The following is a 56,883-nucleotide window of genomic DNA, read 5'->3' on the forward strand; positions in this document are numbered from 1 at the left end:
CTCTCCTCGCCCCTCTCCCCTCGCCCCTCTCGCCTCGCCCCTCTCGCCTCGCCCCTCTCGCCTCGCCCCTCTCGCCTCGCCCCTCTCGCCTCGCCCCTCTCGCCTCGCCCCTCTCGCCTCGCCCCTCTCACCTCGCCCCTCTCACCTCGCCCCTCTCACCTCGCCCCTCTCGCCTCTCACCTCTCACCTCAGCGCCTCATCAGCCGAGTAGCTGATGCACGCCTGGTAGAGCGCATCGTGCACCTGCGCGCACATCCGGCGAATCGTCATCAGGTACGTGTGCATATCCATCATAATCTCATCCACCTGCCCGTAATCGAGCGCTGCGCGCAAACGACCGGCAAGACGTTCGACACGCGCCATGGCGTGCCGCGCGCCGGATTGACCGATCGCCTGCGCCGCTTCCTGGATCATGTCAGCCGCAAAGCGGATGGAGCGCGGGAATTCAGCGTTCAGCAGCAGGAACTCCGCCACATCTTCGGGATGCACACTGGCAGTATACACTTTACAGTATGCCTCGAATGCGGTGCAACTCTTCAGCAAAGCCACCCACTCAAAGTAGTCGAGCGTCGTCGCATCCTGTGAGTCGAGCGTGCAGAAATGCACATCCATCAGCGCAGCCGTCACCATCGCGCGTTCGAGATAGCGCCCGATCTGAATGAACCACCATCCTTCATCGTGGCTCAGAGTTGCGTCGGTAATGCCCTGAAACAGGTGCACACCCTCCTTGACGGAACGGAAGAAAAGGTGCGGTTCACCCGTCCACATCTCTTCCATTGAGGTGGTGCGCAGGTGGAGGTAGAGCCGGTTGACCTGCTCCCACATTTCGGAACTGATGCGTTCACGCACCTGGCGTGCGTTGTCGCGCGCTGCGGTGATACATGCAGCGACCGAGTCGCTGTTGGTTGTGTCGAAAATAAGCGCCTGCGTAATGGCATATGGCGAGACGTGTTCAGAAGCCAGAGGGCTGTGTAACGCCGTGAGGAGTCGGCGCCAGCGCCGATTGGCAGCGGCGGGCGTCAGGTCCAGTGCGCTATGCAGGTGAACATCAATCAGGCGCGCTGTATGTTCGGCGCGCTCCAGATACCGCGCCATCCAGAAGAGGCTGTCGGCGACGCGGCCGAGCATGGGCGTTTTAGTCATTGAGCACCCACGTATCTTTGCTTCCGCCGCCCTGTGACGAGTTGACCACCAGCGATCCGCGCCGGAGCGCCACGCGCGTCAGACCGCCGGGGACGATGACGACCCCTTCACCATACAGGATGTAGGGGCGCAGATCGACATGGCGCGGTTCTACTCTGCCATCGACAAAACAGGCTGCACGAGAAAGCATGACCGTTGGTTGTGCGATATAGTTGCGCGGATCAGCAAGTATGCGCCGGCGAAACTCCTCGCGCTGCTCACCGGTGCTGTGCGGCCCGATCAGCATGCCGTAGCCGCCGGACTCACCAACCGCCTTAATAACCAGTTTGTCCAGATTGTCGAGAATATACCGACGATCGGTTTCATTGTATGCCAGATACGTATCGACGTTCGGCAGAATCGGATCTTCGCCCAGATAATAGCGAATAATGCGCGGCACAAACGCATAGATCGCCTTGTCATCGGCGACGCCGGTGCCAATAGCGTTGCCCAGCCCGACATTCCCCGCCCGATAGGCGTTGAACAGACCCGCCACTCCCAGCGCCGAGTCAGGGCGAAATGCAAGCGGATCGACAAAATCGTCATCGATCCGGCGATAGATGACATCGACGCGCTGCAGGCCCGCTGTCGTGCGCATATAGACCTGATTATCGTGGACGAGCAGGTCGCGCCCTTCCACCAGTTGCACCCCCATCTGGCGCGCCAGAAAGGTATGCTCGAAATATGCCGAATTGTAGACGCCGGGCGTGAGCAGCACAATGGTCGGATCGGGTCGCTGCAACGGATCGAGCGCGCGCAGCGTCTCCAGCAATGCCTGACCGTAGTGATCGGTCGGGCGAACGTTGTAGCGGTCGAACAGCGTTGGAAAGGTACGTTTCATGACCTGGCGATTCACCAGCATGTACGACACACCGCTCGGCACGCGCAGGTTGTCTTCCAGCACCAGAAATCGCCCGTCGGCATCACGCACGAGATCGGTGCCAACGATGGCGATGTAGACATTGCGCGGCACGTGGACGCCGCGCATCTCGCGGCGATAATGACGGCAACTGTAGACCAACTCGCGCGGGACGACGCCATCGGAAAGGATGCGCCCTTCGTGGTACACATCGCGCAGGAACATGTTGAGCGCTACAATCCGCTGTGTCAAACCACGCTCGATGACCGACCATTCCGCCGCTGTGATGATCCGTGGAATGAGATCGTAGGGAAAGATTTTCTCGGTTCCGTCGCCATGACCGTAGACCGCAAAGGTAATGCCCTGATTCAGAAATGCTGCATCGGCGGCGCGCTGACGACGGTGCAACTCCTCCGCCGACAGGCTGGCTAACCGATCGTATAACGGCAGATACTGCGCGCGCGGTTGACCAGGGGCCGCAAACATCTCATCGTAGGCGATGTCAACGTCGTAGGAGACAAACATAGGACTGAGAACTGAGAACTGAGAACTAAGAACCGAGAACCGTCCCGGCTTGTACAATTAATACAAATAACGCCCTGACATCGTGTGTGCGGGGCGTCGCTGCCGATAGGCACGTTTCGGAAATATGCAACTCATATGATACTCCTTTGTGCATACTTCGTCAAGTACGTATTCAGCGTTGGGTCACTCCGCAAACCTGGGCGCGCAGGCAACCCGGGAGCGCAGGCGTCCCGCCTGCCCCGGTGTGCAGCGCAGGCCTCCCGCTTCCTGCGGTGTTCGAGGGCAAGATGACCTTGCTCCCAGGAGAAGTGGGAACACATACTTGACTTCACTGCAAAAAGCTAACCACGAAGGTCACAAAGGGACACAAAGGACATGCGCTTCATTTTTATGAACCTTCGTGCGCTTCGTGTCCTTTGTGGTTAAGCCTTTTTGCAGTTGACACATACTTCGTCAAGCGGCTTGGTCGCCTGTTGTTCAATCTTTCACGGAGCGTGCTATACTGATAGGAACAGTGCATGAACACATACCACACGCAGCACGCCGCTTTTCGGCGGCGCGCTCACTCGAAACACCTGGTCTGAAAGGCGTAGCAGAGTGACATGGACACGACGCTTGCACTGGCGGACGCTTATCAGCGCTTGCTGGGCGAACTGAGTCGTCGCCTGGGGACCGCCCGGGCTGAATTGCTCCTGCGTATCGATCCGCGGCTTCCGGCGCAGGTGGTTGCACGTTGCGACAATGCCGGCCATCTGACCGGCGCGGTCCAGACTCTGGAGATTCCCATCAGCGAAGGCGCCATCGAAGTCGGGCGCCTGTGTATGGCGTTTGCCCCCGAGACGCGGCTGCCCGAACCCTCCGAACTGAGCATGGCGCAGGCGCTGGTGGAACTGGCGGCGCTGCTGGTCGAAGATCGCCATCAGCACACGTGGGGTCCGCAATTACAAGCCGGACGGCGGATGCTGGCAGTGACGGAAGAAGAACTCCAGCGCATCATTCTCGACATCCATGATGGTCCAGTACAGAAGTTGTTCGCCGTTTCATCCCACCTGGCGCTGGTTCAGGCGCGCCTGGACGAGCATGGCGACACGCCATTGCGCCGGGAAATTGCACCGCTCATCGAACGTATGAGTGGATTGATGGAGAGTGCGCTTCAGGAAATCCGCGCGACGTTGAGCGGCTTTCGGCTGGCTGAATTCGAGATGCGACCGCTGCCCTCCGTGCTCCAGGGTCTCGCCATCCAGCACGAGGCGCTGACCGGCAACCAGGTGCTGCTGGATATCGAAGGGAACCTGCCGCCGGTGGAGCTGCCAGTGAAAATCGCCCTTTACCGCGTGTTGCAGGAGGCGCTATCGAACAGTTACCGGCACGCCGGAGTGGATCGCCACGAGGTGCTTGTACGGGCGCAGGAAGGATGGATCGAACTCATCGTCATCGATGAAGGACGAGGGTTCGAACCGCCGCCGCTCGAAGGACCGGGCGCAACGGAACGCCAGGAACATATCGGGCTGCGCGGTATGCGCGAACGTGTTCATCTGGTCGGCGGGCAACTTCAGGTGTTGAGCCGTCCAGGACACGGAACGCGCGTTGTTGTGCGAGTACCGGCGAAGGAGGCGGTATGACCGATCTCAATCGTCCCATTCGGGTTGTCCTCGCCGATGATCACGAACTGGTGCTTGAGGGATTGCGCGGTTTGTTGGAACGCGAAAGCGATATGACTGTTGTGGCGACGGCGACGGACGGTGAGACGCTGCTGGCGATGATCGAGCGCGAACAACCTGACATCGTGGTGATGGACCTGGCGATGCCAACCCGCGATGGACTGTCGTGCCTGCGCGAAATCCGGCGACGCGGCATGCCGGTCAAGGTGGTCATTCTGACGGCGTTCGGCGACGGCGGGGCGTTGCAGTCGGCATGGGAGATGCAGGCGGACGGGTTTGCCCTGAAGACCGATCCGCCGCGTCAGACGGTTGCAACAATCCGCAATGTGGCGCATGGGCAGATCGTCTTTCCGCGGGTGGTGCGGCAGGCGGCTGATGCGACGCAGGCGCAGGGACACAGCCTGCTGGCGCGGTTGACGCAACGCGAACGCGACGTGCTGCGATTGCTGGCGGAAGGCATGCCGAACGCGCAGATCGCCGAACGCCTGGTGGTGCAGGAAAGCACCGTAAAATATCACTTGCAGAATATCTTTCAGAAACTCGGCGTGACGAACCGCACCGAAGCGGCGCAGGTCTATTACCGCGAGGGCGGGGAACGTTCGATCTTGAACGCTGAGCGTTGATGCGCCGCAGTCGGCGCCAGCTTCGACCGGCGTTGGCTTCGACAGGCTCAGCCGACGCCAACCACCAGGAGCAGACGGCATGCCTATGAATGCAATCGCAACAATCACCTGGTTGACCTTTCACGAAGCGCGGCGGCGGCGCATGGCGCTGGCAGCGATAGTCATTGGCGCGCTGTTCGTGGCGCTGTTCGGCATCGGAGTCTGGCTGATCGCACGTGAAGTACAACAGAGCGCGCCGCTGGCGATCCAGAGTCAGGCATACAGTTTCCTGCTGATCGCCGGGTTGTACGTCGTTCACTTTCTGACGGTCATGCTGGCGATTTTCGCCTCGGTCGATACGGTTGCCGGCGAAATTTCGTCGCATACCATTCAGGCGTTGGTGACGCGCCCGATCCGCCGCTGGCAGGTGCTGCTCGGCAAGTGGCTCGGTTTCGCCCTGATGCTGACGGCGTACCTGGGGCTGTTGAGCTTTGGTGTTGTGGCTGCAATGTGGCTGATCGTCGGGTACTGGCCCCCCAATGTCGCCGTTGGGCTGCCATTGCTGGCGCTCGAAGCCTTGACCCTCCTCTCGCTCTCGCTGCTCGGCGGAACCCGTCTCTCGACGCTAACGAATGGCGTGGCGGTCTTCATGCTCTACGGGCTGGCGTTCATCGGCTCGTGGGTTGAGCAAATCGGCGCGCTGCTGCAATCGAGCGATGCGGTGCGGATCGGCATTCTCACGAGTCTGCTGCTGCCGGTCGAAGCGTTGTGGCGGCGTGTCGCCTACCTGATGCAACCGCCGCTCGCCAACAGCCTCCCCGGTCCATTCTCGACCTCCTCTGTGCCCAGCGAAGCCATGGTCATCTATGCCATGGCATACGCCGCCATCGCGCTGCTGCTGGCGATGCGTTCGTTCGGGAAGCGGGATCTGTAAGGTGACAGTCACCGGTGAGCATCGTTGTCTTTGGCAGCATCAATATGGACCTGGTGGTGCGCACGCCACGCCTGCCGGCGCCTGGCGAGACGCTCACCGGTCATACGTTCTTCACTGCACCGGGAGGCAAAGGCGCCAACCAGGCGGTTGCGTGTGCGCGGCTCGGCGCGCCAACCCGTATGATCGGGCGCGTCGGCGATGACCTGTTTGGCGACCAATTGCGCATGAGTCTGCGTTCCGCCGGTGTGCAAGACGATGGCGTTCTGACAACCCCGGGTCCATCGGGAGTGGCGCTGATTGCCGTTGACGACACGGCGGAAAATACGATCGTGATCGTCCCAGGCGCTAATGGCGCGGTCAGCAGCGAAGATATTCCACGGCTCGAACGGGCGCTCGATGGGGCGCGCGTGCTGCTGTTGCAACTCGAAACGCCGCTTGCGCCGGTTGTGGCGGCAGCGCGCGCTGCGCGTGCACGCGGCGTGACGGTTCTTCTCGATCCGGCGCCGGCGTTGCCGCTGCCCGATGAACTGTATGCGCTGGCGGATATGCTGACCCCGAACGAGAGCGAGGCGGCAATCCTGACCGGCATACCCGTACACGATGAGCAGAGTGCGGCGGCGGCAGCGCGTGCATTACTGGCGCGCGGCGCGCGAACAGTTATTCTCAAACTTGGGGCGCGCGGCGCTCTCGTGGCTGATGCAACCGGCGCACGCCTCTGGCAAGCCTTCACCGTCATACCGGTCGATACGGTCGCTGCGGGTGACGCCTTCAACGGCGGGCTGGCGGTTGCGCTAAGCGAGGGGCGTCCCTTCGAGGAAGCAATCCGGTGGGGCCTGGCAGCCGGCGCGCTGTCCGTCACAAAACCCGGCGCACAGCCGTCGATGCCGGATCGTCAAGAACTGCTGGCGTGGTTAGGGGTTAGAGGTTAGGGGATTGTAAGGCGATGCGAAAAGAAGGGTGTCATGCTGCAGGCTTTGATTTTCGATTTCGATGGATTGATTCTCGACGCCGAGACGCCGGATTTTCTGGTATTGAGCGAACAGTATCGTCGTTTTGGCGCGGATCTGCGTCCTGAGCGCTGGATGCACGGGTTGGGAACCACCGGCGGCTATGACCCCTATGGCGAACTCGAGGCGCTGACCGGCGCGCCGCTCGACCGCGAGGCGCTCCATCGTGAACACCATGAGCGCTACCTGGCGTTGTGCGAGCAGCAACCGCTTCAACCCGGCGTGCGTGGGTTGATAACCGCAGCGCATGCGCGTGGCATTCGCCTGGCAGTGGCATCGAGCGCGTCGCGCGAGTGGGTCGAGGGCTGGCTTGAACAGCATGCGCTGCGCCCCTTCTTTGCATGTGTGCGCACCCGCAGCGACGGGTTGTGCGTCAAACCCGCCCCCGATCTGTTTCTGAGCGCCGCCGCCTGTCTCGATGCAGCGCCAGAGTCGTGCGTCGTGCTCGAAGATTCGCCCAATGGCATGCGCGCCGCAGCCGCAGCGGGCATGCGTTGCTGTGCCGGTGGCGCTCCTCGACACGCTCCCTCTCCCGCCTCACGAGTTGCGTCTCCGTTCACTGGCAGACCTTCCGGCAGAAACCCTTCTCGATCTGCTGGCGGGTGAGCGCCTGCGCCAACGGTTGTGACCCGGCGGCGCACTGTGGAACCTGCTCGCAGATGAGCGCCAGCACGGGCGAGAGTCCAACAGGTAAGCCATGCGTGGAACAGACTATCGTTTCTTTCCCTCATTTCAGGAGTATGCTCAATGTTGCGAGGAATGACCGTTCTTCTTACCTGCCAGTTAATTGGGGAGGTGACTGCGCGCGCGCTCAACCTGCCGACACCCGGACCGGTGCTGGGCATGGCGCTGCTCTTCGGCGTCTTGCTGTGGCGCGGTGCGCCCGACTGGCTCGATCAGGTCGGGCAGGGACTGTTGCGCTTCTTGCCCCTGTTCTTCGTCCCGGCGGGCGTCGGCATCATGAACCACGTCCAACTGATGCGCACCGAGTGGCTGGCGATCATCGTTACTCTGCTCGTCAGCACCATAATCACTATGATCATCACCGCCGGGGCATTGATGCTCTTCCTTCGCTTGAGCAGCAGACGAAAGGCGTTCGGGCATGCAACCAAACGTGACTGACATCTGGGTCTATCTGGCGCAGACGCCGCTCCTCTGGCTGACCGCCACGCTGCTGGTCTACTACGTGGCAGATGCGGCATACCAGCGAGTCGGGCAGCACCCCCTGGCGAATCCGGTTCTGATCGCGGTGGTGGTGGTGGTTGCGTTTCTGACCGTGACCGGCACACCGTATCAGCGGTACTTCAATGGCGCTCAGTTCGTGCATTTCCTGCTGGGACCCACCACAGTCGCGCTGGCATTGCCGCTCTGGCGCTACGCCGGTCGATTGCAGCGCATGCTGTTGCCGCTCTCCGGCGCACTCCTGATCGGTTCACTCACGTCCATTCTGTCAGTAGTCATTATTGGTCGTCTCATGGGCGTATCGGATGTCACCCTGCGCTCCCTCGCGCCCAAATCGGTCACAACCCCGATTGCAATGGGCATCGCCGAGCAGATCGGCGGATTGCCGTCGTTGACGGCGGTGCTGGTGATTGTGACCGGGATTATCGGCGCCGTCATCGCGCGCGATCTCTTTGATCGCCTGCGGATGAACGATCAGGCGGCGCGTGGCCTGGCCATCGGGGTTGCATCTCATGGAATCGGCACGGCGCGCGCGTTGCAAATGCACGCAGAAGCCGGCGCGTTTGCCGGGCTGGCGATGGGGTTGAACGGCGCGCTGACGGCGCTGCTGGCGCCGATACTGGCGCGGTTGCTCGAGTTGTAGCACAGCAGCGCTCTGCACCTTCTCGTGGTATCATGCGTTTTCATTGCATCACAGGAAGGAGACATTGCAATGCACGTATGCGTCTACTGCGCCTCAAGCGATCACGTACCGGCACTCTACCTGGAAGCGGCTTATACTTTCGGCGAAGGGATGGCGCGGCGCGGATGGACGCTGGTGTATGGCGGGGGCAGCATCGGGTTGATGGGAGCGGTTGCGCGAGCGGTGCATGGCGCCGGCGGTCGGGTGATTGGCGTCATTCCGCAAACGCTGCTGGAACGCGAGATCGGGTACCGGGAAGCGGACGAACTGATCGTCACCGGAACCCTGCGCGAACGCAAGCAGATCATGGATGATCGCGCCGATGCGTTCGTTGCGCTGCCAGGCGGCTTCGGCACGCTCGAAGAATTGCTGGAGATCATGACGCTCCGCATGCTCGGCTATCACAATAAGCCGATCGTGATCGTCAACATCGGCGGTTATTTCGATCCACTCCTGACCCAGTTCGAGTATATCTTTACCCAAAACTTTGCCCACGAACGCTACCGCCGCCTCTACACCGCAAAAACCGAGCCTGAAAAAGCGCTCACCTATCTGGAGCGGATCACTCCTGGCTCGCAGTAATGCGCAAGATGTCACCCTCACCCCACCACCCGCGAGATGACCTCCACTGCGCGCGTGATGCCGTCTTCGGCGCCAATCAACCGCCCTATCGTCGCGGCGCGCACCCTGATGAGGTCGTCCGCCGCTGTCGCAATGGCATGCGCCAGGCGATCCGGCGTTACGCGGCGGCGCAGCAATGGCGGCGGTCCTGCGCCAATCGCGGCGACGCGCGCGCCCCAGAAGGGCTGGTCGATCCCGACCGGAACCGTGATCGTCGGGATGCCGGCGCGCAGGCTGGCGGCGGTTGTCCCTGCGCCGCCGTGATGAACGGCGGCGGCGACACGCGGGAAGAGCAGGCGATGGGGCGCATGCGGCACGGTGAGAACGTTGCGGCAACCGGCAGCCAGGCGCGCCGCTGCCGCAGAACCGAACAGAATGCCGCGGCGCTGCGCCAGGCGCAGCGCTTCCAGCGCCAGCGCCGCGTCGTCGTGCGGTCGTCGCCCGCCCATGCTGCCAAAACCGATGGCAATCGGCGGATCGCCGGCTGCAAGGAACGCTTCGATCTCTGGCGCCAGGCGCTCAGCCGGATCGTCGAGGAACCAGTAGCCGGTCACGGTATGATGGGGCGGCCAGTCGTCGGGTGGCGGAACGACGTGCGGGCTGAAGCCGTAGACGAAGGGCGCCCGCTCCTGGCGCGCCAGCGCGAAGGGGTCGAGCGGCGTCTGGCGTGGACCGGGCGCGCGCGCCCGCCAGCGCTGCAACACGGTTCGCCATGGCAGCCATGCAGACAGTTCGACTGCCGTATAACTCAGACGGCGGGCGCGCGCGCCCAGGCGCAGCGTCACCGGCAGCAGCGGCGATGAAAAGCGGGTCGTTGGCGTGATCGGTTGCAACGGCGCCCAGATGCATAGCACTCCGAGCACATGGGCGATGAGCTGCCCCCAGCAACTTGCCAGTGACACAATCAACACAGCGCTGCCGTGGCATGCAGCCGCTGCTGTGTCGAGCAAACGGGCATAGACCGCCTGCGCCACGCGAAGGTAGCGGAGTGTGGCGACAGCGCCGCGCACCAATCCGCTATCGAGGGTCAGCGCAGCGTCATCATGAAGAAGAAGATCACTGGGATTGCCTTCGATACAGCGCCACGCCAGCCTTTGTGAACGGATCAGAGGCGCGAACCGTGCATGGGTCGCAACTGCCACATCGTAGCCAGCGTCGCGCAATCCTCTGCCAAGCGCCGCCAGCGGACGCACATCCCCCAGCGTCCCGCTCGCCAGAATCGTGATGGTTGGGCGCATCCCGCGCGCTTATCCCTCTGAGGCGCCTTCTGGCGTCCAGCCTTCCGGTTTTGCGTCTCCCTCGCCAAAGAAGAAGAGTTCCGCCTGTTGCATCATCACGTCGGCAGCACGGGGATCGACCATGCTCAGCCCATAGTGGTTAATAATCAACAACGCCTGATCCATCCACATATTCCACGCCTGTTGCGATACATTCTCGTAAATGCGCTTCCCCAGTTCGCCAGGGTAGGGAGGCCGGGGCAAACCAGGCAATTCACGACCAAGTTTGACACATTTGACCATTCGCGGTGCGCTCATGACGATCTCCAGTTGGCAAATTGTTACGCTATGTAACTCACCTTTCCCTCTGATAGTATACTACCACATGGTATGCTCATCGCGCGGCGGTGAGAGCCGGGCGAACAAAGGTTGCAGAGGAAAGCACATATGGATATTGCCATTCCGCGAGCCCACGCGCCCGACGAGCACCGGGTCGCCCTGACGCCAGCCGGCGTACATTCGCTGGTGATCGCCGGGCACACGGTTTTTGTCGAAAGCGGCGCCGGCGCCGGCGCCGGGTTTACCGATGCGTCCTATAGCGCGGTAGGCGCCAGCATCGCCTATGGGCCTGAAGAGATCTACGCGCGCGGCGATCTCTTGCTGACTGTCGATGGGGTGCCGGAGAATGCGTTGCCGATGGTGCGTCCTGGTCAGATCGTGGCCGGTTTTTTGCACCTTGCGGTCACGCCGCGTCGTGTCATTGATGCACTGGCGGCGGCAGGCGCATCGACGCTCAGTTACGAAGCGATCCGGCGCAACGACGGCATCGCGCCGGTGCTGTTGCCCATGAGCGAGATCGGTGGTCGTTTGATGCCGCAACTGGCCGCGCATCTGTTGGAGACGCCGAGCGGCGGGCGCGGCACCTTGCTGATGCCTATTCCCGGCGTTCCATCGGCAGAAGTCGTGATCCTGGGAGCAGGGCGAGTCGGTGGTAATGCGGCGTATGGCTTCAGTTCCTGGGGAGTTCAGACGACGGTGCTCGACCAGGATATGGATCGGTTGCGCGCCGTGGAACAGATCTGTCGGGGGCATGTCACGACCCGACTGGCAACCGAGAGCGCCCTGGCGCACGTGCTCCCCTTTGCCGACGTGGTCATCGGAGCGGTCAAAGTTCCGCATGGCCGCGCGCCCAAACTGGTGAGCGCCGCCATGGTCGCAACCATGAAGCCACGGAGCGTCATCATCGATGTTGCTATTGACGAAGGCGGATGTATCGAGACGAGCCGCCCAACGACGCACAGTAACCCGACGTACCTGACATCGGGGGTTCTGCACTATGCAGTGCCAAACATTCCAAGCGCCGTGGCGCGCACTGCGGCCCATGCATTGAATAACGCGCTCCTTCCCTTTGTCCTGCGCATCGCCGCGCAGGGTCTCGAACGGGCGGCGGAGCAGGATCGCGCCATTGCTCGTGGGATAGGTCTGTATCACGGTCAACCATATGCATCGCACGTCGAACAGGCGCTTGATCGCTCGTAGGCGTCAGATGGGCGATCCAGGCGCTTCCTTTGGCGCGCCTTTTTGCGTCCCTCGCCTGAGACCTGTAGCTGCTCAAGCGATCCAGTCTGGTGCGGGTGCAGATGCATCCGTGATCCACACGCTCCGATGACATGTGCAGCGGTATGCGTCGATGCACCAGAACATCTGATGGTCACACCGGCATGCCAGAGGCATCGGCAGGCCGGCGCGTAACTCACCTGCCTATCATGCGGAAAGGCGGGAAGGGCAGGGTATGGGATGTGACCGTTCGATACAGAAGTGTACGTAACCAGCAGGGAGAGACGTGCTATGCCACACTCGCTCACGGCAGGAAGGCGTGAAATGACCGCTGAAGAAGCGGTGGAACTGATAGAATCGAATCATCGCGTCTATATTGGCGGCGGATGCGGCGTACCGATACTGCTGCTGTATGCGCTCGTTGCGCGCGCTCCTGAGTTGCGCAACGTGGAGATCATTCACATGCTGACGGCAGGGGAGGACCCGACGACCGCGCCGGAACTGGCAGCGTCATTCCGTCACAATGCGCTCTTTATTGGTCACAACACCCGGCGCGCGGTCAACGAAGGGCGCGCCGATTTTACGCCAATATTTCTGGGCGAGATTCCAAAATTGTTTCGCAAGGGCTTGCTGCCGCTCGATGTCGCCATGATCCAGGTTTCACCGCCGGACCGCCACGGGTTCTGCTCGCTGGGCGTCGAAGTAGGATGCACCCTGCCGGCGGCGCGCACGGCAAAGATCGTCATTGCCGAGGTCAATGCGCGCATGCCGCGCACCCTTGGCGACAGTTTCATTCACATGTCGCGCCTGACGGCGCTGGTCGAAAGTGACCGTCCGCTGCTGGAGTTGCCACAGGGGGAAACGAACAGCGTCGCACAGGCGATTGGGCGCCATATTGCAGAATTGATCCCTGACGGCGCCACGTTGCAACTCGGGATCGGCGCCATTCCGGATGCCGTGCTCTCGAATCTGCACAGTAAACGGCATCTGGGCATCCATACCGAGTTGTTCTCGGACGGTGTCATCGATCTGGTCGAAGCCGGCGTGATCGACGGCGAATTGAAGACCATCCATCAGGGAAAGGTGGTTGCCGGCTTCATCCTTGGCAGCCAGCGCTGCTTCGACTGGGTGCACAACAACGCCATGGTGGAAATGCACCCCACCGACTACGTCAACGACCCGTTCGTCATTGCGCAACACAAAAATATGGTCGCCGTCAATTCGGCATTACAGGTAGATCTGACGGGTCAGGTGTGCGCCGACAGCATCGGCACGCGCCTGTACAGCGGCGTTGGCGGGCAGGTCGATTTTATTCGCGGCGCGTCACGCTCGGACGGTGGCATTCCGATCATTGCCATTTCGTCGACCGCGCGCGATGGCGCCATCTCACGGATCGTGCCGACGCTCGAGGTCGGCGCGGGCGTGGTCACCAGCCGCTACGATGTTCACTTCGTGGTGACTGAATACGGCGTAGCCGACCTGTATGGCCGCACCCTGGCGCAACGCGCGCGCGCACTGATCAACATTGCCCATCCGGCATTTCGCGATCAGTCGACCGAAGCGGCGAAAAAACTGCACTATATCTGACGCCTACGCGCTGACGCGCACCAGAATGAGCGGCGTCGTTGTGGCATGCAACACTTTATCCGCCACGCTGCCGAGCGCCCAGCGACGCAACCCGCCATACCCGTGCGTCGCCATGACGATCAGATCGACATCCATCTCACGCGCCTCGTCCACGATAACTTCGGCAGGATACCCGATGATGGCATGGGTAAGGATGTGCGATACCTCAGCGCGCAGTGATGCCGCTTCCGCGTTCAGGTCATTCAGTGCGTATTCGCGCAGTGCACCCAGCGCTTCGTTATTCTCAGCGATGGGGCGCCCCAGCATTGGCGCACCAACGTACGCCTCGATCATGGGCACGACCGCGCGGAGCAGGATCAATTCGGCGTGCGCCGCGCGGGCGATCTCGCTTGCAAGCGGCAATGCCTGCCGCGCCAGCCCAGAGCCGTCGAGCGGCGTGAGAATGCGGCGCGGCGGGCGCACCACTCGCTGCGCCTGCCCGCGCACCAGCAGCACCGGCGCTTCTGTCGCATGAACGACCTTGTCGGCGACGCTGCCAAGCGCCCAGCGGCGCAACCCGCTGTAGCCATGGGTTGCCATTGCGATCAGCGCGCCAGGAGCATATCCGGCGGCAACTTCAACGATGACTTCCGCCGGTGAACCGTAGCGCACATCGCTGATGACCTCAATCCCTGCGCCTTCGAGCGTCTGCGCCTGTTCGTGGAGGTATGCACGCGCCTGCTGACGGAGCGCCTCCATCGATGCGTCGTACTGATCGCGCCGCAGCGCCTCACTCTCTGGAACGCCATAGACTGAAATCAGCATCTGCGTCCACGACTCGCCGCTGCTCAGATGTGAGTCCTGGACGACGCGGAGCAGATGCACCTTCGCGCCTAACAACGGCGCCAGCACTCGGACATAGGGCAGCACCTGGACTGCCAGTTCGGAACCATCGAGCGGTACGACAATGGTTTGCATAATCGTCCTCCTCATCGAGGCTGGTTCTGTACTCAGCATAACATACTCCATCCATCCCTTTGGAAGAAGATGTTCACTATGGATGGCGTCCTCACAACGCACTGAGACGACGTTGTGATACCTTTACGCACTGTACTGGCATCTTTCCTGCCTTTTTCCGTTAAGATCACATATAGTTAGGAGTGAACGTATCAGCCTGTGATCGCACTCAAAGGAGAGGTGGTCAACATGTTCCACAAAATACTCGTCGCTGTTGATGGTTCGCCAACGTCGTCGCGGGCAATCGACGTAGCAGTCGATATCGCAAAGCGCTACAACGCAAAATTGTGCCTGCTCCATGCATTCCCGCATGTCTCTGATCTTCTTGGCACGCCTGAATACGAGCGTCTGTTGGAAACACGGATGCTGATAGGCCAGTCGCTGATTGAAGCCACGCGCACTCAAGTCGGCGATCAGGCGGAAGTCGATGTGCAATTGCTCGAAGGACCGCCGGCACAGGCTATCCTGCGTGTCGCAGAAGAGGAGAAATTCGACCTGATCGTCATGGGGTCGCGTGGACATAGTACGCTCGTCGGTCTCCTGCTGGGCAGTGTGAGCAATACAGTTGTGCAACGCGCCCACTGCCCGGTCGTGGTCGTGCACTAACTATCGCTATCAGATAGCAATCCGGCACGGTTCGGTGAGGAGGCGCGCATGTGCCGATCCATCCTGGTGCCGCTCGATGGCTCGGCGTTCAGTGAGCATGCGTTGCCACTGGCGCTCTCGGTCGCGCGGCGATCAGGCGCGCAACTTTACCTTGCCCACGTCCTGGCTGGACGTGGCGGTCTGGCGGATATAACAGACCGCGCCAGCGCAGCAAGTCGGACGGCCTACCTCGAGCGGGTGGCGCAGCAGATCGAGAAGCAATCGGTGCGCGCACCGATCACGTCGATCCTCACCGGACCCGTCGCTGAGACGCTGCTGGAGCACGCGCAAGCGGTCGGGTGCAATCTGATCGTCCTTACGACCCACGGTCGAGGGGCGCTTTCGCGCCTCTGGCTCGGCAGCGTGGCAGATGTCATCGTGCGGCGCTCGCCGATACCGGTGATGCTGGTACGCCCGCACCAACCCACCGTAACCATCGATACGCAACATATGAGGCGCTCGCTGCGCCGTATTCTGATCCCTCTTGACGGTTCTCCTCTGGCTGAAGCGATCATCGAACACAGCGTCCATATCGGGCGGATCATGGACGCGGAGTATACGCTGCTGCGGGTCGTTGACCCCACCGTGCTTGGTCTTTCAGTTCAGGATGAGAATGTCGCCGCTTCTGCGATCGTGCAATCGCTCAAGGATAGAGCGCAAGCGTATCTGGATCGGCAGGCGGAGGCATTACGCGCACGGGGTTTGCAGGTTGACGCCGTTGTGACTGTGGGAGAACCGTCGGCGTGTATTCTCGATTATGCGCGGGCGCATAGCATCGATCTGATTGCGATGGCAACCCACGGCCGGGGCGGGTTTTCCCTCCTGCTGCTTGGCAGCGTCGCCGATAAAGTCCTGCGCGGCTCATCGTTGCCGCTGTTGTTGTACAGCCCTGGGGTCAAGTAAGCGGGGAAGGTCGTTGAACATTGAGGGGTGAACGTCAGGCGGCGCTCCTCGATCCTGCTCGTCCCGGGTAATCGTGGACTTCGTCCCCTACGACACAATGTGAAGCCGGTAGCGCTCCAGCAGAATGGCGGCATCCTCATCACTCAACGACATCTGCCAGCCATCGACGGAGTTGGTGGGGGTGTGCGTGCGGAGATCGAGCACGATCGCCTCGTCCACCCATGGCCGGATCATGCGTAAGATATGTTCATCGGCGCGCGGTGTTGCGAGCAGGCATGCCAGCGGATGGTAGCGCCGCAGCGCCTGAAGCGCCGCCAGGTGCGCCAGGCCGCTGCTCAGGCCGTCATCGACCAGGATGACCGGTCGTCGGATATCGAACGGCAGGGGACGTCCATGGCGGTAGAGTGCGATCAGTTCCGGCAGGATCGCCTGTTCGGCTCGGACGATATCCCAGAGCATCGCAGGCGTCACCCCCGGAAATCGCAGGATGGCGCCATTCAGACACAACCCGCCCGACTCGCTGATGGCGCCGGCGACAACGGCAGGATTGACGCGCACCCGAAACTCGCGGGTAACGATGGCATCAACCTGGATTCGGAGTGAACGCGCCAGTTCGCCTGCAACTGCCACACCTCCCGGCGGGATCGCCAGTGCAACGGCGTGCGTACCACGGAAACGCCCCAGAAACGACGCGAGCCGCCGCCCCGCTGCGGCACGGTCTTCGTACCGATCATCACACCCGATGAGCGGCGCTCCGTAGACTGGCTCAATGACCGCGGCTTTCATCATCGCGTATTAGTGCGTCACTACCGTTCCGCACCCTGTTCCTGCGTCACCAGGTAAACGAAGCAGGGACAATCCCGCCCAGGGATCGGCGTATGGCGTTCCGCTCGATCCAGCATGCAGCCAATGCCATCAAAGTAGCGACAGTTGTCGCAACGATGGAGATGATAGTGACAACGCCAGCACTGATCATCACGACTGATCGTTTCGAGAGACCTTCCCCGCAATACTGCGCCGCAATGGTGGCATATCAGCGTTGGGCGGGCGGTGTCGTGCAGTTCGCCGCCGACCGCCAGGGCGATTTGAAGGCGGAATAGATCGCTTTCGGTGATCATCCCGATCACCCGTCCCTCGCTATCAACCACCGGCAGCCCGCCAATTTTGTACGACAACATCAATCTGGCAGCATCGAGCGTTGACGCATCCGGCGTGATAGTGACAACGTGGCGCGTCATACATTCAACGACCGTTACCCGATCGAGTAATGCACGCCACTCATAGTAGCTGAGGGTGGTATCGGCTGGTTGGGCAGCGCGCAGATCGCCACGCGTGATGATGCCGATCAGTTTGCCGTTTTCTACAACCGGCAAGCGGCGAATGCGCCGCTGTTCCATCAGACGTTGCGCATCAGCAAGGGTCGTTGTCGAATCGATGACAATTGCGGGCGTACTCATCCAGTCTGCAACTCGTTGATTTTTCATGGCTGCCTCCAACGCGCGGCAAATCTGAAGCGCCTGATAGTACTGTACCATGCCACGTTGCGTCAGAAAGAAAAGAAACCATCACACACGGAGAGTATGCGTTTACACGTGTCGCACTGCGTAAGATCGCATCTATTCAGGTAGCGAATCTGTTACTGCGGGTGATAACCTGTTACGCCACACACAGGATAGAACAGGCTACAATTATTAAGGATCGTGTGTTCGGTTTGCTATGCTGCTGGAGCTGTCCTGTCGGACGGGTGCACGGCATGGCACTGCTCCAGAAAGGAGAACTTCAATGGCGAAGACATCTTCATCTTCCAGGCGACGCGCCTCAGTGCCTGCCGAGGAGGAGATCCGCTTCTGGATGCACGCTCCGGCAGTCACGGTCAACCTGGCGGCGCCGGTCAGCGAGGCGCTGGCGCTGATGCGTGAACATAACATCCGCCGCCTGCCGGTCGTCATCGATACGGGTGAACTGCGTGGCATCATTACGCAGGGCGATATTCGCGGTGCCGATCTGCTGCGGGTTGCGGGAATGGATCCGTTCGATATCGCCGATGCACTGCGACGGATCAAGGTGTATGAGGTCATGACGGAGGACCCGATCACGGTCACAGCGGAGACCAGCCTGCGCGAGGCGGCGATGCTCATGATCGACAACAAGGTTGGCGGTTTGCCGGTGGTGGACGAGAACAACATGGTCGTTGGCGTTATTACCGAAAGCGACCTGTTCGAGGCGCTGGTGCATGTGCTCGAGCGCCGGGATATGGAAGAGGAAGGGTAAGATCGGCGGAAAACGGCATATCGCCGGCATGGGGACGTGGAGACGTTGCAATGCAACGTCTCCACGGTGCAATGGTGGCGTGTTTATGGCGTCTCTTCGGTCTCCTCCTCAATCTCCCCCAGTGTCTGATCGCGCGCGCGTTCGATACGATCAAGGCGACGCTGGAATTGCCCCATCGCAAAATGCATGAAATCGTCGTGGCTCAACCCGAAGGGCACAACCTCGTAGCAGGCGAAGGCATCGTCGATGACCCCCACGGCATAGACGACGAGTTCGTTCATGCGATCCACAACGACATCCCACAGGCGCGGCTCGGCGTTGATCAGGCGCGACAGAAGATACACGCCATAGGCGATGTGGCGCGACTCGTCCTGTTTCAGCAGCCCGATTCCTTTGCGCGTCCCCGGCATCAGATTGCGCCGCTCCAGCATAGTGAAGTAGGCATGGTAGCCGGTTTCCGCCAGCACGCCTTCGACGATCATGTTGTAGGTGAGCGAGGCGATAGCCTGCGCCTCTGGCGAAGGATCATCGCGCAGACGCTCCATCGCAGCCGGCAACGCTTCGTGAATGAGCGCGCGGTAATTGGCGGTATGGTAGTGGCTCAGATCACCGGTAAACCCGGCGACTTCGGCCAAAAAGCGGTTGAAGAAGTCGGTGTGCTTGGCTTCTTCCCACAAGAAACTTGTCAGAAACAGTTCTTCTTCGAGACGCCCTTCAGCGGCAATTGCGGCAACCAGAGGCAACAGATCGAGCGTGACCGCCTCCTCGCCTGCCTGAAAGAGCGAGGTCAGACGCAACACAAGATCGCGTTCGTCATTGGTCAATGTTTGCCAATCGCGGATGTCCTGGCTGAAGTCAATGTCGCTGGGATTCCAGATCCCCAGACGTTTGGCTTTCTCGAACAATCGCATCGGCACGGTATCTCGGCGCAAACCACGACTGGTCGTGACAAATGCTGAATGGCTCATCATCGTTTCCTTTCCATTTTCGGCGTCTTTCCCAACGCCTTGCTCTCTAATGGTGATCGAACGCCAGCCCTGGACAGGATAGCGCGAACATCCTCTCCGGTCAGAAAGGCAAACGTTTCCTGGACGGCGCGTGACATTGTGTGCTCGCGTGAGCGCAGCGCGAACCATTCCTGGTACAGGCTCAGCTCGACAGGGATGATGCTAACGTCCGTATGGCGCATAACGAACGATTGAGGCACGAACGCCAGCCCGATACCGCTGCACACCGCCTCCAGCGCAACAGTGGCGCTATCGGTTTCGAGCACGACATGAACGTCGGCAGGCGTCAGCCCGCTTGCCCGTAAGCCTTCATCGATAACGCGGCGAGTCGCGCACCCGTTGCGCGGCATGATCACGGGCGCCTGACGCAGTGCGCCGGGCGTCACGAGACCGCGATGCGCCATCTCGTGGTCGCGTGGCGCAATCAGCACCAGCGGCTCGCTGCCGAGGAGTTGCACAACCCAGTTTCGCGGACTCTGTTTTTCTTCGATGAACGCGATATGAATATGCTGCCGTGACAACTGTTCCAGCAACATGTCAGGCAGGGCAACCGTGACCGACAGAGAGACGGACGGATGGCGTTCGTGAAACGCTTGCAGCACGCGGGACAACAGGACCTCGGCGCCGGAAGGGGTGCACCCCAGAGTCACTCGACCGCTCACCTGCCCCCCCAAACTGCGAATACGTTCTTCCGCCTGCGTCGCCAGTTCCAGCATGTCGCGCGCCATTGCGATCAGTTCTTCGCCAGCCTGCGTTGGCAGCATTTGTTGTCCAACCCGGCGAAACAGGCGCACCTGATCGAGTTGCGCTTCGAGCGCCCGGATGTGACTGCTGACCGCCGGTTGCGATAGATGGAGACGTTCGGCTGCGGCGCTGTAACTGCCGGTTTCCACCACGGCAAGAAATGTTTGCAGGTGAATAGTGTTGAGCATAGCCATTCGCCTGTTGGATATGTGAGCTTCTATAGCGTGTTCAGAGCCTATCTGCCTGTATCGTCGTCACTGCACCGGGTCAAGCGACGCTTGCAGATTGCGTCCTGTGACGGAGCAATCTGCTGCTGATCCGAACGATGGCGTCGCTCGCAATGCCCCTGACCTCTCCAAACCGGTCAGGCGAAGGCAATGCCTTCACCCGCCCAACGATCTTTTCCAGATCGGCTCTTAGCGAGCGATCAACCAGATGGTGCACAATCATGTCCCGTGTTGACCGTCGTGCAGCAGACGTTGGCTTCGACAGGCTCAGCCAACGTCCGCCGCTCCACGTCCTCGATAGCAGTGCCATCACGCATGGCTGGTCGGACGAAAGCGGGCTCAGCCAACGTCCGCTGCTCCACGTTCTTGATGGTCCAGGTTTTGGTTGATCGCTCTATTAGCCGCCGTGAGCGCCTGGCGTGACCACATAAAAGAACCCCAGACCAATAATCAGATAGACCGCCAGCAACTGCGCGCCTTCGAGCCAGTTGCTCTCGCCATCGACCGATACCTGCACGGCGCAGAGCACTGCCAGCGTCAGCGCAGCAACCTCGAACAGACTGAAGTACAGGGTCATTTCGTTGCCGAACAACAGGCTGATAAAGACCAGCAACGGCGCCACGAACAGGGCAATCTGCATGCTGGATCCCAGCGAGATCGACAGCGACAGGTCCATTTTATTTTTCAGCGCCACCTGCACGGCAACGATATGCTCCGCGACATTGCCAACCAGCGGGATCAGGATCACCCCCAGGAACAGTTCGCTGACCCCAAGTTGCTCCACAACCGGCTCGACAGCGCCAACCAGGAATTCACTGAGAAAGACAATCGCAATCGTCGCAACCGTCAGGACGCCGAGCGAAACCGGCACACTCCACTTTGCCTGATGATGTTCGATTTCGGCAGACGGATCATCGACGCCGGTTGGGGCGCCGATGCCGCGTTCTGGTTTCTGAAAGGAAAAGATCAGGCTCAGGATGTAGAGGACGATCAAGATCGCTGCAACCCCCAGACTGAGCGCGTCGAGCGCCGGGTCGCGCACATCGGTGTTGAAGATGTCCACCGCGCCGCTCTGCACTTCACGAAGTAACTCGAAAAGCGTCGGTATCATCATACCAACGACCGAGAGCATCATCATCGTTGCGGCAACGCCGGTCAGGTTGCTGTCGAACTTCTGGATGCCGTGACGAAGGCCGCCGAGCAACAGGCTGAGACCGAGGATGAGGAGCAGATTGCCCAGGATGGAGCCGGTGATCGAGGCTTTGACCAGTTCGATCTTCCCTTCACGCAGCGCAACGATGGTGATAATCAGTTCGGCGGCGTTCCCCAGGGTCGCGTTCAGCAGACCGCCGATTTTCGGACCGGTGTGGATGGCGAGTTCTTCGGTCGCCTCGCCAAGCAGACCGGCAAGGGGAATGAGCGCCACGCAGGAGAGCGCAAAGACGAGCAGGGGATTGGGGAACAAAAATTCAGCCAGAAACGCCAGCGGGACGAAGATCAGCATGTAGCGCAGGACGTTCACCGAATGCCCCCTCCGGTCAGAACGAAGATGAGAACCAGGTGAGTCATCATACCACATGCCCGGCTCGTTCCGGTTGCGCAAAGCCTGCTTTCGACATACGATAATGGTTAGAGTGTGGTTGAGTCGCCGCACGCAAACATGAAGGAGGAAACCGTGTTAACCACCGATCAGGAGATCCGCGATCTGCTCACCTCGGCCCGCACCGTTGCGGTTGTCGGCATCAGCGACGACCCCGACCGCGATTCGTACATGGTCGCCGAGTTTTTGCAGCGCCAGGGGTACCGTGTCATTCCGGTCAATCCACGTCTGGCGACGCTCAATATTCACGTGCTTGGCGAGAAGCCATATGCCAGTCTACGCGACGTGCCCGAAAAGATCGATATTGTGGACATTTTTCGCCGTCCCGAAACGGTGATGCCGGTTGTCGAAGATGCGATTGCGGCGGGCGCGAAGGCGGTGTGGATGCAGTTGTCGATTGTCAACGAGGAAGCCGCAGCCCGCGCCGAAACCGCCGGGTTGCAAGTGGTGATGAATCGCTGCATGGCAGTCGAGCACCGGCGGTTGATTCCAAAACAGGCATAACGTATCATATGCCTGACAGACGGATCATCATGGAGACAGGCCTATGCTCGCGTCGTATGCGGCACGCTATCGCGCCAATCTGGAGGAGTCGGTCATTCCGTTCTGGTTAAAGCACTCGCTGGATCAAGCGTATGGCGGACAGTTCACCTGTCTTGATCGCGATGGATCGATCTACGACACGAAAAAGTACATGTGGTTGCAGGGGCGTGCGGTCTGGATGTTTTCGCGCCTGTACAATGAATTTGACCGCCGCCAGGAATTTCTTGACGCCGCAACGCTCATCTGTCAGTTCATGCGGCGGTATGGGCGCGATCCGCAGGGACGCATCTATTTCTGTCTGACGCGTGAAGGGGAGCCGTACTTTTATCAGCGAAAGCCGTATGCAGCGGTGTTCTACATGCTCGGTTTGCTGGAGTATGCCCGCGCAACCGGTGATCGGGGATGTTTTGATGAGGCAGTCGAACTCTTCTGGCAAATCGACCGCTGGATCCGCAACCCGGTGCTGCTCGACCGCCCGATGCTGGTTGGCAATCCGCCGGTCAGTAACCTGGCGAATGTGATGGTGCTGGCGAGCATGGCGATTGAACTGGCGCGCATATCCGATGACCCACGCTATGTTCAGGTAATTCGTGACGCCATGGAAGGGGTGCGGCGCCACTATGACCCACAGCGCCGCATCCTCGTCGAACATGTGACGCTCGATGGGCGCAATTTGCGTGAGTGGCCCGAAGGACGCCTGTTCAGCCCCGGTCACGCGATCGAGGTTGCCTGGTTCTTGCTGCATATGCTGGAATTCGTGCCGAGTGAGGAGTATCGGCGCCTGGCGTTCGATGTCCTGGAAGGGTCGCTGGAGTATGGCTGGGATCACGAGTACGGCGGGTTGTACTACTTTATGGATATTGAAGGAAAGCCGACGCTCCAGCTCGAGTCGACGATGAAATTGTGGTGGCCCCATACCGAGGCGATCTATGCGCTAACGCTGGCGTATACGCTGACGGGTGAGGAACGCTGGTTGCGCTGGTTGGAACGGGTGGACGACTATGCGTTTCGGACGTTCGTTGATCCAGTGCACGGGGAATGGTTTGGCTACTGCGACCGACGCGGCGATCTGGCGCTCAGCAGCAAAGGGGGTAACTACAAAGGGTTCTTTCACGTACCGCGCGCGCTGCTATTCAGTGTGCAACGCATCGAAGGCGCGTCCCTCGCGGAACACCGTCCATAAGAAAATCGGTACTGCGGTCATAATCCGCCGCCAGCGCCAGGGCTGCACCAGCAGACGATAGAGCCATTTCAGCCCCAACCGCTGCACAAGCGCCGGTGCGCGCGGCACAACGCCGGCCAGTTCGTCGAATGTCCCACCCACGCCAATGGCAACCGGAACACGCAGGAGCGGCTGGTTGCGCGCAATCCACAAGTCTTGCGCCGGATGACCGTATGCCACCAGGAGCACATCCGGTCTGGCAGCGCGAATCCGTTCGCGGATCGCCGGTTCGTCGGCAGGGCGCGGCGACCCGGCATAACAACCGGCAATCCGCAAACCGGGGTTTGCCTGCCGGAGCGCCGCAGCGGCGCGTTCCGCCACGCCGGGGGCGGCGCCAAGGAGAAAGAGCGCCCAGCCACGCCGCGCTGCTTCCGCAGCAATGCGTTCGGTGAGCGCGATGCCGGTCACACGACCGCGCAATGGCGCGCCGCACCAGCGCGATGCCAGGATCAACCCGAATCCGTCGGCGGTCGCCAGGTCGGCCGCCGCAAGCACCCGGCGAAAGGCGCTGTTGCGGCGCGCTTCCATCACAAACTCCGGGTTGACGGTGACGATCTGATGGGGTCCGCCTTCCGCAACGAACCGGACAACGGCAGCAATCGCGTCGTCCATCAACACATCGTCGATGGCAACCCCCAGAATAGCAACACGTTTGCGCACAGTATTGGACAGCCCTTTCTCATGCGGCTATAATGGCGTTCCCTGAGAGCGTTGAAAACGCACACTCACGAGAGATCATCCTGGCATGCGATTATAAAAGGAGTCAAGTTATGTACCGCAGCCACACCTGCGGCGAGTTGCGCGTTGAACACGCAGGGCAGGAAGTGCTGCTCGCCGGTTGGGTGCATCGCCGCCGCGACCACGGTCCGTTGATCTTCATCGACCTGCGTGATCGGTATGGCTTGACGCAGGTGGTTTTCGACTCGGCGGCTGCACCTGAGGCGCATGCCGTCGCCAGTGATGCGCGCACCGAGTACGTCTTTCAAGTGCGCGGCGTTGTGGTGCAGCGACCGGAGGAGGCGTACAATCCCGACCTCGCCACCGGTATGATTGAAGTCCGCGCCACTGAGGCGATCATCCTCAACCCGGCAAAGAATCCGCCACTCTATATCAACAAAGAAGGCGGCGAAGACGAAACGATCCGCCTGAAATACCGCTACCTGGACTTGCGGCGCGAACGGATGCAGCGGAATATCATTCTGCGCCACCGGATCGTCAAGTTCATTCGCGATTTCCTCGACTGCGAGGGATTTATCGAGATCGAAACGCCGATCCTGATTAAGTCAACGCCTGAAGGCGCCCGCGACTATCTGGTGCCGAGCCGGTTGCATCCTGGCAAGTTCTATGCGCTGCCACAGTCGCCGCAGCAGTTGAAGCAACTGCTCATGGTTGCCGGATTTGATCGCTATTTTCAGATTGCGCGCTGCTTCCGCGACGAAGACCAGCGCGCCGACCGTCAGCCTGAGTTCACACAACTCGATATGGAAATGAGTTTTGTGGATCAGGACGATGTGCTCGACATTATCGAACGCCTCTTTACCGCATTGTGCCGCGAGATCGTGCCACACAAGCGACTGGTGACCCCCTTTCCGCGCCTGACGTTCGCCGAGGCAATGGAACGCTTTGGATCCGATAAGCCGGACTTGCGCTATGGGCTGGAACTGATCAATCTGGGAGAGGTCGTTGCTGCCAGTTCATTCGGCGTGTTCCGCACCGCCCTCGACACCGGCGGGCAGGTGAAAGGGCTGCGCGTGCCGGGGGGAGGACAGTACTCGCGCAGGCAGATCGATGAGGTTGTTGAACTTGCAAAGCAGGCTGGCGCAAAAGGGCTGCTTTGGGTGATCGTGCCGGAAGAAGGCAGTGAGGTGCGATCCAGTTTCGGCAAGCAGGTCTCGCCCGACGAGATGGCAGCGATCATTCGCCGGATGGAAGGGGCGCCTGGCGACCTGCTGCTGATCGTCGCTGATACGCCGAAGATTGTGGCGCAAACGCTTGACCGCCTGCGGCGCGAATTTGGCACGCGCCTCAACCTTGCCGACCCGAATACGCTGGCGTGGGCATGGGTGCTCGATTTTCCGCTGGTTGAGTGGAACGACGAAGAACAGCGCTGGGATGCGGTGCACCATCCGTTTACTGCGCCAAAAGACGAAGACCTCCATCTGATGGATACCGATCCGAGCAAGGTGCGCGCAAAAGCGTATGACCTCATTCTGAACGGCTATGAAGCCGGCGGCGGGTCAATCCGTATCCATCGCCGCGATGTGCAGCAACGCCTGTTCGATCTGCTCGGCATCGACCGTGAGACGGCGATGCGTCAGTTTGGGCACATGCTGGAGGCGTTCGAGTACGGTGCGCCGCCGCATGGCGGCATCGCCCCTGGTATCGACCGAATCTGTATGATCCTTGCCGATGAAGTGACGATCCGCGAAGTCATGGCATTCCCGAAGACGCAGCAGGCGATCGATTTGATGACCAATGCGCCATCGCCGGTCGATGAGCGGCAGTTGCGCGAGTTGCATATTGCCCTGCGCCTTTGACTGAAATGAGAGGCGCCTCCATGAAAATCTACACACGGACGGGCGATCAAGGCGAAACCGGATTGTGGGGCGGCTTGCGCGTCTCCAAGGATGCCCCGCGTGTCCAGGCATACGGCACGGTCGATGAATGTAACGCTGCCATCGGCGTCGCGCGCGCGGCAGGGGTCGATGCTGACCTCGACGCACTGCTGGCGCGGGTCCAGAACGATCTCTTCGTCGTCGGCGCTGACCTGGCGACGCCCGGTGAGGCGGCGAATATTCCGCGGATTGGCGCGGAAGCGGTGCAGGCGCTCGAGCAGGCCATTGACGAGATGGAAGCGCGACTGGAACCGTTGCGCCAGTTCATCCTGCCCGGCGGCACACCGCCTGCCGCCTATCTTCATCTGGCGCGCACCGTCTGCCGCCGCGCCGAGCGCTGGGTCGTGACTCTCAGCCAGATCGAACCGATCAACCCACAGGTTGCCATCTATTTGAACCGCCTCTCGGACCTGCTGTTCGTTGCGGCGCGCTACGCGAATGCGAACGCCGGCGTGCCCGACGTACCGTGGGAAAGCCCACGAATGCGCAAGGAAAAAGAAGAGGATGGTTAAAGCAGGAGATAGTGGTGAGTCAGCCGCAGGTTAAAAACCCGTATATTCGGATTGCGCTGCGACGAGCCAGAGCCGGCACCGGCTCGTCGCCTGTCTTCTTGAACCGGAGAACGGCGGTGCAGCAACTCCCCAATCTGCGCGAAATCCTTGCAGGCATTCGCTGGGCGCTCATCGGCGCAATGGCGTTGCGCGCCTATGCGCCAGAGCGTATGACGCAGGACGTAGATATTCTCATCCACGCCCACGACGAACCGGCGGCGCGTTCCGCCTTTATTACCGCCGGTTACGCCATCGGCGGAACGCTCGCCATAGGTGGTTTCACAGCGCTGCCCGTCGGTGAAGCAGGGTACAGCATCGATGTCGTCGCGTCCGATGCCCCCTGGCTCGACGAGGCGCTCGATCATCCGTCGTTCGATCCGGCGGGTTTTCCGGCGCTGCCGCGACCGTTTCTCGCGCTCATGAAGCTTCAAGCGGGTCGAGCGCAGGACGTGGCGGATATCACGCGCCTGCTGCGCGCGGCAGACCGCGACGAGCGCGCTCTGATCCGCACCGTCATCGCCCGGTATGCCCCTGATCTCGTCGAAGACTATGATGCGCTGGTCACGCTGACCGATCTGGAGTTCGGCGCACCAGAAGATTCTCGGGGGTAAAAGCCGCTTTCGTCCAACATTACCGCATCGCACGATTGATGTCCGGCAACCGGTCTCTTCCACACGGTGCGTGCTACAATAATGACAAGAATGCAGTGATGCCATAATCGCACAGCCGGATCATCCGCAACGACGAGGGCGCCTATGAGGACTGATGTTCTGCCGGTCGCAGGATTGGTCTCCCCTCTGCCGCCGCCTCCCGGCGGACGCTGGACGGTGGCGGACTATGAGCGCCTGCCGGACGATGGACAGCGCTATGAACTGATTGACGGAGACCTGCGTATGACGCCTGCTCCCAACCCTGATCATCAGAGCGTCAGCGGTCTGATTTTCTACTATCTGATGCAGCACGTCCAGATGACTGGGCGTGGGCGAGTCTTCACAGCGCCCATCGATGTGGAACTCAGCCTGGTCACGATTGTGCAGCCTGATGTGGTTGTGCTGTTGCACGGCGGCGCAGCGGCGATTACCGCGCAACGCATCGTCGGCCCGCCAGACCTGGTGGTGGAGGTGGCGTCTCCCGGCAGCGCGAGTTACGACCGGCGCGAGAAACGCGACCTGTATGCCGCCGCCGGGGTGCGCGAGTACTGGATCGCCGATCCCGGTCACCGCGCCGTCGAGTTGCTCACGCTGGAGGGCGCGGTCTATCGCGCCGAACACGTCTACCGCGGGCAGGCGATCATTCCCAGCGTCGTCGTCCCCGGCTGGAACGTGGCGACCGACATGCTCTTCGGGTAATGGTTGTGTTCAGGCGCGTTGCAAATATTCGGCGAGCAGCCCGTGGAAGTGGTGCACGCCATTTTCGCGCAGCACCGAGAAGCGTCCGACATTATAAGATCGCGACCGCAGCCGCTTCTGCACCGCCTCGCAGATGTCGATGTCTTCCTTCTGCACCACATCGCTGAACTTGAATGAGCGGTGAAATTCCTCTGCCACTTCGGGACGGTCCACATCGAGCACGTACCACTCGAAGATCGTGAGCGTGCGTTCGTGACCAAGCGGCAGAATGATGTTGATCTGGAGGTTGTCCGGGTAAATATTGAGCATCAAATTCGGGAAGACCCAGTAGTAGAGCGCCTGCGCCGGCGCCCCTTCTTCAAGGTGACGCCGGTAGAGCGAGCCCGGGTTCTCGCGGATCGGGGCGTGCTGCTTTGAGTAGTAACGGAAGGTTTCGACCCGGTACTGCTTGTAGTCGATCTCCTTGAACAGACCAGGATGGGCGACCGGAATGTGGTACCCTTCCAGATAGTTATCGATATACACCTTCCAGTTGCAGTCGATTTCGTAGTCCACTCGCTTGTAGAACCCCATGCGCGCCAGCGGCATGCCGGACGTCTCTTCGGGAATGGCGCCGAGCACTTCGCAGAGCGGCGGCGCATTCAGATCAAGGTTCACAAACACAAACGGACCCCAGGTGTCCACCTGCACCGGGCGCAGACCATAATCAGCCCTGTTGAAATTTTCCACCCCCTCGAACTCAGGCGTCGAGCGCAGCGTCCCGTCGAGATTGTACGTCCAGGCGTGGTAACTGCACTGCAACGTCTTGCGGTTGCCGCACCCCTCGGCGACTGAACCGGCGCGATGGCGGCAGACGTTGTAGAAGGCGTGCAGTTTCCCGACGGCATCGCAGGTGACAACCAGCGGCTCGTTGACAACCGCGCAGGTGAAATAGTCGCCGGGGTTGCGCACCTGTTCAGTGCGCCCGACAAGCTGCCAGGTGCGACCAAAGATGCGTTCCTCTTCGATTGCCAGCATTGCGGGATCGATGTACCAGCGCGCCGGGATCGTCGTGGCGCGTGCCAGATTGGGATCGAACGTGTAATCGCTCAGGTCCATAGAGGTTGCTCCATTGCATGATGGCGGAGAGTTCTCTGGGCGTTCTGAGTTTAAGCGATGACAGGGAATCTTGTCAATCATGCCGACAATGTATTCATATTGCCGGTAGGCGCAGCGGGACACCGGGGCGCTGCGGGCGAAAGCCCTCGCTGAGGACGCGGTTCGACCATGCTCACTGCATGCGGTTCGACGGTGCTCACCGCACGTGCAAGCCCCGCCGGGGCTGCTGATGCCGATGCGCAGTCTGCGTCCACGACACGCCTGTCGGTGCGCCTTGCCCAACGAACGCGCGAACATCGTGGCTGACTGACTGCACGTTCGTATGAGAACCGAGAACTGAGAACTGAGAATGCGCGGTCATTTGGACAATAAGGGTTTCTGAGCAAAGAATCCGGTATCACCCGGTGCAGCCTGCGCAGGCGGGCGTGGCAACCGTCGCCCGCGGCTTCAGTCGCCGGGCGCAAGGCGCATGCCGGATTATGTTGTAATCATGAGCCGCCGGGCCGGGGAGACTCAGGAATCGAAAACCAGGCGCCGGAAGTTTGCAACGTGACCTTCGCGTACTATACCCTCGGCGCCTGGTTCCGATCAGTCCTGCGCGTCCGTTGCCGTGTTCTGTTAATCCTGGCTCTTTCGCAGTTCCTCGACGCGCGCCGCCAGTTGCGCAATCTTCTCGCTCAACTCACCAATGTCGCGCTTGGAGGGGATGTTCAGGCGGTTGAGGAACTCTTCCATACGACATCTGCGCCTTGCTCAGCGAATGCCTCGCAGAGCATCGGTCCGATAAACTCAGCAGCAGGGGTGATGAGGATACACTTTCCGGCGAGCGCTTACCACTTTACGATGGTTGATCCATCAACCTCTCTGAAATGATCGTCGCGGGTCGCTAAGGTAAGGCGATATACGTGCGGCAAAATCGTCGATCCGTGCGATATTTGCAGCCGACCACGCCGATTTCCGCGCCCCATAGTAAAGTTCGCCCAGCACGATAATCGGAACAAAGACCTCATCAGCACCGGCCAATTCGTGCGTAACCGCTGCATCGTCGGACCAGAGCGCGATGACGATATTGGCGTCGAGCAGGTATCTACCACTCATCCAGGTTCACCTGCTCGCATCCCTCATTAATCGCTTGCTGCAATGTGAGGAGATCGTGCGGTTCAATACTGCCAGCAAACGCAAGCAGTTCACGACCTGGAATGCCAACTGGGGTGTTCCCCAAGGTACGCACAAATGCTAGCACTTCACGCTGCTGTAGAGGCGTGAGCCTATGCAGGCGGGCAAGGATTTCCTGTTCAAGTGTCGTTAAGGTCATGGTCTCTACCCTTCACGCCAATATTGTTATTATACATGGTCTTTGGAAGGATGACGATGGTATATTGCACAGATGTTCCATCGTATCTTATACCAATGTGCGGTCATTCGTGCAATATTGCCGATGGACGCCCGCTGTTCCACTTGAACCAAGCGCCTGAATATCTTGTCTGATGACCGTACGTTCGTATGAGGAGCATAGATCGCTTCATAGTGGATGTAAAGGATCTCCACATACGCGAAACCGGTCACCGCCAAAACTGCTCGATGCAGTAGGTCGCACGCCCCGCCACACACATCATGCGATCCGCAGCGAAACAATCCGTTGAGCCGCCGAATACGCTGCTGCCCGCCCTTCGACCCTGCGACAGGCTCAGGGCGCAGGGGCGCGCTACTGGCGATATGCCCAAAGAAATCCTGAATCCGCATCTTAAGTTCCGCCGCCGACTATCTCATGCCCGGTCTCCAACCAATCGCACATCTCGTGTACTATAGACGTTATGCATTCTCTGATCCAACAGGAACGTACACGCTCATGCATTCACACCCTCGCACCGGTTATGCGCTCAGTGCGCTTGCGGCAGTCGTCTGGGCATCAACCGCGCCTGGCCTCTCGTATCTCATCACCCGGTATGCCATTCCTGGTCTCACCCTGGCGCTCTGGCGCGATCTGTTGATTGCAGTCGTCTGCACGGCGGGCATCCTGGTCTTCCGTCCGTCACTGCTGTGCATCGGCAGGAACGGTATCGGGCAACTAGCGCTGACCGGCGTCGTTTCGATTGGCATCTACCATGCGCTCTGGCTCTGGTCGGTGACGCTGAACGGCGCTGCTATCGCGGTTGTGCTCATCTACACCTATCCCGGATTCGTTGCACTTGGCGCGTGGATATTGTTCCGCGAACCAGTCACAAAAGCGCATGTAGTGGCGCTAGCGCTGGCGCTGGCAGGGTGCGCATTGGTGGTGCGCGTCTATGATCCCGCTGTCCTGCGAATCAGTTGGCTCGGCGCAGTGGTCGGGCTATTGACGGCGTTGACCCACACGGTTTATGTGCTGATGGGTCAGCGCAATGCGCAATCGATCAACCCCTGGACGACGCTGGCTTACACCATGACCTTCGGCTCGCTAACGCTCATGGCGCTGGCGCTGGCAGCCGACCGGCTTGTACCGGCGGCGCGTTCATACGTATGGGCAATCGAAGCGCCGTCCGCGTGGTTAATGCTGGCAATGATTGCCATTGGACCAACGCTCGGCGGCTATGCGCTGTTTACTCAATCGCTGCGCTACATTCCGGGGAAAGTTGCAGGATTGATCACGGTCATCGAGGCGCCAGTCGCCACGCTCATTGCAGTGGCGCTGCTCAATGAACACCTTGAACTGCTCCAGATCGCGGGCATGGGGATGATCCTGGCAGCCGTCGTTCTGCCGCGTTTTGCGGCGCAGGCGCAGCGACCGGCGCCGGCTACAGCATGACGTAGCGCCCGACTTCACAGGTCTTGAAGGAAGGAAAAACATCCAGAGCACGTAGCACGTGGGATAGGGAGCGTTGGACATTGCACATGGCACAAGCAACGGAAACGAGCAGGAAGATGGAAGAAAGGGACAGGGATAGAAAAACCCCTAACCCCTGACCCCTGACCCTGTCGCAGGATACGACCAGACACGCACACAGTTGCGTCCACTGCGCTTGGCGAGGTACAGCGCCCGATCGGCGCGATCAATAATGGTATCGAGCGTTGTCTGGTCGTCCGGATGACATACCGCCACTCCAACGCTGATCGTCAGGGAAATCGATCCCTGGGCGGTTGCAAACGAGGTATTTGCGACAGTAGCGCGCAGACGCTCTGCAATATGTTCCGCCGCTTCGATATCGGTCTCGGGGAGTGCCACAGCAAATTCCTCGCCGCCGTAGCGCCCGATGATATCAATGACCCTTAACTGACTGCGGCAACGTTCCGCCAATCCGCGTAACACCTGATCGCCGGCCGCATGCCCATAGGTGTCGTTGACCGATTTGAAGTGATCGACATCGAACATCAGCATCGCCAGGGGACGCAACGTGCGCTGGCTACGTTGAAACTCGCGTCCGGCGTTCTCGAAGAACGAGCGCCGGTTCCACACGCCGGTCAACTCATCGATAGTCGCATGGCGACGCGCATCGGCAAAGAGGCGCGCATTGTCAATCGCAATCGCCGCCGTTGCACCCAGGAGTTCGAGCGCGCTGCGATCGGTGTCGGTGTAGGTGTGTGGTTGCGGAGCACGAACCAGGATGGCGCCAATGACCCGGCCACCGCGGCGCATGACCGCAACGAGGACGCTGCTTCCGCACTCGTCGTTATCGCAGCAGAGCGATGTTTCACTCGCAATTGCGTCATTCGCCAGATCAGCGCATGCTTTGCTGTATGCCCGACCAACACAGTAGATGACACCCGGAGTCGTCTGTTCGTTCGTCTTGAGCGCAACCAGAAACCCATCGCAGGCAACCAGCGACATAGTGGCGCGATAGATTTCGTCGTAGATCTGACTCAGATCGAGCAGCGCACCGAGCCGTTGACTCGCTTCGTAGAGACGGGTGCGCATGTCTGCTTCGCGCCGCGCTGCCTCGAAAAGACGGGCATTCTCGATCGCAATTGCAGCGGTTGTCGCCAGTTGATCGAGCATTTCGAGATCGGTGGCGGAGTAGATCTGTGAAGCGCATGTGCGCACCGATATAACGCCTAATGTCTGCCCGCCGCGACGCATGGCAATCAGCAGGCGCGTATCCTGCCCGCCACCCGTCAGGCACAGGGATTGTCCGCCGGCAATGACCTGTGCAATCGCTTCGTCCGAGGACTCGTCCGCTCTATCGGGCGAGGCATCATTACGATACACAACGTCCAACCTGCCGCTCAGGGGATCGGTCAGGATCAGCGCGAACGAGTCGCAGGGAATGAGCGACGCTACTGCCTGATAGATGGTACGATACAGGTGCGGCAGGTCGAGGGTTGCCCCAATCTGTTGACTGGCATAAAACAGCGCAACGCGCCGTTCCGCTTCCCGAACCGCAGTCTGGTACCGTCTGAAGCGTTCGACAGTCAGGCCGATTTGCCGACCAATGACGGTAAGAATATTCAGGTCGTGGACGGTAAACGGATCATCGCGCCCAACACGATAGGCCACAAGCACACCGATTGGTTGTTCGTCGGCGGTCACCGGCGCCGCGACCACAGCGCGCACACCGTGGACGACAAGGTCTTTGATCGCGCGATTCTCACGGTGATAGCCATTGATCAGCAGCGGCAATCGGGTCTCGATAATCTGCCAGGCAAGGGAGGCGCCGCGCGGAACTTTGAGAGCGAGCCATGCCTCGGGAATCCGATATGGGTAGCAGAACTCCAGAAACTCGCCATTTTGCGCAAGCAGCGGCAACGCACCCGCGTCCGCTTCGACTAGCTCGACGACCATCTGCACAACGTCGGGCATCACGCTGTCGATATCGGGCGCACTGTGCAGAATCTGGGTCAGGACATTGAGCTGGCGTTCGCGTTTGAGCGTTTGCTCAAGAGCGCTATGATCGAATCCATCTCCCGCCTCAGAACTCAGCCGTGCATGGATCGTGCTATTCACAGCACGCACCTGGAGCGAGGCATCGGCATTGGATCGCCGTTCGCTGTGACCTGCCTGGGTCATGGATGCAGACTTCTAGATGGCGCTTGATACGTCGTAGATGCAAGAGAGATTGTAAGTTTACGGTTTATGACTCTGCATGCTACTATGCCCAACGGTATTCGTCCATAGCCATTTGTATAGTCAGGATGACGAGTTGATGACAGACGCGCAGGTCCCGGCGACTTCGATCACACAACGGCGTCGCGGCGCAATAGTGATGCTTGTCATTACGTTTCTCATGTGGGGCGGATTCTTTATGGTCATCCCCCTTGTGTCGGTACGGTACGTCGATGATCTGGGATGGTCGGCGGGCGCTGTGGGGTTGGTGCTGGCGATCCGGCAGTTGACGCAACAGGGGTTGACGGTCTTCGGCGGCGCTCTGGCAGACCGGTTCGGCGCGAAGACGTTGATCGTCGTCGGGATGTTCATTCGCGCCATTAGCTTCAGCGCCATGGCTATGGCAACAACATATCCCTTTCTGATGGTCAGCGCCCTTCTTGCGGCGCTTGGCGGCGCATTGTTCGACTCGCCGTCATCGGCGGCAATGGTGGCGCTGACGCGCCCGGAGGAGCGCAATCGCTACTTTGCCGTGCTGGGTATTGTGCGCGGGCTGGGCATGTCGCTCGGACCGCTGGCAGGCGCTGCGCTTTTGCGGATCGATTTTGCCTTTGTGGCGCTCGCTGCCGGCGGATGTTTCTTCATTGCTGCCGGGATCACCTTTTTGCTACTGCCGGAGGTGCAGGTTGCAACCGAGCGCAGCGAGTTGCTGGCGGGCATTCTGATGGCGCTGCGCGACCGCCGGTTTATGGCGTTCAATGTTCTGTTGATGGGATACTGGTTTATGTGGGTGCAGTTGACGATCTCGCTCCCTCTGGCAGCGCGAGCGCTGGCGGGAACTTCTGATGCGGTCAGCTGGCTCTATGTGCTGAATGCGGGTATGAGCGCGCTTTTGCAGTATCCGGTTGTACGCCTGGCGGAACGCTGGCTGCGCCCGCTTTCCGTGATGATGCTCGGCATCGTGTTGATGGCGTTGGGGTTGGGCAGCGTGGCGTTTGCCGGCGCTATTGGGGCGTTGCTGGCAAGCGTAGCGCTCTTCTCCCTCGGTGCGCTGCTGGCGGCGCCCGGACAACAGACCGTTGCCGCCGATCTGGCGAACCCGGCGGCGCTCGGATCATACTTCGGCGTCAGTGCGCTGGCGCTGGCGCTCGGCGGCGGTATTGGCAACTATGCTGGCGGGGCGCTCTATAGTTTTGGTCATGACATCGGCGTGCCTGCGCTGCCCTGGCTGGTTTGCCTGGGGGTGGGCATCAGTTCGGCAACCGGGCTTGCAGTGCTCGACCGACGCCTTGTGCGTCGGGTGCGGTTAGGGGTTAGGGGTTAGGGGTTAGGGGATCGATCACTTGCCTTAATCCGCACCCGTCCTTGCCTGCCCCCCAGTGCGCCTGAGCGCCCTGAGGGGCTGTGTCTTTCACCGGTGGCCGCCCGCACCGTCCCCGCCTGCACCCTGACGCCTTCGCGCCCTGGTGTGATTCGCAATCTGCAACCTTCGTCCGCTGCTGCTATCCTGGCAGCGCCCGACCACGCCATATCCGACGACTTCGAGCGAAAGCCGCAGCCGGTGATGCTGGGGTCACGCCAGGCAATGCCGCGCGCTGCGCCATTGTCTGAACACCTATGGTCATACCCCGCCGTGCCGCCAGCATCGAAACCATCCGCCAGATGCTTTCACCGGTTCCGCGCCTTCCTGCGAGAACCTACTTCCCCATCGCCTTAAGCGCCTGCAAACAGCGGCGAACACACTCGAGCGGCGGGTAGGCGTAACTCTCCTGCTCGACAATATACCATTCCGTTCCGCCGATCGTCTCGCACAACTCGAAGATTTCGGTCCATGGCACATCGCCTTCGCCGATCAGCGCCGAGGCGTTGGCAGCGGAGTATTCCTTCAGGTGCACCGTTTTGGCGCGCCCCGGATAGCGGCGCAGGAATGGCGCCGCCTGAGCGCCGCCGTGGAGCGCATTGCCGGTGTCGAACTGCATGATGACATCATCGGTGGTATTGCCGAAGAGCGTATCCCACGGCAGTTCGCCCTCCATTGGCGCAAACTCGATATGATGGTTGTGATAGCCGGTGCACATACCATACGGCTTGAGCGCGACGGCGATGGCGTTGAGCGTCTCGGCGGTCTTCAACCACGCAGCGCGCGAGTTGCGCCACTGTTCCGCCAGCCCGGGAACGATCAGCGTGGTATTGCCGAGGGTCTGGTGGAACTCGACGGTGCGTAACAGTTCATCGCCGAGCAACGTCTCGATGCCGACATGGGCGCCAGCGACCTTGAGCCCATACGCATCGAGCCAGCCGCGAATCGTTTGGGCATCGCGCCCATAGTATCCGGCAAACTCGACCCCCTCATACCCCATATCGGCAACCGCGGCGAGTACGCCCTGCAAATCTCGCGCCGCATCCTCGCGCACCGAGTACAACTGCAGGGCGATTGGGATCCGGGACATAGCAGCGACATCCTTTCTGTGCATCACAGGTTGCCTGCTCTGGCAACCCGGACCATTGTACCGCGCCGGTCAGACGTTCATATCGATAACGGTACGCAACGTTGCCAGGCTCACATTGCCGCCGCAGATGATGATTGCTGCCGTCTTGCCGCGCATCTCTTCCTTGAGGCGCAGGTACCCGGCGACAGCAACGCCCGCCGATCCTTCCACCAGCGTATGCTGCGTTTCGATCATCAGGCGCATGGCAGCAGCAATCTCTTCTTCGGACACCAGCACCCATTCATCGACCAGCGCACGGCACAGATCGAGAGTGATCGCTCCTGGCTCTACACCGCCAGCCGTACCATCTGAGAGGGTCGGGAGAATTGGCGGCGACACAACCTCGCCCGCCAGCACCGACTCGTACATTGTCGGAGAATAGATCGGCGAACACCCGATGATGCGCACATCCGGCTGTACCGCTTTCATATAGGCGGCGACGCCGCTGATCAACCCGCCGCCGCCAACCGCAACCAGAATGGCATCGAGGCGGTCGATCTGGCGCGCCAGTTCCACGCCGATCGTCCCCTGCCCCCCAATGACCAGCGGGTCGTTGTAGGGTGAAACATAGATCAGGTCATGTTCAGTTGCATATGCGCGAGCATACGTCTCGGCAACCACACAATCATCTCCATAGACCCGGACATCGGCGCCAAAGTCGCGCATGGCGCTCACCTTGACCGGCGACGTATCTTCGGGGACGAAGATCAGCGCTGGCGCTCCAAGCGTCAGCGCGCTATAGGCAACGGCGGCGCCGTGATTGCCCGACGACGCCGCCACGACGCCACGCTCACGAACGTGGGATGGCAGCGACAGCAACACGTTCAGTGCGCCACGCACTTTGAACGATCCGGTCGGTTGCGTATTTTCCAGTTTCAGCAATGCCCGCCCGTCAGTCAGCGCACCGAGCCGGATCGACTCCTCGAGCGGCGTCGGACGTAGCGCACGCCGCAGCCGTCGTGCAGCGCGCAGGATCTCGTGCAGCATGTCGTCCATGATGTGCGTGCCTCTGCGAAGAAAGAGTTGCTGTGGACCATGGTCGCGTCGAACAAAGTAACCCCGATTGTATCGGGAATGAGGAATTACGTCAATAACGGAAGAAATGGTATAATGTCATTCCCTGATCTCATACGCGCCGCCTATGCGATGGCGCGTCGCGTGAGAAACCTGCGCCGCTCAAGGAGTCGCCGATGAAGATCTCATGTCTTCAAGAAAATCTGAAACGCGGTCTGGCCGTTGTCAGTCACGCTGTCGCCGGGAAAAGCACCCTGCCGGTGCTCAGCAACATCCTGATTGCCAGTGATGACGGACGCCTCAAACTTGCTGCGACGAATCTCGAAATTGGCATCACATGCTGGATCGGCGCCAAGATCGATGATGAGGGCGCTGTCGCCGTTCCGGCGAAACTGCTGAGCGATGTCGTCGGCAGTTTGCCAAATGACCGGATCGACCTGATGCTCGATGTGCGCACGCAAACATTAAACCTGAAATGCGCTCGCTTCGAGAGTAATATCAAGGGGACAGAAGCCGGTGAGTTCCCCACAATTCCGACCGTGGACAACCGCACGCCAACCGCTGTCTTTCCGCCGGCGCTGCTCCGCGAGACGATCCAGCAGGTGGCGTTTGCCGCAGCCACCGAGGAAACTCGCCCTGTGCTCCAGGGAGTGCAACTCCGCCTGCGCGACAACCGCGCGATCTTTGCCGCCGCCGACGGGTTCCGCCTGGCGCAGCGGATCATTGAATTGCCGGAACCGGCGGCTCAACCACAGGAGATGATCATTCCGGCGCGCGCGTTGAATGAACTGGCGCGCATCCTCGCTTCGACTGCGCTTAGCGACCATAACGACGACGAGAGCCAGGTCGAGATGATTGTCACCTCCAGTGGCGGGCAGGTGCTCTTCCATACCAGTACGGTCGATCTGGTATCGCGCCTGATCGATGGCAAGTTCCCCGATGTTGACCGGGTCATTCCGCAGCAGTATCAGACGCGCGCAGTTCTCGACACCCAGGAGTTGATGAAAGCCGTCAAACTTGCGTCCTACTTTACGGTCGCCCCGTCCAATAGTGTGCGCCTGCACATGGAACCAGGCGGTGAGATGGGACCGGGACACATGACCATCAGCGCCAATGCGGTGGACGTTGGCGACAACAAGGGTCAAGTCGATGCCATGATCACTGGCGAGGGCGGGCAGATTGCGTTGAACGTCAAATTTCTATCCGATGCTATCGCCGCGATCCCGACGTCGCAGTTGGCGCTGGAAACACAATCGCCGCAACATCCGGCGGTGTTCAAGCCCGTCGGCGTCGAAGGCTACATTCACATCGTCATGCCGATGACGGTGCGCTGATCATCGATGAACCTGCTTCAAAAATACTGGCGCTGGCTGGCATTGATTGTCCTGGTCATTGTGCTGACCAACAGTCGCGCGCTGCCGTGGCCCCTGGTGACGCTGATCCTGGGAACGGCGGCAGCGTACCTGCTCCGCGAAGGATGGATCGTCTGGCGCCGCGCCGGTGGTCCCCCGACACGCAGCAGAGTCACGTACTGGCGCGGGCAGCGCATCGAAGTCGGTCCGTCCCGCGCCGGTCCGGCGCTCCCCGACATCCGCAGCATCGGTCCTGCGCTGATCTACCTGATCCCCGGTCTCATCCTCACACTGGTCGCTGTAGCAATTGTGCTGCGGGGGGTTGGGCTGTGAGCATGACACGAAATCTTTCTGGCGAGCCGTCGTTGCAAACTGTTCTTCGATTGACCATCGGCGGATGCCTCGGAGCCCGGCGGCTGAAGCCGCGGGCTCTGGAAAGCAAAGCCCGCCTGCGCGGGCTGGACGTGGCGATACCGGATTAATTTCTCAAAAACCATAAGCCGCGGGCTACGGGAAGCGAAGCCCGCCTGTACGGGCTGGACGTGGCGATACCGGATTATTTGCTCAAAAACCATGAGTGGTCTGTAAAGCACGTTTTCCGGTGATGGTCCAGGCATGCATGGTCAGGCGGCAAGCAAGCGCGTCTTTGTGGCGCTGCGCCTGGGCTGGCGACTGAAGTCGCGCCGGGCAGGCGTTCCGCCGGGCGTCCACCTGCGTGGACGCCGCCGTTCCCGTCCGCGCAGGCGGACGGACGGCCGCAGGCCCGTCAGGGGCGATGTCAATCGCTGGCAGCCGGCGCGTCGTGTCCTGACCCATTGTGCCGGCGCCCTTCCGGTGATTCATCGGTTGCGTGTGGCGAAGAATCCGCCGCGTCCTGATGCATGCGCCTGGTTCTACCCACTGCTCTGCTCGTGACGCCTCTGGTGCGGAGTCACCAGGTCGTTCACACTGGCACGCTCCGCCTGACGCACCTCGAGCAGGCATTGCTGCTGGCAGGCGGCGGGCTGATCTTGTTGAGCATCCTGGGCGCTTTTCCAGCCCAGAGCGCCGCTGTTGCGTATGGCCCTGTTCTGATTGCGCTGGCGCTGCCCTGGCATCGCACCTGGCGCACTGGGGTAACCTAGCAGAAGGCGTCATCGGACGCAGTAGCATATCGATCTGCCGTGCCTGCTTATCAATAGTCCGCAGTGCTATCCCCTATCAGTACTACCTTCTCTCTTGTCTTCTGCACGTACTCATCATATGCTGGTAGTAGAGGGAAACGTGTGCATTCTGTGACAGAAAGGCAAGAGGCGAGAGGCAAGAGGCGAGAGGCAAGAGGCGAGAGGCGAGAGGCGAGAGGCGAGAGGCGAGAGGCAAGAGGCGAGAGGCGAGAGGCGAGAGGCGAGAGGTGAGAGGCGAGAGGCGAGAGGTGAGAGGCGAGAGGCGAGAGGTGAGAGTGAGAAACATGTCCGACCTTTGAGGTCTCTGCGCCGGATACCCGGATGCGCCAGTGATCGTCACCGGCGCGTGAGGTCTCTTTTCCTGCACACGCGCCGCCTGACCTCATAAGGTCTTCGCCGGGGAACGCGGGAAGGCGGGGAAGGTGGCGCAGGGGCAGGTCTCAGCCCCGTCCGGACCGGACCAGGGCGCACAGGTCGGACGGGAACTCCGGTTCTCGGTTCTCGGTTCTTCCAGCTGGAGCATACATCCTATGACAACAACGAACGACTGGCTTCAACAGGGTATTGCAGCAGCGCGCGCCGGGCAGCGGGCGCAGGCGCGTCAACTGCTGGCGCGCGCTATTCAGGTCGATCAGTACAACGATGATGCATGGGTCTGGCTTGCCGGAGTCATGGATGATCCTGGGCGTATGCGCCAGTGTCTCCAACAGGCGCTGCGGATCAACCCGCTGAACCCGCAGGCGCGCCAGGGGATCGCCTGGCTCGACCAGCAAGCCAGACAGGCGGCGAATAAAGCATCACCCGCAGGCGCCCCGGCTGGCGGTCAGGCGTCGTCCGATAAGGGGCGCACAACTTCGGTCCAGGCAGCGCCTCAGACGCAACAGGCGTCGTCTGAAACCGATCAAGGGTTGTTCCGGCTTCCATCGACCACGAACGGTTCTCAGCCAGGTATGGCGACACAACCAGCATCCGCCCACCACACTCGTCCGTCTGCCGCTGCTGAGGCTGCGCCCAAGCCCGCCCGGCGCTCGTTGTTCGGCAAACCCAAACCGGCTGCCGATACCGCTGCCGGCGACACTGCGGCTGCTGAGGCTGCGCCCAAGCCCGCCCGGCGTTTCTCGTTGTTCGGCAAACCCAACCCTGCGGCAGCGCCTATGGCCGTCGCAGCCGCAACTGCTGCGGTAGCCGGAGCCGCAGGCGCCACAATGCCCGTACCCGCTACGCCTGCCGCTGCTCCGGCTGCAAAACCGCGCCGTAAAGAAAAAGTCCTGCCGCCGGAAGAAGGCGACCCGGCGCGCGACTGCTGCCCGTACTGCGGCGAGTTGAACAAACCGGATCGCAGATGGTGCCGCCGTTGCGACCGCAGCCTGATGATCCGCGGACCGGTGCGCGAGAAAACGTCTCCCTGGCTGTCGATCATGGGCATCTTCTGGATTCTCGGCGGCGTGCTGGGCATTCTGGGCGCCGTCCTGGGATTGATCGGCGCGCTGGTGCTGTACAACTCGGCGATGGGCAGTCTTTCCGATTTTCCGCTCATCATTGTAGTGGTCTTCGTGGTTATCGCCATCATCTACGGGGGTCAAGTTGCAATTGCGCGCGCGATGATGAACCGCGCGCGCTGGGCCTACTGGATCATCGCTGTTCTGACGACGCTCCAACTCGGCGGCTCGCTGCTCGGCGCGCTCGGCGCCGCTGCGACGCTCCGCGATGCCATCGCTCAGGCGCAAGCGTTCCTTCCATCGCAAGAAGCCGCAGCTGCAGCCGCTGCGATCACCGGTCTTTTCGGAACGATTATCCTGGTCGATGTCGGCATCAAAGCCTTCTTCATGCTCCTGGTCGGATTGAGCTGGCGCGATTTCTACGGGCCCAAAGAGCGATTCGTCTCCGAGGTGCGCGGCGCTACCGACTACGAACTGTTCAACACTGGTCTGGCGTTGCAGCGCAAAGGCATGTGGTGGATGGCGATGAAGCAGTGGGAAGCGGCGGTCGCCAATGCACCGCGCGACGTCGATTACCTTCACGCTTTGACAGTCGTTTACGCAAAGCTTGAGCAGTGGGATAAGGCGCGCGAAACGATTGCCAGAGCGATCAAGGTTGCGCCAGACAATCAGGCGCTGAAACAGGTGCAGGAGCGGATCGAACGGATGGGCGCGGTGTAGGGCGGGTCGCAGGCGGGTTCTCAGACCTCCCCTTACGCAGTCCGGGGCTTGGATTGGCTGTCAAGGCGCCGGTCACGGCGAGGTGCAGGCTGCCTCTCAAGGGTAGAGCTTTGCAGATTCGAGGGACGTTTTCCGCTTCTCAAAGCCTTTTTCTTCCTCACCCCCTGCCCCCTCTCCAGCATCGCTGGAGAGGGGGAGTTTGCGCATCCCTATGCTCAAAACGGGCGATGCAACATAAAGGCTTGCCGGAAAAATCTACACTTGTGAGGGGCAGGCTGCCAGCAATTGAAATCGCCCCTGAAGGGACTGCGGTCAACCGTCCGCCTACGCGGACGGGAACGGCGGCGTCCACGCGCGGTGAGCGTGCCGAACCGCGCAGGTGAACGCCCGGCGGAACGCCTGCCCGGCGCGATTTATGGAGTTTGAGAAAATAATCCGGTATCGCCCAATGTAGCCCGCGCAGGCGGGCTTCGCAGCAGGAGGCCCGCGGCTTCAGCCATCGGGCGGACTTTCTTGCCGCCTGACAAGCATGCCTGGACCCGCTACGGCGCTACTTCAAACGTTGTCACTACATATTCGGCGGTTCCGTCCATCCGGCTGCGTTCATTGGTCAGCGCCGCATCAGGGTGACGCACGTCGTACCATCCAACGCGCCAGGCGTACCGTCCCGGCGGGGTATCAGGCGGTACGAGCACATCGAAGGTCTCTTCGACGACATCACCTGCCTGCCACTCCCACGCCGGACGCAGCGCGTAGCCGGGCAAATGGACGAATCGCGCCCCCGGCGCGCCCTCCAGCCGGCTCACGGCAACGTACTGCATTCCTCGTGGTAACGCCTCGCGCACCCGCCACACGAACGAGGCGCGCAGGCGTCGCTCACCGATCACGTCGACATTCGCGCGCACCAGATCGAATGGACCAAACTGCTGCAATGCGGGCGCGCCATCATCGGGCGCAACCGACAACTGGTTGACCAGTGCGCGATCAGGATCGGCGCTGCGCTCGAAGAGCAGCAACCCGTCCTCCATATCCACCAGCGCGAAGGATGGGTCGCGCAGCAGGATCGCAATCGCCTCGCGGTCATAATCGAGACCGCCGCCATACCCGTCGTCGAGTTGCAGATACCAGTCGAAGAGCGCGTCGGGCAGCGCGTACTGCACCTGCGGCAGCAGGTTGGGCAGACGTTCGGGACGCGCTTCGAACGGGTAGCGCACCAGATACACTGTTTCGCGGTTCACCAGGTGCGTGGCGACGAAGGTGGAAGCCGCCAGGGGCGCATCAGCGGGCGCGCGGGTCGCCAGGAATGCCGCCAGGCGCGTATCACGCGGAGTGACGCCGTAGATCGACCGGTCGAAGCCATACCCGGGTATGCCGACCCAGAACAACGGATTGAGCGGCGTGTTGACCAGCAACGCGCTGAAGATTGCGGTCACTGCCACGGTAAAGCCGAGGTCGCCGCGCCAGGATCGCCCCCGGCGTCGCGGTGCGCCAGACAGCGCAGGGGTAGCGTGTCGCATACGCGCTGCGCCATCGATCGTCGCCATCACAATGAATGGTACAACCAGCGCATAGTGGTGGTAGCGGTAGTCGAATGCCCCGCCGGGACCGGTGGAAATGAGCATCGCGCCTGCCAGTGGCAACCCCGGCAGCAACCAGCGCCAGCCGCGCCACGCGACGAGCAGCGCCGGACCGAGGACGACCACCGCGTTGAGCAGGCGATCGGGCAGGGTTGCCGCAATTTCGTGCAGCGCACCAAAATAGTACGCCAGGTAGTTGCCAGCGATCTCGGTTGCGCCGCCAGCCGATGGCGCTGCAAACAGCGGCCGGACGACGAAGAATGCCAGCGCGCCGTAGACGCCGCCAGCGAGCGCGGTCAGCATCCCGGCGCGGCGCTGACCTTCCCACACAAACAGGACCACGCCGACACCCACGACCAGCGCGGCGACATAGAACTTCATACTGAGCGCCAGCGCAATCCAGAGCGCGAACCAGCGCCAGGAGCGCGTGTCGAGCGCATCGAGCGCGAACAGGATCAGCGGCGCCGCAACCGTATCGGCGTGAAAATCGAAGAGCACGCTGGTCTGCGCCGTTGGATAGAGCAGGTAGATCAGCGTCAGGCAGCGCGCCGCATACGGCGTAGCCCGTTCCCCATCGCGCGGTGCATCGATGCGTCGCCAGGCAATGCGATACACCGGGATGGCGCCGAGGGCAAAGAGCGTCGCCTGGGCGATCAGCAGCATGCGCGGATCAGGCCAGAGCCCATAGAAAGGCGCAAACAAAAAGTAGCCGACCTCGACATGCCCGGCCAGGCGCGATGCACGCGAACCTTCGGGACGGGAGTAGAGCAGCGGCTCACCGCGCGCACCGCTCCAGATCGCCTGCGCCATATTGCCCAGGTCGTACATGCCAGCGTTAAAACCCTCGTAACGTGCAACGCTCAACCAGCCGAGCATGCCGCCGATCAGCAGGATAGCGATCCAAAGGAGAGGATCGCGCAGAGCGGAACGCGGGTGTGTCACGCCAGTTCGTCCTTCCCTTCACGTGCAAGAGCGATGCGTTGCTCGAAGAGGAGCAGAATGCCGCCTGCCAGAGTTACGAGCAGCAGCAAAAAGCGACCGAGCAGCGCAGCGGCGAGGAGACGATCAGGCGGGGCGCCAAAAGGGGTGAGCAGCGTCACGATCAGCGCTTCCCGCACACCCCAGCCATTGATGGATATGGGGAGCAGACCAGCCAGACCCACCAGCGCTCCTGCCAGAACAACGGTGAGGAAGGGGAAATGTACGCCTACGGCAACCATGTTCAACCAGACCCCTGTGCCTGCCAGGACCTGAAAAGCGAACGATAGAACCAGCATCACCGTAAGCGATCCCGGCGCCTGAACATAACGTACTCCGCTTTCGCGCATTTTGTCGAGCATGCGCGTCAGGAACGGCAGGCGTGCGCGCCCTGCCAGCGCGACTCCTGCGACAGCCAGCGCCAGCATCGCTGCAATCAGCAGTATTTCAACAGGTATCCGCCAGTTGATGAAGGTCAGGCTGGCGGACGCCAGCACGGCCATCGCCAGCAACCCGGTGGCGCGCTCGACGATGATTGAACGTGCGACGGCGCTGGTTTGCCCGGTAAAACGCCCGGCATAGAATCCGCGCCCAAGGTCGCCGCCAACATCGGTGGGCAGGAAGTTGTTGACAAATGCGCCAATCAAGTACCAGCGAAAGAGGCGTGCGAACGGCGCCTGGATAGCTTCGACGCGCAGTGCGATTGCCCACTTCCAGCAACTCAAGGCGACTCCCGCATAGTACAATGCACAGGCTGCCGCCATTGTCAGGAGATCGGCTTGAACCAGTACCGTCAGCGTCTCGCGCCACGAGATGTTTGCCAGCAGCCAGAGAATGAGCGCCAGCGAAACGGTCGCCTGTACCAGTCGGATGACCGATTGATGCGAACGTGGTGTGCCAGTCATATCATCCTTTTCCATCCCGGCGCGGTTACGCTCGCAGAGTGACGAGAATAAGGGCGCGGCTGATAATCGCGGAGAGCGTCCTATTCCGGCTCAACGCTGTGGATGCCGTCCAACAATCACGACCGATCGCGCAAAGGTCATACGCAACTTGTACAGTTGCTCAACATAGAGCGGTGATAGCGGGGTCGATCCTGGCGCGCGATATGGCGCCAGACGAACAATCTGCCCGACAATGGCGCCTGCTACTCCTTCGATGTGATTATGCACATAGCCCAGGTGCGCCACCTCCAGGTCCTGGTCACGAAAGAGTTGGTGCAGACGGCGTGCCGTGGTGACAAAATTATGGCTGTAGTCGCAATCCCAGAACTCCACACCCTCCCACAACACGTCCGGCGAGGTCACGACCACAATTCCGCCAGGGCGCACAACGCGGCGCATCTCAGCAATCAGCGTCTGCGCCTGCGGCAGACCGACCGCATGTTCGAGCACATGATTGGCGATGACTGCATCGCAGATGGCGCTGCTCAGCGGAATTGGAGGCACGAATGAGCATACTGAACCGCCAGACTCCAGATGTTCCAGCAACCCGATGTTCGCATCGACGCCAACATAGCGTATGCCCCGCGCACGGCACACATCAGCCAGCGCCCCGCGTCCCGGTCCAATCTCGACGACTCGATTGAGCGGCGCTGCATGGCGAAGCGCCAGGTGCAGCGTATACTCCGCCGCCTGACGACCCCAGCGTCGCCCAAGCGCAGTCACCTGTTTTTCGCGCCAGAAATCATAGTATGGCATAGCATTTCCGAATGATCAGCAACTTCCTGATAGATTTTATCGATGCTTTCAAGCACCGTATCAATTGCGAAATGCGTCCGTACATACTGGCGACCTGCCTCACCCAACGCCTGCGCCAGTTTCACATCGCTCAACAGTGTATTGAGTGCGGCAGCCAGGTCCTGCGCATCGCCTGGACGCGCCAGCAAGCCGGTCATTCCATCCAGCACGACATCCCGCAATCCGCCTGTGCGGGATGCCACGACCGGCAGCCCAAGCGCTGCCGCTTCTGCCGCAGCCAGCCCAAACGCCTCGCGGCGCGACGGTTGGACGTAGACGTCGCACGCCCACAGTAATGGGCGAATGTCATCGAGATATCCAACAAAATGGGCGCGCTGGTCTATTCCCAACGTTCTGGCGCGCGACCGCATGGCATCAGCGAGCGGTCCGGTCCCAGCAATGGCTGCATGCGCATACGGCAGGTGCGCAAGCGCGTCCAGCAGCAGATCGACCCCTTTTTCACGCGCCATCCGTCCTGCGAATCCGATCAGGGGAACACCCGCCGGCGCGCCAATCTGCCGCCGTGCTGCATCTGGTGCAAGCCGTCCATGTTCCAGATGTTCGATATCTACCCCATTCGGCACAAGAACGATCTGTGATTCGGGCAAACGGCGCACCTCGCGCGCATAGGCCATGGCGCTCCGTGAGATGACAACATAACGCAACATGCGCGGCGGCAGGCGCGGTTCTGCTAGCCGTTTCAGCGCCAGCAGCGGCGCGGGTGTGGTAAATATCTCCGCATCAGCCTCGTGATCATGCACGATCACTGCCGGAATATGAGCCGCACCTGCAACCACACGCCCCAATAAACAGGAGAGGGTCAGATGCAAATGAACAATGTCGGGCTTTGCGGTGTGCAAGAATGCGTATAGAACTGACACCTGGCGCGGATCGCTGCGCTTGAGGCGCAGGTATGTTACAGACGTTCCTTTTGCCTCAAGCGTCTGGCTCAGCGGTGTTGATCCCCGCAGACAGACGACATGAACCGAATGCCCTCTTCGTTGCTGTCGCGGCGCGAGATCAGCGAGTAATCGCTGGGCGCCTCCTGCCCCCAGATGATCGATTACATGCACGATGCGCATGGCGCTCCCGCCCGTCGATACACGTCCAGATACCGTCGTACCACATCGTCCCAGGCAAAATGGGCGATCCGCGCCCGCGCCCGCGCGCTCAGGTCGGCGCGCAGGTCGTCATCGTTCATCAGTCGCCGGATTGCGTCGCGTAACGCAGGCACGTCTTGCGGCGGAACCAGCATGCCCGCATCTCCCACGACCTCCGGCATACCGCTCACATTCGTGGTAATCACGGCGCACCCACCCGCCAGCGCTTCGAGCAGCACCACCGGGAAGTTGTCGTTCGTCGAAGGAAAGACGAAAATGGCGCTGGTGGCGTACAATTCCTCAAGCGGTTCACCCTTGATGAAGCCGCGCCAGTCGACCGGCACGCCAAGGCGCTGCGCCTGTTGTCGTAATGCTTCGAGCATCGGTCCATCGCCTGCCACCGTCACTTGCCATCCATTGAGCGGCAGCCCTGCCAGCGCTTCCAGCAGGTAGTGCGCACCTTTGCGCGGAAACAACCGGCTGGCAAACAGGATGCGCCGTTTGCGCGCTTCGACAGGTTCAGCGCTCCGCTCGCCGCAGCGCAGTGGAGGCAGGGCGAAGCCATAGGGGATCACCTCGACCGGCAGATCGCAGACGCGCTGCATGAGGGCGCGCAGATAGTGCGATGGGGAAACGATCGCATCGGCGCTGCGCGCAACCACGCGCCAGGCTGGGGCAATCCATCGGTGCCCGCGCGTGAAACGATCCGGGTTGTATCCTGGAATATCCGACCCGTGTGCGGTGATCACCAGCGGCAGCCCGCTGATGCGGCGCACGGCAGCTGCAAGGATGCCGGTCGGCACGATGAAATGCGCATGCAGCACATCGTAGCGCCAGCGCCGGATAAGCGCCAGCGCCGGCGGCAGCGCCGCGAGCACGTAACTCAGCATTTCGGGGGTTTCGGCGCGCACCGGCGAGTGACGCAGCGCTGGCACGCGGATCACGCGCACCCCGCCGGATAACTCGACCCGCGGCAGGCGCTGATATCCCATCGTGACGACATCGACCTCATGCCCGGCGGCAGCGAGATGCTCGCACAACGCGCGCGTTACCGGACTGGCGCCGCCGCCGAGGGGCGGATACTCGTAATTGAGCGTCAGGATGCGCATGATGCGTCGTTCTCCGCCCGGCGGCTGAAGCCGCAGGCTACGGGTGCAAAGCCCGCCTGCGCGGGCTCAACCGGGCGATGCCGGATTATCTGCTCAAACACCATCAGCTCGCAGCGTTCCGGCACGACCGGATGTTATCTTCATCAGCCACCAGACCGGACCATCTCCTGGATGCGAGTTTGCCCTGTTGCAGCAGCCAGTCCCATCGCCAGCGGCAGGTAAAGCGCAACAGCACGCGCAAACGCCATGTCTGTACTGATGACGGGCAACGCCAGAACACTCCAACTCAGCAGCGCAACCGGCGCTGCGATGCGCGGCGGCAACAGCACGATCGGCAGCAGCAGCACAACGTGGTTGTAAAAACTGCGCGTTGGCAGAATCAGCATCACCACAGTGACAACGCCGGCAAGCAGGAGCGACGCATTGCGCTGCCGCCAGGCGACGACTGTGCAGATCATCGTGATAGCGCCCGCCAACGCTCCCACAAACGATACTGCATCGATCCGGTTCTGATCTTCCGCATCATAGGCGCGCAGTTGCTCCAGCCATGCCGCGGGCCAGCCTGGCGCCAGCGCCTGCGTTCCCACCCAGACGATCAGCAACCCAAGCGCCAGACCTGCCCACCAGCGACGAGGAACGCCGGCGCACAGCGCATATGCTGCGATTCCCGCCAGAAGTGCAATGCCCACATTCGGCTTGAGGAGCGTCAGGGTTGCGACCGCACCGGAGAGCAACCAGCGCTCCCTGCGCAGCCAGGAGAGGCTGAGCACGGTCCACAAAAGCAGAATCGGTCCCCATTGTCCTTCCTCCAGTGACGCCCACAGCGGGAAATATGCCAGCATCACGGCGATAATCCAGGGATCAGGACGTTCTTGCAGTGCAAATGGCAGAACGCCGGCAATCGCCAGACTCATCAGCGCCCACACGGTTGACGCCCACGCCAGCGGCAGCACTGCAAGCGGCAGACAGAAGAGCACCGCCGGAAAGGGGTAGGCAAAGCCCGATCCGGTTCCCAGCAGTTGATCGCCAACCGGTCCGTAAGGATCGATGCCTGTCAGCCACAAACGCGCCGCCATCCACCAGACCTGGAGGTCGGGTTCGATATACACGGTGGCATACGCCTGGTGAGTCACGATGATGAGACCGGCGCCAACGGCGATCAGCGCCCACAATTGCCAGCGGACAAGAACAAGGCGAATCGGCAGGACGCTACGCATCGCTGTTGACTTCCTCGCGCACGACGTAGATCGGTTTGGCTTGCGCCTCGTAATAGGTGCGCACCACCAGTTCGCCGATCAACCCCAGGCTGATGAACTGCACCCCCAGCACAATCAACAATACTGCCAGCAGCAGCAGCGGACGGTCGGCGATGGCGGCGCCATACGCCAGTTTGATCCAGGTCAGATACGCGCCGATCAGCATACCCAGACCACCCGCCAGCAGACCGAGCAGGCCAAAAATCTGCATCGGTCGAGTGCCGTAACTGAGCAGAAATCGCACGGTCACCAGATCGAGCAGAACGCGCAGAGTGCGGCTGATGCCATACTTCGATCGGCCAAACCGGCGCGGCGCGTGACGCACCGGCAGTTCTGTGACCGTCACGCCCTGCCAGCTGGCGATGGCTGGAATGAAGCGGTGCAGTTCGCCGTACAGCCGAATGCCGCGCACGACTTCCAGGCGATAGGCTTTCAGTGAGCACCCGTAGTCGTGGAGGCGGACGCCGGTCGCCCATGAGATCAGGCGATTGGCGATGATCGATGGCAGTCGCCGGTTGAGGAACGGGTCCTGGCGCTGCGCGCGCCAGCCGCTCACAACATCGTACCCTTCTTCGATCTTCGCCAGCAGCGCGCCGATATCCGCCGGGTCGTTCTGCAGATCGGCGTCGATCGTCACCACCACCTCGCCGCGCGCCCGGTCGAATCCGGCAGAGAACGCCGCCGTCTGCCCGAAATTGCGGCGGAAGCGCACCACCCGCAGCCGCCGGTCAGCGCGCGCCAGGTCGCGCAACAGCGCAAAACTGCGGTCGCGGCTGCCATCATCGACAGCGATGATTTCATACGGCAGACTGAGGTGTTCCAGCTCGGTCGTCAAGCGACGGTAGAGGTGCGGAATGTTTTCCTCCTCATTGTAGACTGGCACGACAACCGAGAGATAGGGCGTAGATGCGCCGTCCTGTAGTTGCGCTTCTTCTGTGTAGGGTTTGCAGGTTACCGTCGTGCTCATGTGTGTCGCCCTTTAGAGGACAGGAATTAGGAATTAGGAGTTAGGAATGAGAAATCAGGAATGAGAAGGGTCTTTCCATTGCAATCCTCAACCTTCAACCTTATCCACCTTCCCACCTTCAACTTCGCACCTTCCCACGTCCCCGACCCCAAGACCCTTGAGGTTGAGTCGAGTTCTCGCAGCGTGCCGGAAACCTACCGCCGCCAGTGACAAGCAACAACAGGCCGGAGTTAAGCGGCGGAGACCTCAAGGATCAGGTACATTCCACCTTCCCACTTTCAACCTTCGCACCTGCAACCGTTATGGTACAAACGCATTCCGCACATACATCGACGCAATCAGCGTCCACAGGAATGCATTGCATATCAGCGTCAGCCACAGCACAACCGGCGATTTTCCCCAGCGCGCCAGTTGAATGAACAGCGGAAAGATAATCGTAAACCGCCGAATGATCCCCATATAGGGCCACAAAGGATAGACGATGGACAGGTTCATTATCGCCAGCGCCAGGCTATAGATCGCATAACTGCGCCGGGTGCGCACAGCGGCTGCCAGCGTCAGCGCCAGCATGATCAGCATGATCAGCATATTGAGGAGCAGATAGAAATAGGGCTGCTCCCGCATCTGATCGAGCGCATAGCCGAAATTGATCCAGGGCCAGCTAAAGGTTTCGCCCCATACATCAGCATACGATGGCGTGACCAGCAGCGCGCTGACGAGCGTGCCGGGGTCGCGCCAGGAAAACGCGACATCGCCGAGCGTTGCGCGATACCCAATCCATCCCAGCAGCGCCAGCGGCGTGAGCGACAAACCTGCCAGCGGTCCCATCAGGGCGCGAATGCCTGTCGTGCGCACCGTCGCACTATGCTGCCGCCACAGTTCCCAGAGGAGCGGCAACAGCACCACCACCCCCGGTTGCTTGGTGAGCGCCGCTGCGCCGCCAGCCGCTCCCGCGAGCCACCAGCGCCCCTTCCGCCCGGCGTACAACGCAGCAACAATACTCAGCAGCAGCAGCGACTCGGTGTAGGGCAGCAAAAACGAAAAACCCAGCGGACTGCCGATCAGGAACAGCGTTGTGCGTTGCGCTGTGGCATCGTCATCATCGAGCGTCACCAGGCGATAGAGCATCGCCAGCAGCGCCACACAGCAGACCTGCGCGATCAACCACGCTGCGAGCAGATACGCTCCCCCCAGGAACCGCCCCAACACGCCGATGAGCAACGGATAGAGCGGATGAAACGCCGTGTCGCCAGGACGATGACCATAACCGGACTGTGCGATGCCAACGTACCAGATGACATCATAGCGCAAAAGCGGAAGGAGTACAACCCGCTCCAACCAGGTCCCCACCGGCGCCGATGGGAACCAGACGGCGACAGACGCCTCTTCCACCCATTTCGGATAAACGGACGAGACCCAGGCATTCCAGAAGGTAAAGAGTGCGCTGTACCCGACGTACAGCCGCAGCGCCCAACGCCACGCCGTCGCAGACGTGCGAGCAGCGGATCGATCAATGCTGGCGTTAGTCGTGATCGCCATCGGGGGCATCTCCGCCATCGCGGTTACGAATATCGCACAGAGGCGCGGAGGCGCGATTGTTTCCTCCAGAAATCGCTCCGCTGTTCTTTTGAGTCAATATCTCGACACGGGGACGCACTGACCCGCCCATGCTCAGTATAGCCATTTTGCACGTTGGTGAGAGTCGCAGAATGGAGTCGATCTGCGCACAAAACCGTTAAGTGACAGCCATCACTGGGGCGCGGGCGAAGACGACCGTCGTCGGCGAGTGCGAACGCCCTGTGGTTGCGCTCGATGCCGGGGCTGAAAGGAATGATGAGCGCATCGATCACAGGAATTGCACGAAGACCTGCTTAAGTCCTTCCAGATCACCGAGATTTTCTTGTAGAACACGGAAAACAATAGTTCGGTCGATCTTCAGATAATCACGCACGAGGATATTGCGAAACCCAATCATCCTGATCCAGGTCTCCTCCTGAGATGCGTCGATTAAACCCGCTTCGTGCAATCGATGAGGAATGTCGCTGTACCAATCGACAGTTCCTAAACCCGACTCTGCAACAACGTGATTTCCTAAATCATTGAGCGACTCAATCACCAGTTGCAGAAAACGCTCGGCGCTCCCGTATCGTTCGGGGTTGTCGACGAATTCATCATAAGAATATCGCTGTAACCGACGGAGAATATCCAGATACTCATCCAGTTTCTCCAGCCTCTTGCGGATCACGTCGGGTTTGACCATGCAGCATCCTCTGTTTATACGCCTGGCGCTGGACATCCAGGTATGGTCGAAAATCCAGAAACTGGCGCACTATTCTGGAAAAATACGCTCCCCCATCAAAATCTTCCGTCTGATAGATGATCCGGTTGTGACGAACAACCTCATGCTTCAATACAATGTTGTTTGTATCGAGCACGACCAGATACCCGGCAGAACCCGGCGCGAGCCAGGTCGGTCAGGATGTCGAGCCGGGGCAGTTCACCGGCGCCCGGTCGCGGGACAATCGCCAGATCGAGGTCGCTCTCGGCGTGCATCCTGCCGGTGACCGCCGAACCAAACAGGTAGACCGCCTGGATGTCCGGGTATTTCATGAAGATGTCGGGTAACCGTTCCAGTTCAGGAAACATTAGTTCATTCTTGATTATACGACGGTACGAGCCTATCTGGACAATTATTGGGTAGGCGAAGGTATTGGGTAGGCGAAGGCATTGCCTTCGCCTACCCGACGGTCGCTGAGCGCCGGCCACGCGCGCGGCGCCGCGCAAAGAAGAAAAGAAGGCATTGCCTTCGCCTACCCGACGGTCGCTGAGCGGGTCGCAGCGCCGCACTGCACCCGGCGATTGTTCAGATAGCCCATGGACACGTGGCATTCTTACAGAGCGAACAACCAGATGTTGCACAATACTTGCTCGTGTTGACCGTCCTGCAGCTGACGTTGGCTTCGACAGGCTCAGCCAACATCAGCCGCTCCACGTCCTTGATGGTCCAGGTTTTGGTTGATCGCTCTACTGGAGGGGCGAGAACTATTCTCGCAAGCGCATTTCCGTATGCAACCGGCGTCCCGCTGATAGGCGCCCGCAGGTGCAGATGGTTTGAAAGCATCCTTACCTTGAGTCGCCTGTTCGAGGCGTTAGAGCGTCCATCCTCCCCCGTCTCCCCGTGTGGGAGACGGGGGACGGGGGGATGAGGGGGAAGAAGAGCGAGGCATCGCCTCACCCCGACACACCTTCGCAACTCTAACCTGCAACCTTCAACGGTTCCACACCCGCAGCCACATCTCGAGGCTGATCCAACGCCATACCTGGCGTGTGTCGCCACCGTGCGCGCACCACTCGTCCACGGCATGACGCACGGTCGGCAGATCAAGATACGCGCCACAAAGGGCGCCGTCAGCGAACAGATCGGTCCGCGCAGCCAGCAGGTCGCGCTGCCAGGCGACTTCTGGCGTCTCGAAACCGACCTTGTCGCTGCGCCAGGCGATGGCATCCGGCAGCAATCCCTCCATCGCCTGCCGGTGGACCCATTTCGTCCATCCGTGGCGGATGCGCAGATGTGGCGCCTGCTGGAAGACAAACTCGACCAGCCGGTGATCAAGGAATGGAACGCGTGACTCAATGCTGAACGCCATCGAATTGCGGTCCTCGTAGCGCAGCAGATGGGGCAGACTACTTTCCAGGACGGCGTCGCGCAAATGGCGGTCGAGCGAGGACTGTTTACACCACGATGGGATGTCCGCCAGCGCAGCACGGCGACATTCAGCCGCAAAATCGGAACGCAACACGAGAGCCGGCGAGCGCAGCATCTGTCGCCCGACATACGCCAGTTCGATGGCAGGCGCGGGCAGAGCGAAGATCAGCGCATTGCGCAGCAATGAAAGCGCGGGCTGCCCGCTGCGTGCATTGATCAGCAACGCCTCCCGGGCAAAGGTCGCTCCGCGCGCGTGGCGCAACAGATCGCCCAGATAGCGAGCATATGGCCGGTAGCCTGCCAGCACCTCATCGGCGCCCTGCCCGTCGAGCAGCACCGTCACCCCGCGTTCGCGCGCCAGTCCCATCACGCACCACTGCGCAAAGATGCTGGTCGATTGGAATGGCTCATCTTGATGCCATGCCAGTCGCTCAAGGTCAACATTCAGGCGCTCGACGGTCGGGATCACAAAGTGCCCATCGGCGGCAGTGGCGCTCAGGACCCGTTCGATATGCCGTCGTTCGTTGTAGCGCCCGTCGCTGTCGTACACCGCACTGAACGTCTTCTGGCGCTCGCCGATCTGCGCCGCCGAGAGACCGTCCTGCCGCATGAGACAATTCACAGCGCACACAATCGATGACGAATCGACGCCACCGCTCAAACACGTGCCAACCGCCACATCCGAGCGCAGTTCGAGCCGCACCGCATCGATGAACAGATCGCGGTACATTGCCAGAATATCGTTGGTTGCCTGTGCATGGTGGTGATTGTCCGGCAGCGCAACGTCATAGTATCGACGCGGCGCAACGGGCGAAGCCGCGTCGATGCGCAGGCAGTGTCCCGGCGGCAGCGCGCGCACGCCGGCGAAGAAGGTTGCGCCATGCTGCGGGCTGGGCAGGCGCCCGTCGGTGAGAAACTGATAGACTGCCAGCGGTTCTGGTTTGAACGGCAGCGCGTGGGGTCCGACCAGCGCTTTGATTTCCGAAGCAAAGGTGAACGTCCGGCCGGTTGCGGCGTAATAGAGTGGTTTGACGCCGAAGCGGTCGCGCGCCAGGAACAGCGTGCGTTGCTCGCGGTCCCAAATCGCAAACGCCCACATACCATTCAGACGGTTCAGGCACGCCTCTCCCCACTGCGCATACGCCGCCAGAATAACTTCGGTATCGCCGCCGCTGCGGAAGCAATGCCCGAGGCGCTGCAACTCCGCGCGCAGTTCGATAAAGTTGTAGATCTCGCCATTGAACACAATCCAAAAGCGCCCATCGGCACTCGCCATCGGTTGATGCCCGGCGGGCGACAGGTCGAGGATCGCCAGGCGGCGAAATCCGAACGCCAGGCTGTCCTGTTTACCGCCTGCGTGATCAAGCGGCGGCAAGCCCAACCGCCGGTCGGTCTCTGCGCCAGCATAAGGCGTACACGCGCCCAGCGCAGGGTTAGCCAGCAGATACCCCTCATCGTCCGGTCCACGATGGCGCAGGCGGCTCGTCGCCGTGCGCAGCGCCGTCAGATCGACCGGTTGACCATCACGATGCCAGATGCCGTAGATGCCGCACATGTCTTTTCCTGGAAGAACCAAGAACTGAGAACCAAGAACCAAGAACCAGGAACTGAAACAGGTCAGGGAGTAGGGAGCGGGGAGTGTGCACCTTTCACCTTCGCATCTTCGCATCTTCGCATGTGCAACGCGCAACGTGCAACGTGTAACGACCGCCTGCAACCCTCCTGCCTTTTCACCCGCCACCTTCCCACATTCCCCGGCGAAGACCTTGGAGGTCAGATGACGCAATCCCAGGGAGAGAAGCCCTTCCCGCCAGCGACAATCACTGGCGCAGCCAGGTCCACGGCGCAGACCTCAAAGGTCGGACATGTT

General features: G+C 60.9%; 54 protein-coding genes. 26 read left to right on the plus strand and 28 right to left on the minus strand.

Annotation, left to right across the window (positions count from 1 at the left end):
• Positions 1-183: 183 nt before the first annotated feature.
• The gene (locus AC3EA7_RS15810; protein ID WP_488615034.1) at positions 184-1,143 is read right to left on the minus strand and encodes an alpha-E domain-containing protein; all 960 of its coding nucleotides are present in this window, start codon (positions 1,141-1,143) and stop codon (positions 184-186) included.
• Positions 1,136-2,566 (minus strand): circularly permuted type 2 ATP-grasp protein, encoded by a 1,431-nt coding sequence (locus AC3EA7_RS15815; protein ID WP_488615035.1) that lies wholly within the window; start codon positions 2,564-2,566, stop codon positions 1,136-1,138. Before AC3EA7_RS15815 ends, AC3EA7_RS15810 begins: the two co-directional genes overlap by 8 nt.
• A gap of 602 nt (positions 2,567-3,168) precedes the next feature.
• Between AC3EA7_RS15815 and AC3EA7_RS15820 the strand changes: the two genes are divergently transcribed.
• The 8 genes from AC3EA7_RS15820 (at position 3,169) to AC3EA7_RS15855 (ending at position 9,216) form a co-directional block, all read left to right on the plus strand.
• Positions 3,169-4,188: a sensor histidine kinase gene (locus AC3EA7_RS15820; RefSeq protein ID WP_488615036.1), complete on the plus strand. Its 1,020-nt coding sequence runs from the start codon at positions 3,169-3,171 to the stop codon at positions 4,186-4,188.
• Positions 4,185-4,850 (plus strand): response regulator transcription factor, encoded by a 666-nt coding sequence (locus tag AC3EA7_RS15825; protein ID WP_488615037.1) that lies wholly within the window; start codon positions 4,185-4,187, stop codon positions 4,848-4,850. The genes AC3EA7_RS15820 and AC3EA7_RS15825 overlap by 4 nt, the downstream gene beginning before the upstream one ends.
• Before the next feature lie 79 nt (positions 4,851-4,929).
• Entirely contained in the window at positions 4,930-5,763 is an 834-nt protein-coding gene (locus tag AC3EA7_RS15830) for an ABC transporter permease (protein ID WP_488615038.1), read from the plus strand.
• A gap of 14 nt (positions 5,764-5,777) precedes the next feature.
• Positions 5,778-6,692, plus strand: a complete 915-nt coding sequence (gene rbsK / locus AC3EA7_RS15835) for a ribokinase (protein ID WP_488615039.1) — start codon at positions 5,778-5,780, stop codon at positions 6,690-6,692.
• Positions 6,693-6,725: 33 nt separating this feature from the next.
• On the plus strand, positions 6,726-7,376 hold the full coding sequence (locus AC3EA7_RS15840; protein ID WP_488615040.1) for an HAD family hydrolase: 651 nt from the start codon (positions 6,726-6,728) through the stop codon (positions 7,374-7,376).
• A 153-nt stretch (positions 7,377-7,529) separates the two neighbouring features.
• Positions 7,530-7,892, plus strand: coding sequence for a CidA/LrgA family protein (locus AC3EA7_RS15845; protein WP_488615041.1), 363 nt, complete (start codon positions 7,530-7,532; stop codon positions 7,890-7,892).
• The gene (locus AC3EA7_RS15850; RefSeq protein ID WP_488615042.1) at positions 7,873-8,595 is read left to right on the plus strand and encodes an LrgB family protein; all 723 of its coding nucleotides are present in this window, start codon (positions 7,873-7,875) and stop codon (positions 8,593-8,595) included. The genes AC3EA7_RS15845 and AC3EA7_RS15850 overlap by 20 nt, the downstream gene beginning before the upstream one ends.
• Before the next feature lie 69 nt (positions 8,596-8,664).
• Positions 8,665-9,216: an LOG family protein gene (locus AC3EA7_RS15855; RefSeq protein WP_488615043.1), complete on the plus strand. Its 552-nt coding sequence runs from the start codon at positions 8,665-8,667 to the stop codon at positions 9,214-9,216.
• A 17-nt stretch (positions 9,217-9,233) separates the two neighbouring features.
• Here the strand turns inward: AC3EA7_RS15855 and AC3EA7_RS15860 are convergent, their stop codons facing one another.
• Positions 9,234-10,493, minus strand: a complete 1,260-nt coding sequence (locus AC3EA7_RS15860; protein ID WP_488615044.1) for a glycosyltransferase — start codon at positions 10,491-10,493, stop codon at positions 9,234-9,236.
• 9 nt (positions 10,494-10,502) lie between these two features.
• Positions 10,503-10,790, minus strand: a complete 288-nt coding sequence (locus AC3EA7_RS15865; RefSeq protein ID WP_488615045.1) for an oxidative damage protection protein — start codon at positions 10,788-10,790, stop codon at positions 10,503-10,505.
• 129 nt (positions 10,791-10,919) lie between these two features.
• Here AC3EA7_RS15865 and AC3EA7_RS15870 point away from each other — a divergent pair, with 129 nt between their 5' ends.
• Together AC3EA7_RS15870 and AC3EA7_RS15875 are read left to right on the plus strand one after the other, a co-directional pair.
• On the plus strand, positions 10,920-12,011 hold the full coding sequence (locus tag AC3EA7_RS15870) for an alanine dehydrogenase (protein ID WP_488615046.1): 1,092 nt from the start codon (positions 10,920-10,922) through the stop codon (positions 12,009-12,011).
• A 309-nt stretch (positions 12,012-12,320) separates the two neighbouring features.
• The gene (locus AC3EA7_RS15875; protein ID WP_488615047.1) at positions 12,321-13,616 is read left to right on the plus strand and encodes an acetyl-CoA hydrolase/transferase family protein; all 1,296 of its coding nucleotides are present in this window, start codon (positions 12,321-12,323) and stop codon (positions 13,614-13,616) included.
• A 3-nt stretch (positions 13,617-13,619) separates the two neighbouring features.
• Here AC3EA7_RS15875 and AC3EA7_RS15880 read toward each other — a convergent pair whose 3' ends face one another.
• Positions 13,620-14,573 (minus strand): universal stress protein, encoded by a 954-nt coding sequence (locus AC3EA7_RS15880; protein WP_488615048.1) that lies wholly within the window; start codon positions 14,571-14,573, stop codon positions 13,620-13,622.
• 228 nt (positions 14,574-14,801) lie between these two features.
• On the opposite strand from AC3EA7_RS15880, the gene AC3EA7_RS15885 reads away from it, so the two are divergent.
• Positions 14,802-15,218 carry a universal stress protein gene (locus tag AC3EA7_RS15885; RefSeq protein WP_488615049.1) on the plus strand — a complete coding sequence of 139 codons (417 nt, stop codon included), beginning with the start codon at positions 14,802-14,804 and terminating at the stop codon, positions 15,216-15,218.
• 48 nt (positions 15,219-15,266) lie between these two features.
• The gene (locus AC3EA7_RS15890; RefSeq protein ID WP_488615050.1) at positions 15,267-16,160 is read left to right on the plus strand and encodes a universal stress protein; all 894 of its coding nucleotides are present in this window, start codon (positions 15,267-15,269) and stop codon (positions 16,158-16,160) included.
• Between the two features lie 87 nt (positions 16,161-16,247).
• Here the strand turns inward: AC3EA7_RS15890 and AC3EA7_RS15895 are convergent, their stop codons facing one another.
• Positions 16,248-16,949 carry a phosphoribosyltransferase family protein gene (locus AC3EA7_RS15895; protein ID WP_488615051.1) on the minus strand — a complete coding sequence of 234 codons (702 nt, stop codon included), beginning with the start codon at positions 16,947-16,949 and terminating at the stop codon, positions 16,248-16,250.
• A gap of 17 nt (positions 16,950-16,966) precedes the next feature.
• Entirely contained in the window at positions 16,967-17,644 is a 678-nt protein-coding gene (locus AC3EA7_RS15900) for a CBS domain-containing protein (protein ID WP_488615052.1), read from the minus strand.
• A 298-nt stretch (positions 17,645-17,942) separates the two neighbouring features.
• Between AC3EA7_RS15900 and AC3EA7_RS15905 the strand changes: the two genes are divergently transcribed.
• Positions 17,943-18,431 (plus strand): CBS domain-containing protein, encoded by a 489-nt coding sequence (locus AC3EA7_RS15905; RefSeq protein WP_488615053.1) that lies wholly within the window; start codon positions 17,943-17,945, stop codon positions 18,429-18,431.
• An 83-nt stretch (positions 18,432-18,514) separates the two neighbouring features.
• On the opposite strand, the gene AC3EA7_RS15910 is transcribed toward AC3EA7_RS15905, so the two are convergent.
• Positions 18,515-19,402: a R2-like ligand-binding oxidase gene (locus AC3EA7_RS15910; RefSeq protein ID WP_488615054.1), complete on the minus strand. Its 888-nt coding sequence runs from the start codon at positions 19,400-19,402 to the stop codon at positions 18,515-18,517.
• The gene (locus AC3EA7_RS15915) at positions 19,399-20,370 is read right to left on the minus strand and encodes a LysR family transcriptional regulator (protein WP_488615055.1); all 972 of its coding nucleotides are present in this window, start codon (positions 20,368-20,370) and stop codon (positions 19,399-19,401) included. The genes AC3EA7_RS15910 and AC3EA7_RS15915 overlap by 4 nt, the downstream gene beginning before the upstream one ends.
• 260 nt (positions 20,371-20,630) lie before the next feature.
• On the opposite strand from AC3EA7_RS15915, the gene AC3EA7_RS15920 reads away from it, so the two are divergent.
• Positions 20,631-20,798, plus strand: a complete 168-nt coding sequence (locus tag AC3EA7_RS15920; protein ID WP_488615056.1) for a hypothetical protein — start codon at positions 20,631-20,633, stop codon at positions 20,796-20,798.
• A gap of 8 nt (positions 20,799-20,806) precedes the next feature.
• On the opposite strand, the gene cax is transcribed toward AC3EA7_RS15920, so the two are convergent.
• Positions 20,807-21,931, minus strand: a complete 1,125-nt coding sequence (gene cax / locus AC3EA7_RS15925; protein ID WP_488615057.1) for a calcium/proton exchanger — start codon at positions 21,929-21,931, stop codon at positions 20,807-20,809.
• Between the two features lie 153 nt (positions 21,932-22,084).
• Here cax and AC3EA7_RS15930 point away from each other — a divergent pair, with 153 nt between their 5' ends.
• Together AC3EA7_RS15930 and AC3EA7_RS15935 are read left to right on the plus strand one after the other, a co-directional pair.
• Positions 22,085-22,513: a CoA-binding protein gene (locus AC3EA7_RS15930; RefSeq protein ID WP_488615058.1), complete on the plus strand. Its 429-nt coding sequence runs from the start codon at positions 22,085-22,087 to the stop codon at positions 22,511-22,513.
• A 43-nt stretch (positions 22,514-22,556) separates the two neighbouring features.
• The gene (locus tag AC3EA7_RS15935) at positions 22,557-23,735 is read left to right on the plus strand and encodes an AGE family epimerase/isomerase (RefSeq protein WP_488615059.1); all 1,179 of its coding nucleotides are present in this window, start codon (positions 22,557-22,559) and stop codon (positions 23,733-23,735) included.
• Here AC3EA7_RS15935 and AC3EA7_RS15940 read toward each other — a convergent pair.
• Positions 23,682-24,434, minus strand: coding sequence for a WecB/TagA/CpsF family glycosyltransferase (locus tag AC3EA7_RS15940; protein WP_488615060.1), 753 nt, complete (start codon positions 24,432-24,434; stop codon positions 23,682-23,684). The genes AC3EA7_RS15935 and AC3EA7_RS15940 overlap by 54 nt on opposite strands.
• A gap of 110 nt (positions 24,435-24,544) precedes the next feature.
• Between AC3EA7_RS15940 and aspS the strand changes: the two genes are divergently transcribed.
• The 4 genes from aspS (at position 24,545) to AC3EA7_RS15960 (ending at position 28,289) form a co-directional block, all read left to right on the plus strand.
• On the plus strand, positions 24,545-26,311 hold the full coding sequence (gene aspS / locus AC3EA7_RS15945; protein WP_488615061.1) for an aspartate--tRNA ligase: 1,767 nt from the start codon (positions 24,545-24,547) through the stop codon (positions 26,309-26,311).
• Positions 26,312-26,331: 20 nt separating this feature from the next.
• Positions 26,332-26,901, plus strand: a complete 570-nt coding sequence (locus AC3EA7_RS15950; RefSeq protein WP_488615062.1) for a cob(I)yrinic acid a,c-diamide adenosyltransferase — start codon at positions 26,332-26,334, stop codon at positions 26,899-26,901.
• 14 nt (positions 26,902-26,915) lie between these two features.
• Positions 26,916-27,551 carry a nucleotidyl transferase AbiEii/AbiGii toxin family protein gene (locus AC3EA7_RS15955; protein WP_488615063.1) on the plus strand — a complete coding sequence of 212 codons (636 nt, stop codon included), beginning with the start codon at positions 26,916-26,918 and terminating at the stop codon, positions 27,549-27,551.
• A 144-nt stretch (positions 27,552-27,695) separates the two neighbouring features.
• On the plus strand, positions 27,696-28,289 hold the full coding sequence (locus AC3EA7_RS15960; protein WP_488615064.1) for a Uma2 family endonuclease: 594 nt from the start codon (positions 27,696-27,698) through the stop codon (positions 28,287-28,289).
• A gap of 9 nt (positions 28,290-28,298) precedes the next feature.
• On the opposite strand, the gene AC3EA7_RS15965 is transcribed toward AC3EA7_RS15960, so the two are convergent.
• From AC3EA7_RS15965 to AC3EA7_RS15975, 3 genes are all read right to left on the minus strand, one after another.
• Positions 28,299-29,387 (minus strand): aromatic ring-hydroxylating oxygenase subunit alpha, encoded by a 1,089-nt coding sequence (locus tag AC3EA7_RS15965; RefSeq protein ID WP_488615065.1) that lies wholly within the window; start codon positions 29,385-29,387, stop codon positions 28,299-28,301.
• 855 nt (positions 29,388-30,242) lie between these two features.
• Entirely contained in the window at positions 30,243-30,485 is a 243-nt protein-coding gene (locus AC3EA7_RS15970; protein WP_488615066.1) for a PIN domain-containing protein, read from the minus strand.
• Positions 30,475-30,702 (minus strand): hypothetical protein, encoded by a 228-nt coding sequence (locus tag AC3EA7_RS15975; protein ID WP_488615067.1) that lies wholly within the window; start codon positions 30,700-30,702, stop codon positions 30,475-30,477. Before AC3EA7_RS15975 ends, AC3EA7_RS15970 begins: the two co-directional genes overlap by 11 nt.
• A 534-nt stretch (positions 30,703-31,236) precedes the next feature.
• On the opposite strand from AC3EA7_RS15975, the gene AC3EA7_RS15980 reads away from it, so the two are divergent.
• Complete coding sequence (locus AC3EA7_RS15980) at positions 31,237-32,172, plus strand: DMT family transporter (protein WP_488615068.1); 936 nt, start codon at positions 31,237-31,239, stop codon at positions 32,170-32,172.
• 147 nt (positions 32,173-32,319) lie between these two features.
• Here AC3EA7_RS15980 and AC3EA7_RS15985 read toward each other — a convergent pair whose 3' ends face one another.
• Positions 32,320-34,368 (minus strand): diguanylate cyclase, encoded by a 2,049-nt coding sequence (locus AC3EA7_RS15985; protein WP_488615069.1) that lies wholly within the window; start codon positions 34,366-34,368, stop codon positions 32,320-32,322.
• Between the two features lie 136 nt (positions 34,369-34,504).
• Between AC3EA7_RS15985 and AC3EA7_RS15990 the strand changes: the two genes are divergently transcribed.
• A complete protein-coding gene (locus tag AC3EA7_RS15990) occupies positions 34,505-35,728 on the plus strand; it encodes an MFS transporter (protein ID WP_488615070.1) in 1,224 nt (407 codons plus the stop codon).
• A 373-nt stretch (positions 35,729-36,101) separates the two neighbouring features.
• Here AC3EA7_RS15990 and AC3EA7_RS15995 read toward each other — a convergent pair whose 3' ends face one another.
• Positions 36,102-36,854, minus strand: a complete 753-nt coding sequence (locus AC3EA7_RS15995) for a sugar phosphate isomerase/epimerase family protein (RefSeq protein ID WP_488615071.1) — start codon at positions 36,852-36,854, stop codon at positions 36,102-36,104.
• A 69-nt stretch (positions 36,855-36,923) separates the two neighbouring features.
• Positions 36,924-37,889 carry a threonine/serine dehydratase gene (locus tag AC3EA7_RS16000; RefSeq protein ID WP_488615072.1) on the minus strand — a complete coding sequence of 322 codons (966 nt, stop codon included), beginning with the start codon at positions 37,887-37,889 and terminating at the stop codon, positions 36,924-36,926.
• Between the two features lie 194 nt (positions 37,890-38,083).
• Between AC3EA7_RS16000 and dnaN the strand changes: the two genes are divergently transcribed.
• The 4 genes from dnaN (at position 38,084) to AC3EA7_RS16020 (ending at position 42,581) form a co-directional block, all read left to right on the plus strand.
• Positions 38,084-39,241 carry a DNA polymerase III subunit beta gene (gene dnaN, locus AC3EA7_RS16005; RefSeq protein WP_488615073.1) on the plus strand — a complete coding sequence of 386 codons (1,158 nt, stop codon included), beginning with the start codon at positions 38,084-38,086 and terminating at the stop codon, positions 39,239-39,241.
• A 6-nt stretch (positions 39,242-39,247) separates the two neighbouring features.
• Positions 39,248-39,592, plus strand: coding sequence for a hypothetical protein (locus AC3EA7_RS16010; RefSeq protein ID WP_488615074.1), 345 nt, complete (start codon positions 39,248-39,250; stop codon positions 39,590-39,592).
• A 548-nt stretch (positions 39,593-40,140) separates the two neighbouring features.
• Complete coding sequence (locus AC3EA7_RS16015) at positions 40,141-40,383, plus strand: hypothetical protein (protein ID WP_488615075.1); 243 nt, start codon at positions 40,141-40,143, stop codon at positions 40,381-40,383.
• Positions 40,384-40,952: 569 nt separating this feature from the next.
• Positions 40,953-42,581, plus strand: coding sequence for a tetratricopeptide repeat protein (locus AC3EA7_RS16020; protein WP_488615076.1), 1,629 nt, complete (start codon positions 40,953-40,955; stop codon positions 42,579-42,581).
• Positions 42,582-43,123: 542 nt separating this feature from the next.
• On the opposite strand, the gene AC3EA7_RS16025 is transcribed toward AC3EA7_RS16020, so the two are convergent.
• The 11 genes from AC3EA7_RS16025 to asnB all read right to left on the minus strand — a co-directional run bounded on the left by AC3EA7_RS16025 (position 43,124) and on the right by asnB (position 56,568).
• Positions 43,124-45,100 (minus strand): DUF2079 domain-containing protein, encoded by a 1,977-nt coding sequence (locus tag AC3EA7_RS16025; RefSeq protein ID WP_488615077.1) that lies wholly within the window; start codon positions 45,098-45,100, stop codon positions 43,124-43,126.
• Positions 45,097-46,041 (minus strand): lysylphosphatidylglycerol synthase transmembrane domain-containing protein, encoded by a 945-nt coding sequence (locus AC3EA7_RS16030; protein WP_488615078.1) that lies wholly within the window; start codon positions 46,039-46,041, stop codon positions 45,097-45,099. The genes AC3EA7_RS16025 and AC3EA7_RS16030 overlap by 4 nt, the downstream gene beginning before the upstream one ends.
• Positions 46,042-46,131: 90 nt before the next feature.
• A complete protein-coding gene (locus AC3EA7_RS16035) occupies positions 46,132-46,836 on the minus strand; it encodes a class I SAM-dependent methyltransferase (RefSeq protein WP_488615079.1) in 705 nt (234 codons plus the stop codon).
• Positions 46,800-47,957: a glycosyltransferase family 4 protein gene (locus AC3EA7_RS16040; RefSeq protein ID WP_488615080.1), complete on the minus strand. Its 1,158-nt coding sequence runs from the start codon at positions 47,955-47,957 to the stop codon at positions 46,800-46,802. The genes AC3EA7_RS16035 and AC3EA7_RS16040 overlap by 37 nt, the downstream gene beginning before the upstream one ends.
• Positions 47,939-49,084, minus strand: a complete 1,146-nt coding sequence (locus AC3EA7_RS16045) for a glycosyltransferase family 4 protein (protein ID WP_488615081.1) — start codon at positions 49,082-49,084, stop codon at positions 47,939-47,941. Before AC3EA7_RS16045 ends, AC3EA7_RS16040 begins: the two co-directional genes overlap by 19 nt.
• A 143-nt stretch (positions 49,085-49,227) precedes the next feature.
• The gene (locus tag AC3EA7_RS16050) at positions 49,228-50,301 is read right to left on the minus strand and encodes a glycosyltransferase family 87 protein (RefSeq protein WP_488615082.1); all 1,074 of its coding nucleotides are present in this window, start codon (positions 50,299-50,301) and stop codon (positions 49,228-49,230) included.
• On the minus strand, positions 50,294-51,307 hold the full coding sequence (locus AC3EA7_RS16055) for a glycosyltransferase family 2 protein (RefSeq protein WP_488615083.1): 1,014 nt from the start codon (positions 51,305-51,307) through the stop codon (positions 50,294-50,296). Before AC3EA7_RS16055 ends, AC3EA7_RS16050 begins: the two co-directional genes overlap by 8 nt.
• Positions 51,308-51,607: 300 nt before the next feature.
• Complete coding sequence (locus AC3EA7_RS16060; RefSeq protein ID WP_488615084.1) at positions 51,608-52,846, minus strand: hypothetical protein; 1,239 nt, start codon at positions 52,844-52,846, stop codon at positions 51,608-51,610.
• Between the two features lie 307 nt (positions 52,847-53,153).
• Entirely contained in the window at positions 53,154-53,567 is a 414-nt protein-coding gene (gene hepT, locus AC3EA7_RS16065) for a type VII toxin-antitoxin system HepT family RNase toxin (RefSeq protein WP_488615085.1), read from the minus strand.
• A gap of 140 nt (positions 53,568-53,707) precedes the next feature.
• Positions 53,708-53,953: a nucleotidyltransferase domain-containing protein gene (locus AC3EA7_RS16070; protein ID WP_488615086.1), complete on the minus strand. Its 246-nt coding sequence runs from the start codon at positions 53,951-53,953 to the stop codon at positions 53,708-53,710.
• 623 nt (positions 53,954-54,576) lie between these two features.
• Positions 54,577-56,568, minus strand: coding sequence for an asparagine synthase (glutamine-hydrolyzing) (gene asnB, locus AC3EA7_RS16075; RefSeq protein WP_488615087.1), 1,992 nt, complete (start codon positions 56,566-56,568; stop codon positions 54,577-54,579).
• Positions 56,569-56,883 lie beyond the last annotated feature (315 nt).

The organism is Roseiflexus sp. (assembly GCF_057785375.1).

Bases quoted from the DNA above. Each gene is read 5' to 3' on its own strand.
- AC3EA7_RS15810 (WP_488615034.1), bottom strand. From the start codon at position 1,143: ATGACTAAAACGCCCATGCTCGGCCGCGTCGCCGACAGCCTCTTCTGG.
- AC3EA7_RS15815 (WP_488615035.1), bottom strand. From the start codon at position 2,566: ATGTTTGTCTCCTACGACGTTGACATCGCCTACGATGAGATGTTTGCG.
- AC3EA7_RS15820 (WP_488615036.1), top strand. From the start codon at position 3,169: ATGGACACGACGCTTGCACTGGCGGACGCTTATCAGCGCTTGCTGGGC.
- AC3EA7_RS15825 (WP_488615037.1), top strand. From the start codon at position 4,185: ATGACCGATCTCAATCGTCCCATTCGGGTTGTCCTCGCCGATGATCAC.
- AC3EA7_RS15830 (WP_488615038.1), top strand. From the start codon at position 4,930: ATGCCTATGAATGCAATCGCAACAATCACCTGGTTGACCTTTCACGAA.
- AC3EA7_RS15840 (WP_488615040.1), top strand. From the start codon at position 6,726: ATGCTGCAGGCTTTGATTTTCGATTTCGATGGATTGATTCTCGACGCC.
- AC3EA7_RS15845 (WP_488615041.1), top strand. From the start codon at position 7,530: ATGACCGTTCTTCTTACCTGCCAGTTAATTGGGGAGGTGACTGCGCGC.
- AC3EA7_RS15850 (WP_488615042.1), top strand. From the start codon at position 7,873: ATGCAACCAAACGTGACTGACATCTGGGTCTATCTGGCGCAGACGCCG.
- AC3EA7_RS15855 (WP_488615043.1), top strand. From the start codon at position 8,665: ATGCACGTATGCGTCTACTGCGCCTCAAGCGATCACGTACCGGCACTC.
- AC3EA7_RS15860 (WP_488615044.1), bottom strand. From the start codon at position 10,493: ATGCGCCCAACCATCACGATTCTGGCGAGCGGGACGCTGGGGGATGTG.
- AC3EA7_RS15865 (WP_488615045.1), bottom strand. From the start codon at position 10,790: ATGAGCGCACCGCGAATGGTCAAATGTGTCAAACTTGGTCGTGAATTG.
- AC3EA7_RS15870 (WP_488615046.1), top strand. From the start codon at position 10,920: ATGGATATTGCCATTCCGCGAGCCCACGCGCCCGACGAGCACCGGGTC.
- AC3EA7_RS15875 (WP_488615047.1), top strand. From the start codon at position 12,321: ATGCCACACTCGCTCACGGCAGGAAGGCGTGAAATGACCGCTGAAGAA.
- AC3EA7_RS15880 (WP_488615048.1), bottom strand. From the start codon at position 14,573: ATGCAAACCATTGTCGTACCGCTCGATGGTTCCGAACTGGCAGTCCAG.
- AC3EA7_RS15885 (WP_488615049.1), top strand. From the start codon at position 14,802: ATGTTCCACAAAATACTCGTCGCTGTTGATGGTTCGCCAACGTCGTCG.
- AC3EA7_RS15890 (WP_488615050.1), top strand. From the start codon at position 15,267: ATGTGCCGATCCATCCTGGTGCCGCTCGATGGCTCGGCGTTCAGTGAG.
- AC3EA7_RS15895 (WP_488615051.1), bottom strand. From the start codon at position 16,949: ATGATGAAAGCCGCGGTCATTGAGCCAGTCTACGGAGCGCCGCTCATC.
- AC3EA7_RS15900 (WP_488615052.1), bottom strand. From the start codon at position 17,644: ATGAAAAATCAACGAGTTGCAGACTGGATGAGTACGCCCGCAATTGTC.
- AC3EA7_RS15905 (WP_488615053.1), top strand. From the start codon at position 17,943: ATGGCGAAGACATCTTCATCTTCCAGGCGACGCGCCTCAGTGCCTGCC.
- AC3EA7_RS15910 (WP_488615054.1), bottom strand. From the start codon at position 19,402: ATGATGAGCCATTCAGCATTTGTCACGACCAGTCGTGGTTTGCGCCGA.
- AC3EA7_RS15915 (WP_488615055.1), bottom strand. From the start codon at position 20,370: ATGCTCAACACTATTCACCTGCAAACATTTCTTGCCGTGGTGGAAACC.
- AC3EA7_RS15920 (WP_488615056.1), top strand. From the start codon at position 20,631: ATGTCCCGTGTTGACCGTCGTGCAGCAGACGTTGGCTTCGACAGGCTC.
- AC3EA7_RS15935 (WP_488615059.1), top strand. From the start codon at position 22,557: ATGCTCGCGTCGTATGCGGCACGCTATCGCGCCAATCTGGAGGAGTCG.
- aspS (WP_488615061.1), top strand. From the start codon at position 24,545: ATGTACCGCAGCCACACCTGCGGCGAGTTGCGCGTTGAACACGCAGGG.
- AC3EA7_RS15950 (WP_488615062.1), top strand. From the start codon at position 26,332: ATGAAAATCTACACACGGACGGGCGATCAAGGCGAAACCGGATTGTGG.
- AC3EA7_RS15960 (WP_488615064.1), top strand. From the start codon at position 27,696: ATGAGGACTGATGTTCTGCCGGTCGCAGGATTGGTCTCCCCTCTGCCG.
- AC3EA7_RS15965 (WP_488615065.1), bottom strand. From the start codon at position 29,387: ATGGACCTGAGCGATTACACGTTCGATCCCAATCTGGCACGCGCCACG.
- AC3EA7_RS15970 (WP_488615066.1), bottom strand. From the start codon at position 30,485: ATGAGTGGTAGATACCTGCTCGACGCCAATATCGTCATCGCGCTCTGG.
- AC3EA7_RS15975 (WP_488615067.1), bottom strand. From the start codon at position 30,702: ATGACCTTAACGACACTTGAACAGGAAATCCTTGCCCGCCTGCATAGG.
- AC3EA7_RS15980 (WP_488615068.1), top strand. From the start codon at position 31,237: ATGCATTCACACCCTCGCACCGGTTATGCGCTCAGTGCGCTTGCGGCA.
- AC3EA7_RS15985 (WP_488615069.1), bottom strand. From the start codon at position 34,368: ATGACCCAGGCAGGTCACAGCGAACGGCGATCCAATGCCGATGCCTCG.
- AC3EA7_RS15990 (WP_488615070.1), top strand. From the start codon at position 34,505: ATGACAGACGCGCAGGTCCCGGCGACTTCGATCACACAACGGCGTCGC.
- AC3EA7_RS15995 (WP_488615071.1), bottom strand. From the start codon at position 36,854: ATGTCCCGGATCCCAATCGCCCTGCAGTTGTACTCGGTGCGCGAGGAT.
- AC3EA7_RS16000 (WP_488615072.1), bottom strand. From the start codon at position 37,889: ATGGACGACATGCTGCACGAGATCCTGCGCGCTGCACGACGGCTGCGG.
- dnaN (WP_488615073.1), top strand. From the start codon at position 38,084: ATGAAGATCTCATGTCTTCAAGAAAATCTGAAACGCGGTCTGGCCGTT.
- AC3EA7_RS16010 (WP_488615074.1), top strand. From the start codon at position 39,248: ATGAACCTGCTTCAAAAATACTGGCGCTGGCTGGCATTGATTGTCCTG.
- AC3EA7_RS16015 (WP_488615075.1), top strand. From the start codon at position 40,141: ATGCGCCTGGTTCTACCCACTGCTCTGCTCGTGACGCCTCTGGTGCGG.
- AC3EA7_RS16020 (WP_488615076.1), top strand. From the start codon at position 40,953: ATGACAACAACGAACGACTGGCTTCAACAGGGTATTGCAGCAGCGCGC.
- AC3EA7_RS16030 (WP_488615078.1), bottom strand. From the start codon at position 46,041: ATGACTGGCACACCACGTTCGCATCAATCGGTCATCCGACTGGTACAG.
- AC3EA7_RS16035 (WP_488615079.1), bottom strand. From the start codon at position 46,836: ATGCCATACTATGATTTCTGGCGCGAAAAACAGGTGACTGCGCTTGGG.
- AC3EA7_RS16040 (WP_488615080.1), bottom strand. From the start codon at position 47,957: ATGCGCATCGTGCATGTAATCGATCATCTGGGGGCAGGAGGCGCCCAG.
- AC3EA7_RS16045 (WP_488615081.1), bottom strand. From the start codon at position 49,084: ATGCGCATCCTGACGCTCAATTACGAGTATCCGCCCCTCGGCGGCGGC.
- AC3EA7_RS16050 (WP_488615082.1), bottom strand. From the start codon at position 50,301: ATGCGTAGCGTCCTGCCGATTCGCCTTGTTCTTGTCCGCTGGCAATTG.
- AC3EA7_RS16055 (WP_488615083.1), bottom strand. From the start codon at position 51,307: ATGAGCACGACGGTAACCTGCAAACCCTACACAGAAGAAGCGCAACTA.
- AC3EA7_RS16060 (WP_488615084.1), bottom strand. From the start codon at position 52,846: ATGGCGATCACGACTAACGCCAGCATTGATCGATCCGCTGCTCGCACG.
- hepT (WP_488615085.1), bottom strand. From the start codon at position 53,567: ATGGTCAAACCCGACGTGATCCGCAAGAGGCTGGAGAAACTGGATGAG.
- AC3EA7_RS16070 (WP_488615086.1), bottom strand. From the start codon at position 53,953: ATGTTTCCTGAACTGGAACGGTTACCCGACATCTTCATGAAATACCCG.
- asnB (WP_488615087.1), bottom strand. From the start codon at position 56,568: ATGTGCGGCATCTACGGCATCTGGCATCGTGATGGTCAACCGGTCGAT.